General features: G+C 58.7%; 39 protein-coding genes and 1 tRNA gene. 20 read left to right on the top strand and 20 right to left on the bottom strand.

The window, feature by feature from the left end; translation table 11 throughout:
* The coding region (locus G5253_RS17270; RefSeq protein ID WP_421203850.1) for a hypothetical protein at positions 1 to 190 on the top strand (190 nt) is incomplete at its 5' end.
* Positions 191 to 326: 136 nt separating this feature from the next.
* On the opposite strand, the gene G5253_RS17265 is transcribed toward G5253_RS17270, so the two are convergent.
* The 4 genes from G5253_RS17265 to G5253_RS17250 form a co-directional block, all read right to left on the bottom strand.
* Positions 327 to 2,258: a putative bifunctional diguanylate cyclase/phosphodiesterase gene (locus G5253_RS17265; protein WP_421203849.1), complete on the bottom strand. Its 1,932-nt coding sequence runs from the start codon at positions 2,256 to 2,258 to the stop codon at positions 327 to 329.
* A 23-nt stretch (positions 2,259 to 2,281) separates the two neighbouring features.
* Positions 2,282 to 2,782: a molybdopterin-binding oxidoreductase gene (locus G5253_RS17260; RefSeq protein ID WP_421203847.1), complete on the bottom strand. Its 501-nt coding sequence runs from the start codon at positions 2,780 to 2,782 to the stop codon at positions 2,282 to 2,284.
* A 104-nt stretch (positions 2,783 to 2,886) separates the two neighbouring features.
* Positions 2,887 to 4,521, bottom strand: a complete 1,635-nt coding sequence (gene groL, locus G5253_RS17255; RefSeq protein WP_005341224.1) for a chaperonin GroEL — start codon at positions 4,519 to 4,521, stop codon at positions 2,887 to 2,889.
* 44 nt (positions 4,522 to 4,565) lie between these two features.
* Positions 4,566 to 4,859: a co-chaperone GroES gene (locus tag G5253_RS17250; RefSeq protein WP_005340573.1), complete on the bottom strand. Its 294-nt coding sequence runs from the start codon at positions 4,857 to 4,859 to the stop codon at positions 4,566 to 4,568.
* Between the two features lie 260 nt (positions 4,860 to 5,119).
* On the opposite strand from G5253_RS17250, the gene G5253_RS17245 reads away from it, so the two are divergent.
* The gene (locus tag G5253_RS17245; RefSeq protein ID WP_235630050.1) at positions 5,120 to 6,454 is read left to right on the top strand and encodes an MATE family efflux transporter; all 1,335 of its coding nucleotides are present in this window, start codon (positions 5,120 to 5,122) and stop codon (positions 6,452 to 6,454) included.
* A 47-nt stretch (positions 6,455 to 6,501) separates the two neighbouring features.
* On the opposite strand, the gene G5253_RS17240 is transcribed toward G5253_RS17245, so the two are convergent.
* Positions 6,502 to 6,978, bottom strand: coding sequence for an FxsA family protein (locus G5253_RS17240; protein WP_005340570.1), 477 nt, complete (start codon positions 6,976 to 6,978; stop codon positions 6,502 to 6,504).
* Positions 6,979 to 7,420: 442 nt separating this feature from the next.
* Here G5253_RS17240 and aspA point away from each other — a divergent pair, with 442 nt between their 5' ends.
* Both aspA and G5253_RS17230 read left to right on the top strand, forming a co-directional pair.
* On the top strand, positions 7,421 to 8,863 hold the full coding sequence (aspA, locus tag G5253_RS17235) for an aspartate ammonia-lyase (protein WP_005341227.1): 1,443 nt from the start codon (positions 7,421 to 7,423) through the stop codon (positions 8,861 to 8,863).
* Between the two features lie 126 nt (positions 8,864 to 8,989).
* Positions 8,990 to 10,309: an anaerobic C4-dicarboxylate transporter gene (locus G5253_RS17230; protein WP_021229055.1), complete on the top strand. Its 1,320-nt coding sequence runs from the start codon at positions 8,990 to 8,992 to the stop codon at positions 10,307 to 10,309.
* A 243-nt stretch (positions 10,310 to 10,552) separates the two neighbouring features.
* Here the strand turns inward: G5253_RS17230 and tsaD are convergent, their stop codons facing one another.
* Complete coding sequence (gene tsaD, locus G5253_RS17225; RefSeq protein ID WP_108572294.1) at positions 10,553 to 11,566, bottom strand: tRNA (adenosine(37)-N6)-threonylcarbamoyltransferase complex transferase subunit TsaD; 1,014 nt, start codon at positions 11,564 to 11,566, stop codon at positions 10,553 to 10,555.
* 179 nt (positions 11,567 to 11,745) lie between these two features.
* Between tsaD and rpsU the strand changes: the two genes are divergently transcribed.
* The 5 genes from rpsU (at position 11,746) to G5253_RS17200 (ending at position 16,630) form a co-directional block, all read left to right on the top strand.
* Positions 11,746 to 11,961 (top strand): 30S ribosomal protein S21, encoded by a 216-nt coding sequence (gene rpsU, locus G5253_RS17220; protein WP_005309452.1) that lies wholly within the window; start codon positions 11,746 to 11,748, stop codon positions 11,959 to 11,961.
* A gap of 15 nt (positions 11,962 to 11,976) precedes the next feature.
* Complete coding sequence (locus tag G5253_RS17215; RefSeq protein WP_421203845.1) at positions 11,977 to 12,420, top strand: GatB/YqeY domain-containing protein; 444 nt, start codon at positions 11,977 to 11,979, stop codon at positions 12,418 to 12,420.
* An 88-nt stretch (positions 12,421 to 12,508) separates the two neighbouring features.
* Positions 12,509 to 14,287 (top strand): DNA primase, encoded by a 1,779-nt coding sequence (gene dnaG / locus G5253_RS17210; protein ID WP_421203843.1) that lies wholly within the window; start codon positions 12,509 to 12,511, stop codon positions 14,285 to 14,287.
* A gap of 183 nt (positions 14,288 to 14,470) precedes the next feature.
* A complete protein-coding gene (gene rpoD / locus G5253_RS17205; RefSeq protein WP_263718854.1) occupies positions 14,471 to 16,366 on the top strand; it encodes an RNA polymerase sigma factor RpoD in 1,896 nt (631 codons plus the stop codon).
* 187 nt (positions 16,367 to 16,553) lie between these two features.
* Positions 16,554 to 16,630 (top strand) — tRNA-Ile (locus G5253_RS17200).
* A 164-nt stretch (positions 16,631 to 16,794) separates the two neighbouring features.
* On the opposite strand, the gene G5253_RS17195 is transcribed toward G5253_RS17200, so the two are convergent.
* From G5253_RS17195 to purH, 4 genes are all read right to left on the bottom strand, one after another.
* Positions 16,795 to 17,352, bottom strand: a complete 558-nt coding sequence (locus G5253_RS17195; protein ID WP_101531414.1) for a cytochrome b/b6 domain-containing protein — start codon at positions 17,350 to 17,352, stop codon at positions 16,795 to 16,797.
* Positions 17,333 to 17,707 (bottom strand): cytochrome b562, encoded by a 375-nt coding sequence (locus G5253_RS17190; protein WP_005349056.1) that lies wholly within the window; start codon positions 17,705 to 17,707, stop codon positions 17,333 to 17,335. Before G5253_RS17190 ends, G5253_RS17195 begins: the two co-directional genes overlap by 20 nt.
* A 277-nt stretch (positions 17,708 to 17,984) precedes the next feature.
* Entirely contained in the window at positions 17,985 to 19,271 is a 1,287-nt protein-coding gene (gene purD, locus G5253_RS17185) for a phosphoribosylamine--glycine ligase (RefSeq protein WP_005341242.1), read from the bottom strand.
* Between the two features lie 114 nt (positions 19,272 to 19,385).
* The gene (gene purH / locus G5253_RS17180) at positions 19,386 to 20,978 is read right to left on the bottom strand and encodes a bifunctional phosphoribosylaminoimidazolecarboxamide formyltransferase/IMP cyclohydrolase (protein ID WP_421203841.1); all 1,593 of its coding nucleotides are present in this window, start codon (positions 20,976 to 20,978) and stop codon (positions 19,386 to 19,388) included.
* A gap of 415 nt (positions 20,979 to 21,393) precedes the next feature.
* Between purH and zntR the strand changes: the two genes are divergently transcribed.
* Together zntR and G5253_RS17170 are read left to right on the top strand one after the other, a co-directional pair.
* Positions 21,394 to 21,849 (top strand): Zn(2+)-responsive transcriptional regulator, encoded by a 456-nt coding sequence (zntR, locus tag G5253_RS17175; protein WP_005341244.1) that lies wholly within the window; start codon positions 21,394 to 21,396, stop codon positions 21,847 to 21,849.
* A gap of 214 nt (positions 21,850 to 22,063) precedes the next feature.
* Positions 22,064 to 22,303, top strand: coding sequence for an alternative ribosome-rescue factor A (locus G5253_RS17170; RefSeq protein WP_421203838.1), 240 nt, complete (start codon positions 22,064 to 22,066; stop codon positions 22,301 to 22,303).
* Positions 22,304 to 22,474: 171 nt separating this feature from the next.
* Here G5253_RS17170 and hemW read toward each other — a convergent pair whose 3' ends face one another.
* Both hemW and rdgB read right to left on the bottom strand, forming a co-directional pair.
* Positions 22,475 to 23,620: a radical SAM family heme chaperone HemW gene (hemW, locus tag G5253_RS17165; RefSeq protein ID WP_421203836.1), complete on the bottom strand. Its 1,146-nt coding sequence runs from the start codon at positions 23,618 to 23,620 to the stop codon at positions 22,475 to 22,477.
* A gap of 90 nt (positions 23,621 to 23,710) precedes the next feature.
* Entirely contained in the window at positions 23,711 to 24,307 is a 597-nt protein-coding gene (gene rdgB / locus G5253_RS17160; RefSeq protein WP_005340539.1) for an RdgB/HAM1 family non-canonical purine NTP pyrophosphatase, read from the bottom strand.
* 238 nt (positions 24,308 to 24,545) lie between these two features.
* Between rdgB and G5253_RS17155 the strand changes: the two genes are divergently transcribed.
* The 3 genes from G5253_RS17155 (at position 24,546) to G5253_RS17145 (ending at position 27,452) form a co-directional block, all read left to right on the top strand.
* On the top strand, positions 24,546 to 25,709 hold the full coding sequence (locus tag G5253_RS17155) for a multidrug effflux MFS transporter (RefSeq protein ID WP_005340537.1): 1,164 nt from the start codon (positions 24,546 to 24,548) through the stop codon (positions 25,707 to 25,709).
* A gap of 135 nt (positions 25,710 to 25,844) precedes the next feature.
* Entirely contained in the window at positions 25,845 to 26,894 is a 1,050-nt protein-coding gene (locus G5253_RS17150) for an oxidoreductase (protein ID WP_421203834.1), read from the top strand.
* A 309-nt stretch (positions 26,895 to 27,203) separates the two neighbouring features.
* Positions 27,204 to 27,452, top strand: a complete 249-nt coding sequence (locus tag G5253_RS17145) for a hypothetical protein (RefSeq protein WP_005340533.1) — start codon at positions 27,204 to 27,206, stop codon at positions 27,450 to 27,452.
* Positions 27,453 to 27,514: 62 nt separating this feature from the next.
* On the opposite strand, the gene rimJ is transcribed toward G5253_RS17145, so the two are convergent.
* Positions 27,515 to 28,066, bottom strand: a complete 552-nt coding sequence (gene rimJ, locus G5253_RS17140) for a ribosomal protein S5-alanine N-acetyltransferase (RefSeq protein ID WP_421203832.1) — start codon at positions 28,064 to 28,066, stop codon at positions 27,515 to 27,517.
* Positions 28,066 to 28,620: a GNAT family N-acetyltransferase gene (locus G5253_RS17135; protein WP_421203830.1), complete on the bottom strand. Its 555-nt coding sequence runs from the start codon at positions 28,618 to 28,620 to the stop codon at positions 28,066 to 28,068. Before G5253_RS17135 ends, rimJ begins: the two co-directional genes overlap by 1 nt.
* Before the next feature lie 347 nt (positions 28,621 to 28,967).
* Here G5253_RS17135 and G5253_RS17130 point away from each other — a divergent pair, with 347 nt between their 5' ends.
* Positions 28,968 to 30,743: a M4 family metallopeptidase gene (locus G5253_RS17130; RefSeq protein ID WP_421203828.1), complete on the top strand. Its 1,776-nt coding sequence runs from the start codon at positions 28,968 to 28,970 to the stop codon at positions 30,741 to 30,743.
* Positions 30,744 to 30,775: 32 nt separating this feature from the next.
* On the opposite strand, the gene G5253_RS17125 is transcribed toward G5253_RS17130, so the two are convergent.
* Positions 30,776 to 31,669: a LysR family transcriptional regulator gene (locus G5253_RS17125; protein ID WP_005349020.1), complete on the bottom strand. Its 894-nt coding sequence runs from the start codon at positions 31,667 to 31,669 to the stop codon at positions 30,776 to 30,778.
* 92 nt (positions 31,670 to 31,761) lie between these two features.
* Here G5253_RS17125 and mdtH point away from each other — a divergent pair, with 92 nt between their 5' ends.
* Both mdtH and G5253_RS17115 read left to right on the top strand, forming a co-directional pair.
* Positions 31,762 to 32,958: a multidrug efflux MFS transporter MdtH gene (gene mdtH, locus G5253_RS17120; protein WP_319919482.1), complete on the top strand. Its 1,197-nt coding sequence runs from the start codon at positions 31,762 to 31,764 to the stop codon at positions 32,956 to 32,958.
* 139 nt (positions 32,959 to 33,097) lie between these two features.
* Entirely contained in the window at positions 33,098 to 34,009 is a 912-nt protein-coding gene (locus G5253_RS17115; RefSeq protein WP_421203825.1) for a bifunctional helix-turn-helix transcriptional regulator/GNAT family N-acetyltransferase, read from the top strand.
* Between the two features lie 251 nt (positions 34,010 to 34,260).
* Here G5253_RS17115 and prfC read toward each other — a convergent pair whose 3' ends face one another.
* The 4 genes from prfC to G5253_RS17095 form a co-directional block, all read right to left on the bottom strand.
* Positions 34,261 to 35,847 carry a peptide chain release factor 3 gene (gene prfC, locus G5253_RS17110; RefSeq protein WP_236325568.1) on the bottom strand — a complete coding sequence of 529 codons (1,587 nt, stop codon included), beginning with the start codon at positions 35,845 to 35,847 and terminating at the stop codon, positions 34,261 to 34,263.
* A gap of 219 nt (positions 35,848 to 36,066) precedes the next feature.
* The gene (locus G5253_RS17105; protein WP_421203823.1) at positions 36,067 to 37,914 is read right to left on the bottom strand and encodes a diguanylate cyclase; all 1,848 of its coding nucleotides are present in this window, start codon (positions 37,912 to 37,914) and stop codon (positions 36,067 to 36,069) included.
* Positions 37,915 to 38,109: 195 nt separating this feature from the next.
* Positions 38,110 to 39,564, bottom strand: coding sequence for an ATPase RavA stimulator ViaA (viaA, locus tag G5253_RS17100; protein WP_216952886.1), 1,455 nt, complete (start codon positions 39,562 to 39,564; stop codon positions 38,110 to 38,112).
* A 9-nt stretch (positions 39,565 to 39,573) separates the two neighbouring features.
* Complete coding sequence (locus G5253_RS17095) at positions 39,574 to 41,187, bottom strand: ATPase RavA domain-containing protein (RefSeq protein ID WP_266134770.1); 1,614 nt, start codon at positions 41,185 to 41,187, stop codon at positions 39,574 to 39,576.
* 313 nt (positions 41,188 to 41,500) lie between these two features.
* On the opposite strand from G5253_RS17095, the gene G5253_RS17090 reads away from it, so the two are divergent.
* Together G5253_RS17090 and rimI are read left to right on the top strand one after the other, a co-directional pair.
* Positions 41,501 to 41,935, top strand: a complete 435-nt coding sequence (locus G5253_RS17090; protein WP_227341928.1) for a DNA polymerase III subunit psi — start codon at positions 41,501 to 41,503, stop codon at positions 41,933 to 41,935.
* A 109-nt stretch (positions 41,936 to 42,044) separates the two neighbouring features.
* Positions 42,045 to 42,494, top strand: coding sequence for a ribosomal protein S18-alanine N-acetyltransferase (gene rimI, locus G5253_RS17085; protein ID WP_216952883.1), 450 nt, complete (start codon positions 42,045 to 42,047; stop codon positions 42,492 to 42,494).
* 7 nt (positions 42,495 to 42,501) lie between these two features.
* On the opposite strand, the gene G5253_RS17080 is transcribed toward rimI, so the two are convergent.
* On the bottom strand, positions 42,502 to 43,002 hold the full coding sequence (locus G5253_RS17080; RefSeq protein WP_421203851.1) for a hypothetical protein: 501 nt from the start codon (positions 43,000 to 43,002) through the stop codon (positions 42,502 to 42,504).
* Positions 43,003 to 43,229: 227 nt separating this feature from the next.
* On the opposite strand from G5253_RS17080, the gene G5253_RS17075 reads away from it, so the two are divergent.
* Positions 43,230 to 45,020 carry an AMP-dependent synthetase/ligase gene (locus G5253_RS17075; protein ID WP_421203820.1) on the top strand — a complete coding sequence of 597 codons (1,791 nt, stop codon included), beginning with the start codon at positions 43,230 to 43,232 and terminating at the stop codon, positions 45,018 to 45,020.
* Positions 45,021 to 45,113 lie beyond the last annotated feature (93 nt).

The following is a 45,113-nucleotide window of genomic DNA, read 5'->3' as shown; positions in this document are numbered from 1 at the left end:
CGATGCTGTGAGTGCCCACACAGATTGCTTGATTCAAATTGTTAAAGAGCGACGCAACAATGTGTTGCTGCGGGAGTTGAATTCTACTCAACCGCCTTCTCGAGTCAAGCCTTATTTTCAAAGGCTTTTCGAGGTTACCGACGAGGTTGTTTGCGTTGCCGCTTGCCCTGTCAATGGAGGCGCATTATAGGGAACAGATTCTTTCTGGCAAGGTTAATTTGCATATTTTTTTGAAAAAACCGCACAACCGTTCAAACAACAAACAAAAAGAAGAAACTTCGAGCTAAATCACACATTCTGGAGGCAGCTGACAGGCAAGCCCCCTCTCAACTCATATAAGCCATTTCGGATTGTTGACGCGCCAGCCAAAGCTCCTCCATCTCCAGCAAGGTTTGATAGATTTTCTCCGCCTGCTCTGGTCGGCTGAACAGATATCCCTGTCCATACAAGTGGATATCGGTCAGGGATCGCAGCACATCCAACTGGGCCTGTGTCTCAATCCCTTCACACACCAGACTCTTGCCCAGCATGGACCCCATCCGGCAAATATTGGCGACCAGTTCGGATGCCTCTATTGAAGTGTCAATGCCCTGTATAAAGGAGCGGTCGATCTTCACCTTGCTGACCGGTAACTTTTGCAGATAACTCAAAGAGGAATAACCAGTCCCAAAATCGTCTAATGCCAGCAGTACCCCCTGCTGATTGAGATCCTGCATCAGTTGCAGCGAGTTCTTCACTTCGCGCATGGTAGTATCTTCCGTGACCTCCAAGACCAGGCTACGGGCAGGCAAGTGGTGCTCCATCAATGCCTTGGCCACCAGTTTGAGCAAATTACGCTGGTACATGCCTGGCGAGATATTCACACACATTTGCAGATCAACCATACCAAGCTGGTGCCACTGATAGAGCTGCTCGCAAGCGGTGTTCAGCACCCAGCTGCCAACCCGTTCGGCAAGCTGGAACTCCTCAGCCACCATAATCACTTCGTTTGGCGGAATGAAACCGAGCTCAGGATGCCGCCAGCGCAGCAGAGCCTCGACAGCTTCGCAGCGGCCACTTTCGAGATTGACGATAGGTTGGTAATAGAGTTCCAGCGCATTGTGTTCCAGCGCCATGATCATGTCCGACGCCAGATGTTTGCGCCGCGCCGTCTCGTTGAGCAGGGAGTTATCGTAAATTACATAGGGGACATGGGTCTTGCGGCTATGGAACAGAGCCTGTTCCGCACGACTCAATAACTCCTGTGTTTTATCGCTGTCCATCGGATAGAAGGCAATCCCGATCCCCACCTCGAGCCGGAAGGGATAGTTATCATAGACGATATCTTGCTTCAGAACGTGCAGCAGTCGCGCTACCAGCTCCCTGACCTGACGCAGATCGCTGCTACCACGCTGGATAATGGCAAATTGATCGCCACCCAACCGACCACTCCACTCCCCTTCTTCACAGAGCAATCTGATCCGTCTGGCCAATTCACTGAGCAAAAAATCGCCCGCATCATAACCAAACTTGCTGTTGATATCTCTGAAGTCGTTGATATCGACCAATACCAATCCGAAAGGTACCTCCTGAGTGGCACAGAGCTCCATCCGTTCCAGCAATGCCACCCGATTGGAGAGACCCGTCAACGGGTCACGCCTTGCTGCCCTAAAGTGACGTCGAGCTTCATATACAAGAAGCGAGCTAAGGAGTAAAACCGAGATAACCAACCCCGACACCATCAACAGCAGAGCATTACGCAATTGACCAAAATGGCGATCATTCTCTGAGTAGATGTTGATGTTCTTCTGCATAACGGAAGCTAGTGCATAGGATAAAGGCTCCTGCAAGGGGACCAGGCGCATCATTATTTGCTGGTAGACAGAGTCTCCGCTCTGCAGCTTGGTAATGACAGGCTCTATATCGCGAATGTTGTTTTCAATCAGTTGCACCAAGCGCAAGGTTTTCTGCTTATCCTGCATGCTTTTACGCAACTGACCGCTCAACAGGATGGGGGTTCTGCTCCAAAGAATGTCATAGCGCAACATCAGGTCATTGTACTCTATTCCACCATAATGGTAGACCTCTACAGCACTGAGGAAACGCCCCAACTCGAGCTGCAGCTGCATCAGCGCCCAGGAGACATCATAGGTATATTTCTCCATCGCTCTGGTCGCATTCTGGAGCTGAACCAGACAATAAAGGGTGCTCCCGGTAAACGACAGGATGGATACATACAGAATGACGAGCAGTGGCCACGCCCTAGTCTTTCCTTTCACCCCGTGCTCCCGTGACTCTTTTATCAGTGTTGAATATCTATCAGATCCAGCTGCCAAATCATCATGTCGGTATATTCAGAGCGCTTCAGCTCCGGATATTGATCAAGAGGCAACATAAACCAGAGCGGCCCCTTGTCACGGACCCTCATGGCTACCCCGTCATCTTCCCAAGCAAGAATAGGGTTATACTTGGCAACTTTGTCCCAATTGATGCGGATCTGGAAACTGTTCAATGCTGTCAGGGTTATGCTCTTGCCATTAGCCCCCACTGCGGCCAGCACATCCGCCACCTTGGGCCCTCTGTACTTGTGAGGTTTATCAACCCAAGGGTTGCTGGAGACTATCTCATATTGCGGCAACGCCTGCAGCGTGGCCAAGTCAAAAAGCACTTTGCCGTCCACCTCATCTGGGGAGCTGATATTGCCGCTTACTTTCAAGATCACAGGCCCCTTGAGGGCCTCGGCAGCCACAAGCGGCATGGCAATCAATGCAAACAGCAGAGTTATCCATCCAAGCACCTTCATCTTTCCCCCTTACACTTTTCTGCTATCAACAGACTCAGTTTAGTCAGATATAAAAAAACGGCCCGCCAAGGCGAGCCGTTTCTCAAACAGAGCCGGGATGATGATTACATCATGCCCATGCCACCCATGCCACCCATATCAGGCATGGCTGGAGCATCTTTCTTCGGCAGCTCGGTCACCATGCACTCGGTGGTGATCATCAGGCCGGCGATAGAAGAGGCGAACTGCAGGGCAGAGCGGGTGACCTTGGTCGGATCCAGGATACCCATGGTCAGCATGTCGCCATACTGCTCGGTGTAAGCGTTGTAACCGAAGTTGCCTTCACCATTCTTCACCGCGTTGGCGATGACGGAGGCTTCTTCACCGGCGTTGATGACGATTTGACGCAGTGGGGCTTCCATGGCGCGCAGGGCAACCTTGATACCGACGTTCTGGTCTTCGTTGTCACCGCGCAGACCAGCCAGTTTGGCAGCAACGCGAACCAGAGCAACACCACCACCGGCAACCACGCCTTCTTCAACGGCGGCGCGGGTAGCGTGCAGGGCATCTTCCACACGGGCTTTTTTCTCTTTCATCTCGACTTCGGTGGCAGCGCCAACCTTGATCACGGCAACACCGCCAGCCAGCTTGGCTACGCGCTCTTGCAGCTTCTCACGGTCGTAGTCGGAAGAGGTCTCTTCGATCTGCTGACGGATCTGGGCAACACGACCTTCGATCACACCGGCATCGCCCACGCCATCGATGATGGTGGTGTTCTCTTTGGTGATGACGATGCGCTTGGCACGACCCAGATCTTCCAGCGTCGCTTTTTCCAGCTCCATGCCAACTTCTTCAGAGATGACGGTACCGCCAGTCAGTACGGCGATATCCTGCAGCATGGCCTTGCGACGGTCACCGAAGCCAGGCGCCTTGACGGCTGCCACTTTCACGATACCACGCATGGTGTTGACCACCAGAGTCGCCAGGGCTTCGCCTTCTACGTCTTCGGCAACGATCAACAGCGGTTTGCCCGCTTTGGCAACACCTTCCAGCACCGGCAGCATTTCGCGGATGTTGGAGACTTTCTTGTCAACCAGCAGGATGAACGGGTCGTCCAGTTCAACGGAACCGGTCTCTTGCTTGTTGATGAAGTAGGGGGACAGGTAGCCGCGGTCGAACTGCATACCTTCAACAACTGCCAGCTCATCTTCCAGACCCTGACCATCTTCAACGGTGATGACGCCATCGCGACCCACTTTGTCCATGGCTTCGGCAATCAGCTTGCCCACTTTCTCGTCGGAGTTGGCGGAGATGGTGCCCACCTGAGCGATGGCATTGCTGTCAGCACACGGCTGGGACAGCGCCTGCAGCTCGGCAACGGCAGCCACCACTGCCTTGTCGATACCGCGCTTCAGATCCATCGGGTTCATACCGGCGGCAACGGCTTTCAGACCTTCGTTGACGATGGCCTGAGCCAGAACGGTTGCAGTAGTGGTACCGTCACCCGCAGCATCGTTCGCCTTGGAAGCCACTTCCTTGACCATCTGGGCGCCCATGTTCTGGAACTTGTCTTCCAGCTCGATTTCGCGCGCAACAGATACACCATCTTTAGTGATGGTCGGGGCGCCGAAGGACTTGTCCAGCACCACGTTGCGGCCTTTCGGACCCAAGGTCACCTTGACGGCATCGGCCAGAATGTTGACGCCTTCCAGCATCTTGATGCGAGCTTCGTTACCAAACTTAACGTCTTTAGCAGCCATTTTTCTTCAATCCTTAAATCAATTCGGGGAAAAAGGAGGATGGATTACTCTTCGACAATCGCCAGAATGTCGGTTTCGGAGAGGATCAGGACATCCTGACCATCCAGCTTCTCGGTCTTCACACCGTAGCCTTCGTTGAAGATCACCTTGTCACCAACCTTCACGGCCAGCGCTTTGACTTCGCCATTATCCAGGATGCGACCAGTCCCCACGGCAAGCACTTCACCACGGGTGGACTTCTGGGCCGCGGTACCCGTCAATACGATACCGCCGGCAGATTTGGCTTCAGCTTCGATGCGCTTGATGATGACGCGGTCGTGCAGTGGACGAATTTTCATCGATAACTCTCCCAAAATGAGTCTCATTGTTGCTTTGAGGAATGGCCGTTCCAGGCCAAATTAGATATGTCCCTGATGTGGGGCAGAGTTGCTAACCCTTCAAGGGCAAATACAAAAAAAATTTTTTCACGTACTATAAACATCTTCGATGGTTCAGCCATGTCTGCACCCTGGTGCAAGGTCGGTTCAAGCCGCCCGTTTTCGATGCCAGAACCTTCAAAGCCAGCTGTAGAGACGAGCCCTTGACCCGCACCAACCCCATGTTGACTGCCCCTATTCCGGTCGTACTGCGCCAGATGACGGGCCCCATGATCTTCGGCATCATCGCCATTCTGGCCTTCAATCTGGTCGATACCTTTTTTATCGGTATGCTGGGAACCGAAGCTCTGGCCGCCATCAGTTTTACCTTTCCCGTCACTTTTGTGGTTACCTCGCTGGCGATGGGATTGGGCGCCGGATTGTCAGCGGTGATCGGTCATACCCTGGGGCAGGGCAAACACGATGAGGCGGCCCATCTCGCCACCGACAGCCTGTTTCTGGCGGTGATCATGGTGGCCCTGCTCTCCGCGGGGGGCGCTCTCACCATCAAACCCCTGTTTACTCTGCTGGGGGCCAGTGCCGAGCTTATCTCCCTCATCCATGACTACATGCTGATCTGGTATCTCACAGTCCCCATGCTGGTGCTGCCCATGGTGGGCAATGCCGCCATCCGGGCGACCGGCGATACCAAAACCCCCAGTCTGGTGATGGCCGTAGCCGGGTTGGTCAACGGAGTACTGGATCCTCTGTTGATCTTCGGCATCGGCCCCTTTCCCGAGTGGGGGATCCGCGGGGCCGCCATCGCCACCTCTATCTCTTGGTTGATGGCGATGCTGGTCAGCCTCTATATCCTGCGTCATCGGGAAGGCTTGCTGCTGTGGCGCCTCTCGCCGCGGGCCCGGTTGCTGTCCCACTGGCGGGCGTTACTCCATGTCGCCGTCCCCGCCTCTTTTACCAATATGCTCAACCCCTTGGCCAATGCGGTGCTGATGACGATCTTTGCTGGCCTGGGTACCGAGGTGGTAGCCGCTTACGGCGCCGCATCGCGGGTCGAGGCGCTGTTGCTAATTGTGATGATGGCCCTCGCCTCCGTACTGGCCCCTTTCATCTCGCAAAACTGCGGCGCTGGCAATCCGGCCCGCGCCAAGGCTGCGCTGCAAAGCTGCATGAGGTTTGCGTTGCTGTTCCAGCTCGCCATCTATGGCCTGACCTGGCTACTGGCGCCACTCATCGCCAATCTGTTCAGCGATCATCCGCAGGTCATTCGCCTCATCATTCTCTATCTGCATCTGGTGCCGATCGGTTACGGCTTTCAGGGCATGGTGATGCTGCTGGCCTCGGCACTCAATGGCGTGCGAGCATCCAGTATCTCGTTTTTGTTCAACGGATTGCGGCTGTTTGGTTTTCTGTTGCCAGGAGCCTGGCTGGGGGCAAAGCTGGGAGGAGAACAGGGGATATATCTGGGGATCTTGCTGGCCAATCTGGCGGCGGGCACCCTCGCATGGTGGTATGCCCGACACCGCTTCGAGGCGTTGTGCCATCAGGGTAAACCCTGATTCAGTCACTCACCTCGGGTTTTCGTTTCGTCGATTACTCTTTACGCTCACTCTTTGCGCTCAAATTCGCCTTCGATGGTGGTGCCGCCCTGCTTGGCGTTCCCCAGATGATCATCGGACGGTGCGTTGCCAAACGGCGATTGAGTACGCTGGAAACCGCCCATCTGCATCCGGAACTGGCTGCTGCCGATCAGCTTGTCAGCCAGTTTGTTGCGCAGCCAGGGTTGCAGCAACAGCACACCGAAAATGTCGGTCACGAAACCCGGGATAATCAGCAGCAGGCCCGCCAACGCCAGCATCATGCCCCCCATCACCTCGCGGCCCGGCATCTCGCCCATCTGCATCTTTTGCTGGGCGCTGAACAGGGTCTTGATCCCTTCACTGCGCACCAGCGAGGAGCCCAATACCGCAGTCAGTATGAGCAAGCCGACAGTCGGCAGCGCCCCGATTACCGAGCCGACCTCGATCATCACGGTGAGCTCCAGCACAACCAGACCCACCAACAACAAAAACAACTTGCCCATATCCACTCCAGCACCGGTAAATTGAGAAAAAGTGGCGCCCATCCAACGATGGCCGGAGGCGATTTTGCCGCCCCGTCATCACCACTTTCTGCCCTGAATAAATGGGGGCCGTCCCCCCTTTTTCAAGTTGGTCAACTGACTCCTACGTCATCAGCAATCTAAAAAACCAGCAAAAAGTCACAAAAATATATAAAAATCATCACGATAAAAACTTCATAACATATGTGTACTTTCCTCAAAGTAATTTGAAAATGTCGCAAATTTAGTGATCCACCTCTAATAACCGATACCTCAATTGGAGTAGTATATTGATTAGTTTTTCGGGAGGTCACTCTCCCTACCGCCCCACTCGATGTGTGGTGCTTCAGGATGAGCTGTGCGCAAGGAACTCGCGACCACTCGGTGAGGATTTTTCCATTTATCTGATTTCTGAGGCATTACAATGAGCGACATCAAGAACGTCCGCATTGAAGAAGACCTGCTGGGCACCAAAGAAGTTTCCAATGATCTCTACTACGGTGTGCACACCCTGCGCGCTGTCGAGAACTTCAAGATCAGCTCTCAGAAGATTTCTGACGTTCCGGAATTTGTCCGCGGTATGGTGCTGACCAAGAAAGCTGCTGCACTGGCAAACGGCGAGCTCGGTACCATCCGTCCTGAAATTGCTGACAAGATCGTAGAAGCCTGCGACCTGATGCTGAACACAGGCAAATGCTTCGACCAGTTCCCGGTCGACGTTTACCAGGGAGGCGCCGGCACCTCCGTCAACATGAACACTAACGAAGTACTGGCCAACATCGCCTTGGAAATCATGGGTCTGGAGAAAGGCCGTTACGACGTCATCAACCCGAACGACCACGTCAACAAGTGCCAGTCCACCAACGATGCTTACCCGACCGGTTTCCGCGTTGCTGTGGTCAACAGCACTGACGTGACTCTGCATGCTCTGGAAGCACTGATTGCCGCTTTTGATGCCAAAGCAGAAGAATTCAAGAAGATCCTGAAGATGGGCCGTACCCAGCTGCAAGATGCGGTTCCGATGACCCTGGGTCAAGAGTTCCACGCCTTCGCCGTCACCCTGCGCGAAGAGATCAAATCCATCAAGCGTTGCCAGGAGCTGCTGCTGGAAGTGAACCTGGGGGCGACCGCCATCGGTACCGGTCTGAACACTCCGCCCGAGTACTCTGCACTGGCTATCAAGCGTCTGGCCGAGATCACCGGTCGTGCCTATGTGCCGGCAGAAGACCTGATCGAAGCGACCTCCGACTGTGGCGCCTACGTCATGCTGCACGGCGCCATCAAGCGTCTGGCCATGAAGCTGTCCAAGATCTGTAACGACCTGCGTCTGCTTTCCTCCGGCCCGCGCACTGCACTGAAAGAGATCAACCTGCCGGAAATGCAGGCCGGTTCCTCCATCATGCCGGCCAAGGTCAACCCGGTTATCCCGGAAGTGGTCAACCAATCCTGCTTCAAGGTATTCGGTAACGACATCACCATCACCTTCGCCGCCGAAGCCGGTCAGCTGCAGCTGAACGTCATGGAGCCGGTGATTGGTCAGGCGATGTTCGAATCCCTGAGCCTGATGGAAAAAGCCTGTATTTCCCTGCGCGAGAAGTGCGTGGAAGGTATCACCGCCAACCCGGAAATCTGCATGAATCACGTGCTGAACTCCATCGGTATCGTGACCTACCTGAACCCCTTCATCGGCCACCACGAAGGGGATATCGTCGGCAAGATCTGTGCCCAGACCGGCAAGAACGTCCGTGAAGTCGTTCTTGAGCGCGGTCTGCTGAGCGCCGAGCAGCTGGACGAAATTCTCTCCATCGAGAACCTGATGAACCCGCAATACAAAGCCAAGCGTTTCACCCGCGAAGCTGCCGTATAAGCGAGTGTGGGCCGGGATCTTCCCGGCCCATAAAGTCAGTTCCCGATTGGTCTTTATCCCCAGCCCGATCGGGAATTGGCTTTTTGCCAAATAAAAACCAAAAAACTAAAAAATGGAGTTATCGCTATGATTGGAATCGAGTTACTTGTCGTGCTCGCCGCTATCTATCTGGGGGCCCGGATAGGCAGCATCGGCATCGGCTTTGCCGGTGGTCTGGGGGTACTGGTATTGACGTGGGGTCTGGGCATGCCCATCCCGAGCGATCAACTGGTCAGCTACATCCCTTGGGATGTGATCATGATCATCGCGTCCGTCATCTGCGCCATCGCCTGTATGCAACTGGCTGGCGGGATGGACTATCTGGTCTTCCTAGCAGAAAAAGCGCTGCGCAAGAACCCCAAATACATCACCTTCGCCGCCCCGGTGGTCACCTACCTGATGACCATGCTGGCCGGTACCGGTCATACCGCCTTCTCCACCCTGCCGGTGATCGCTGAAGTGGCCAAAGAGCAAGGGATCCGCCCATCCCGTCCGCTCTCCATCGCGGTTGTCGCCTCCCAAATCGCCATCACAGCTTCCCCGATCTCTGCCGCTGTGGTTGCCTTCTCCGGCATGCTCGAGCCGTTTGGTGTTGATTATCTGACCCTGCTGGCCATCTGCATCCCCTCTACCTTCCTGGCCTGTATCCTGGGCGCCTTCATTGCCAACATGATGGGCAAGCCGCTGGAGCAGGACGAAGTCTATCTGGAGCGTAAAGCCAAGGGGCTGATCAAACTGCGTGGTACTACCAAGCTCGAGATCAAACCGTACGCCAAGCTGTCGGTCTGGATCTTCATCGCCGCCATCGTTGCTGTCATGGCTTATGCCACTGCCATCTCCGGTAAAGTGGGCCTGATCACCAACCCGCCGATCCCCCGTGACGGCGCCATCATGGGCATCATGCTGGCCGCGGCCACCATCATGACCCTGGTGTGCAAACTAGACGCCACCCAGGTCACCAACATGCCGACCTTCAAGTCCGGTATGTCCGCCTGTATCTGCGTACTGGGTGTCGCCTGGCTGGGTAACGTCTTCGTGAAAGGCAACATGGACACCATCCAGCTGATCGCTGGCGACCTGCTGAACCAGTACTCCTGGCTGCTGGCCGTGGTGCTGTTCTTCGCTGCCATGCTGCTCTATTCACAAGGCGCCACCACCAAGGCCCTGATGCCTGCCGCACTGGCACTGGGTGTCAGCCCGCTGACTGCGATTGCCTCTTTCGCAGCCGTGAGCGCCCTGTTCGTACTGCCGACCTACCCGACCCTGCTGGCCGCGGTAGAGATGGACGACACCGGCTCCACCCGTATCGGTAAGGCGGTCTTCAATCACCCCTTCTTCGTACCGGGCACCGCCACCATCGCCATCGCCGTGGCGCTGGGCTTCTTCTTCGGCGGCATCCTGCTGTAATCCTATCGCCTGCCGATTACCAAACAAAAATCCCCGCCAGTTGGCGGGGATTTTTTTATCTCTTTACTCTGTGCTTGGCTGTCTGCCAGCAAGAGACCTGACCTCTTATCCGGGTGGCTCAACCACGGCGACAGCAGACACCACAACAGCGTGCCAACGGCGCTATAACCACCGCTGCCGGATTGCAGGAGCAGTAGGCCACCATGGTACTCACCACCACGCCAGAAGGCGGGATCCTTTGGATCAGACCGGATCCAGGGTATCCAGCGGCCAACGCGGCACGGCTTTGACCGCCAGCGGTTCGAACACGCCCGCTTTCAGGCGTTGCATACCGGCATAGGCGATCATGGCGCCATTATCGGTGCAATATTCGGTGCGCGGATAGAACACCTCACCCTTGAGGCTCTCCATCAATTCTGCCAGCTGGGCACGCAGATGACGGTTGGCACTGACACCACCGGCGACCACCAGACGCTTAAGACCGGTCTCTTTCAAGGCACGACGGCACTTGATGGCCAAGGTATCGACCACCGCATCTTCAAACGCCCGAGCGATATCGGCGCGAGTCTGCTCATCATCACCATTGGCGGCGATGGTGTTGGCAGCAAAGGTCTTGAGACCGGAGAAGCTCATGTCGAGCCCAGGTCGGTCAGTCATCGGACGGGGGAAGTGGAAGCGTCCGGTGGTGCCCTTCTCGGCCAGACGGGAGAGCAGCGGGCCACCCGGATAATCCAGCCCCATCAGCTTGGCGGTCTTGTCGAACGCTTCGCCAGCGGCATCGTCGATGGATTCCCCCAACAGCTGATAGCTGCCGATGCCGTCAACCCGCACCAGCATGGAGTGACCACCTGAGACCAGCAGCGCCACGAAGGGGAACTCGGGGGCTTTCTCTTCCAGCATGGGAGCCAGCAGGTGCCCTTCCATATGGTGGACGGCGATAGCCGGCTTGTTCCACGCCATCGCCAGCGAGCGGCCAATGGTCGCCCCCACCAGAATGGCGCCAACCAGACCCGGACCCGCGGTATACGCGATGCCGTCGATGTCATCTTTGCCCAGTCCCGCCTCTTGCAATGCGGCCTGGATCAACGGGATCGTCTTGCGAACATGATCCCGACTGGCGAGCTCGGGGACAACGCCACCGTAGTCCGCATGCAGCTTGACCTGGCTGTATAACTGATGGGAAAGGATCCCTTTTTGATCGTCGAAGATCGCGATCCCGGTTTCGTCACAGGATGTCTCTATGCCCAATACACGCATTGCTAAAAAATTTCACTGCTAAAATGAGACGGCTATGGTAACCTTCGCGGGTTTTTTAAACCAGAGCGATCTCTGCGGGTTTACTTTCATTCCCTGTCCAGAGTATAATTTCGCACCATTTTAAGACATGCTGATCGATTGAAGGTCAGCTAACAATTTATCACTGAGGTGAAAGGCACATGCCAGTAATCAAAGTCCGTGAAAATGAGCCGTTTGACGTTGCTCTGCGTCGTTTCAAGCGTTCTTGCGAAAAAGCCGGTATCCTGTCCGAAGTTCGTAGCCGTGAGTTCTACGAGAAGCCGACTACCATTCGTAAGCGCGCCAAAGCGTCTGCTGTCAAGCGTCACGCCAAGAAGCTGTCTCGCGAAAACGCACGTCGTATCCGCCTGTACTAATCGGGAGATATTGCCGTGTCTCTGAAGGATCAACTCAAGGATCAGCAAAAGCTCGCCATGCTTGCCAAAGATAAGGCACGTCTGGGAGCGATCCGCTTGTTGATGGCAGAAATCAAGCAACGTGAAGTCGATACCCGTATCGAGCTGAATGATGAGGATATCCTCGCTGTCGTGACCAAAATGGTCAAACAGCGCCGCGATTCCATCAGCCAATTTGAAGCTGCCGGTCGCCAGGATCTCGCCGACAAAGAGTCCGCCGAGATCGTTGTGTTGCAGGAATTCCTGCCGCAACAGCTGACCGCAGATGAAGTTGCCGCCCTGATCGAGCAAGCCATCACTGAAAGTGGTGCTGCCGTCATGGCTGATATGGGCAAGGTCATGGCTGTCTTGAAGCCGAAAATTCAGGGGCGTGCCGATGTCGGCGCCGTCAGTGCTCAGGTGAAAACCCGCTTGGCGTAACAGGCAACTCTCTTGTTTGGTCGAAGAAGCCGTGCTTCCCTTGGAATGCGCGGCTTTTTTATTTTCTCCGCAATGAAACAGGACGGTTATGGCAGGCAGGATCCCCCAATCCTTTATCGACGATCTGCTCGTACGCACAGACATAGTCGAGCTGATCGACTCGCGAGTGCGGCTGAAAAAAGCCGGTAAGAACTACCAGGCTTGCTGCCCTTTTCATAACGAAAAAAGCCCCTCTTTTACCGTCAGCCAGGAGAAGCAGTTCTACCACTGTTTCGGTTGTGGCGCCCACGGCAACGCCATCGGCTTTGTCATGGAGTACGACGGTCTCGAATTTCCCGATGCCATCGAAGAGCTCGCCAGCATGCAGGGCATGCAGGTGCCTCGCGAGCAGAGTATCGGCAACTCGGCCAATAGCCAGCCCGCTGTCAGCAAGGATCTGTTCGAACTGATGAACCAGATCGCCCGCTTCTACGAGAGCAATCTCAAGAGTGCTCCCCATGCGGTGGAGTATCTCAAAGGCCGCGGTCTGACCGGTGAAGTGGTCAAACGCTTCAATATCGGCTACGCCCCCAGCGACTGGGATCAGGTGCGCCGCCGCTTCGGTGCCAGCCGGGATCACGAGCAGTTGCTTATCTCGGGCGGCATGCTGATCACTCGTGAAAATGGTGGGAGCAGCTACGATCGCTTTCGTGATCGCATCATGTTTCCGATCCGCGACAAGCGTGGCCGGGTCATCGGCTTCGGTGGCCGAGTACTGGGTGATGGCACCCCCAAGTACCTGAACTCGCCGGAGACCCCCATCTTCCATAAAGGGCGGGAGCTGTTCGGTCTCTACGAGGTGAAGCAGGCACACAAGGATCCACGCCGGATCCTGGTGGTGGAAGGCTACATGGATGTGGTGGCACTCGGTCAGTACGACATCGACTATGCGGTGGCGGCGCTGGGTACTGCAACAACCAGCGACCATATCCACACCCTGTTTCGCACCACCGCCGAGGTGGTCTGCTGCTACGACGGCGACAACGCCGGTCGTGAAGCCGCCTGGCGCGCGCTGGATAATGCCCTCCCTCATCTGCAGGATGGCCGCGAGCTGAAGTTCGTGTTTCTGCCCGATGGCGAGGATCCCGACTCGCTGGTACGCAAGATTGGCAAGGAGGGCTTCGAAGCTCTGCTCGATGAAGCCCAGCCGTTCGCCGACTTCATGTTCCAGCGCCTAAGGCGGGACGCAATACTACTAGGTGAAGCAGGCAAGCATGAGATAGCTCATGAGGCTGCTGAACTCATCCGCCGCGTACCGGAAGGCTTTACCCGCGAAGGGTTGATCACCCGCCTCTCCAGCATGATGCGCTGGGGCGAGAACAAGCAGCGCATCGCCGAGCTCTTTGCCCGCAACAGTCAGCCCAAGGCCGAGGTCAACAAACCAAAAGCGATCAAGTTGACTCCACTGCGGCGGGCGCTGGCGCTGATGGTGCAATATCCGGCGGTAGCAGCCAAACTGCCCTCCATGCCGGAATTGGCCGGACTGCGCGTACAGGGCATCAAGTTCCTGCTGCAACTGCACCAGCAGATCCTGGCACAGCCCGGTATTACCACAGGTATCCTGCTGGAACATTGGCGCGGTACCAAGGAGGGAGAGATCCTCGCACAACTGGCAATGTATTACCCATTTGAAGAGATCAATCCGGATCAAGCTCCGGACATTCAGAGGGAACTGGAAGACACTTTCTTTGGCTTTACCAGTCAGGTTTTGAATCAGCGTATAGAAGAGTTACAAAACAAGGAAAGACCAAGCCAAGCGGAGATGCAGGAGTTAATGATGCTACTCAGGGAGATGAAGACTGAGAAAAGAAATGAGTGTGGGGCTTGATATTTGAGTGAATAGTCCCAATATGAATAACGTTGCCCGAATCGACGGGATGAAAAGCAAAATTTTTATAACCGCCTGGCCCCGACAATACTGCGGGCAGGGGTTTCTCATGACCGACGCCGCAACCAGGCATAGCATGTCTGGCGGTTTTCTATTAGAATTGGCTATTTGCGCAGCAGCGCACTGTACGCGCAACCTAGCAACACCAACCGGATGAGTTCTATGGAGCAAACCCCGCAGTCTCAGCTTAAACTCCTCGTTGCCAAAGGTAAAGAACAGGGCTACCTGACCTATGCCGAGGTGAACGATCACCTCCCGCAAGACATTGTCGATTCAGACCAGATCGAAGACATCATTCAGATGATCAACGATATGGGCATTCAAGTGGTTGAAAACGCTCCGGATGCCGATGACCTTATCATGGCTGAAGGTGGTACCGCCGATGAGGACGCTGCCGAAGCAGCGGCCCAGGCTCTGGCATCTGTTGAATCTGAGATTGGTCGCACGACCGATCCCGTCCGCATGTACATGCGGGAAATGGGTACCGTCGAACTGCTGACCCGTGAAGGCGAAATCGACATCGCCAAGCGGATCGAAGACGGTATCAACCAGGTACAAAGCTCCGTAGCCGAGTACCCTGAAGCAATTACTTACCTGCTCGAACAGTACGACAAGTACGAAGCCGAGCAGCTGCGTCTCTCTGACATTATCTCTGGCTTTATTGACCCGAACGAAACTGAAGATATGGCGCCTACCGCCACGCATATCGGTTCCGAGCTCGGCGAAGACGATCTGGCCGACGAAGATGAAGAAGACGAAGAAGACGAAGACGAAGATGGCGACAGCTCTGACGACGACGGTGACGGTGGTCCGGATCCGGAAGTCGCTCGCGAGAAGTTTGGTGAACTGCGTGCCCAGTATGAAGTGACCCGCCTATCCATTCAGAAGAATGGTCGCGCGCACGAAGATACCCAGGCCGCCATCGCCCAGCTGGCCGATGTATTCCGTCAATTCCGCCTGATGCCCAAGCAGTTCGATCGCCTGGTCAACAACATGCGTGAAATGATGGAGCGCGTCCGCGTGCAGGAACGCATCATCATGAAGCTCTGCGTTGAGCAGGCCAAGATGCCGAAGAAAACCTTCGTCGCGGCCTTCACCAACAACGAGTGTGAAACTGCCTGGTTCGAATACCAGAAGCAGGCTGGCAAAGCCTGGTCTCCCCGTCTGGTTGAAATGGACGAGGATATTCAGCGCGCCATCGGCAAGCTGCAGCAGATTGAAGAAGAAACCGGTCTGTCGATTGCCCAGATCAAGGATATCAACCGTCGCATGAGCATCGGTGAGGCCAAGGCCCGCCGTGCGAAGAAAGAGATGGTTGAGGCCAACTTGCGTCTGGTTATCTCTATCGCCAAGAAGTACACCAACCGCGGTCTGCAGTTCCTGGATCTGATCCAGGAGGGCAACATCGGTCTGATGAAGGCGGTAGACAAGTTTGAATACCGTCGTGGCTACAAGTTCTCGACCTATGCAACCTGGTGGATCCGTCAGGCCATTACCCGCTCCATCGCGGATCAGGCCCGCACCATCCGAATCCCGGTACACATGATCGAGACCATCAACAAGCTCAACCGTATCTCCCGTCAGATGCTGCAGGAGATGGGTCGTGAACCGAACCCGGAAGAGCTGGCCATGCGCATGGGCATGCCGGAAGACAAGATCCGCAAGGTACTGAAAATCGCCAAAGAGCCTATCTCCATGGAGACGCCCATCGGTGATGATGAAGACTCCCACTTGGGCGACTTCATCGAAGATACCACTCTGGCTCTGCCAGCGGATGCGGCGACCAGCGAAAGCCTGCGCAACGCTACCCGCGAAGTGCTGGCTGGCCTGACCGCCCGCGAAGCCAAGGTGCTGCGGATGCGTTTCGGTATCGACATGAACACTGACCACACCCTCGAGGAAGTGGGCAAGCAGTTCGACGTTACCCGTGAGCGTATTCGTCAGATTGAAGCCAAGGCCCTGCGCAAACTGCGCCACCCGAGCCGCTCGGAAGTGCTGCGCAGCTTCCTGGACGAATAGTCCTGACCCTGTGTCAAACTGCTCTGCCAAAGCCCCGCCATGCGGGGCTTTGTTTTGTCTGGCATTTACCCTTGCAACCCTCTTTTCGCCCTCAATCAAGCTGGACAATTAGTCGCCAAGTGGTTGATATGCCTATAGACTGCCCTTTCCTCTTCCCCTATAATCCACGCCGCTAAACGCACAATTTGGCCCCTTAGCTCAGTTGGTCAGAGCAGTCGACTCATAATCGATTGGTCGTGGGTTCAAGTCCCCCAGGGGCCACCAAATTAGAAAAGGCCGCTCATCATGAGCGGCCTTTTTGCATCTACGTATCGGGCAATGTCCAGTGATAAGCTCGATGAGGTCATAGAAAAGACCCGCCATGGGCGGGTCTGGGCAGGGTCCGGATCAGGCGCCTCACTCAGAGACAAGGAGCCTAATGCTGAGCCTCAGGTTTGCTCGTTGCTGCCGCTCTGGATGGACGAGCGACGCCCGATGGCAGGCAGCATCCGGGTAACCAGATTGCTGCGCTGACGCCAGGAGGTGAAGACGATGGCCAGCAGGTGCAGACCTATCAGCCCCTGCAGCGCCACCACGCACCACTCATGCCACTCGTCAGCCCCCAGTTCAAATCCCGTCTCGGTATTTTGAAACCAGCCGCTGCCAGCGGTGGCCAGCACAACCAGCCAGAGCGCCCACACGGCCAGCTTGCCGCTACCGTGATGACCCGGTGCCGGAGGCTGCCGCTCACGCATCTCGCGCGCTTGCTGGCGAAAATCCTCACCGCTGGGGATGAGGGCACCAAGGCGGGCGTAGCCACGGGCAAAAGTAAGCCCCCAAAGCAGACGCAAGGAGACCAGCCCAATGGCGCCGTAACCCAGCCACTCGTGCCACTCCTCGCCCGCTTCGTTAACCCAGAGGTTGCCGATGCAGACCGCCACCAAGCCCCAGTGGGTCAGGCGAACAAGCGGATCCCAGCGAAAGGGCTCACCCTTTTTGCTTGGCATATTTATGGTACTCCTTCTTCAGGTCGTTGACCTTGGCCAGATGTTCGCGCGCCTTGGCCTCATCACCCGCCTTGAGTGCGGCCAGGCTGGCGTCCAGCTCGGTCTGTACCTCATTCATCCCTTCAAGGAATTTCTCTTTCTTGGCGGCCGGCATGTTCTTCTGCTTGGCTACATCCAGCTGGGCCTTCATCTCGTTGATGTGCTTCTCCATGGTGGCCGCATCATCAGCCTTGACGGCCTGCTTGTAGTTGAAGCCAATCTTCTTCATCGGCTGTTCCAGATCACCCGCCACGGCAGGCAGGGTCATCAGGCCAAACATCAGGGGCAGCAGCAGGGGGCGGACGGTTTTCAACATGGGATTTCCTTATATAACGACATGCTCGAATTGTTAGGGATACTTATGAATCCAAACAAGAATTCATCACCAGCATGATGCCATGACTCATGGTGAAACGTTTGTGAAAAATGCTGTTTTTTGTGGCAAATAGTGACAGATATACCGCGCTTGTTTGCGCTTGGTAACTGATTGAACGCAGGTGACGTGCACCATGAGGATGGTTGAAAGCGGTAAACAGGGACAAAAAACCCCGCCGTAGCGGGGTCTGGATCAGCTGGCCAATGGCTTGCGTCAGTTACTCCTGTTCGCGAGCAATGGCGCGCCAGCCGATATCCTTGCGGTAGAAGACGCCATCCCACTTGATACGGCCAGCGAGCTGATAGGCACGCTGCTGAGCTTCTGCCACAGTGTGGCCGAGGGCGGTTGCGCACAACACGCGGCCGCCAGCGGTCAGGCTGGTATCGCCCTCCAGACGGGTACCGGCATGAAACACCTTCTCACCTGCCACTTCATCCACCGGCAAGCCGCTGATGGGGTGGTTGGTGCTGTAATCGCCGGGATAGCCTCCCGCCGCCAACACCACGCCGATAGCGGCGCGGGGATCATAGATGGCCTCTTTCTGATCCAGCTTGCCTGCGCAAGCGGCCAGACAGAGCTCCACCAGATCGGATTGCATCCGCAGCATGATGGGCTGGGTCTCGGGATCGCCGAAACGGCAGTTGAACTCGATCACCTTGGGATTGCCTGCGCCGTCGATCATCAGACCGGCGTAGAGGAAACCGGTGTAGACATTGCCTTCGGCCGCCATGCCGCGCACGGTCGGCATGATCACCTGCTCCATCACGCGTCGATGTACCTCGGCGGTCACCACAGGCGCCGGGGAGTAAGCCCCCATACCGCCGGTGTTGAGGCCGGTATCACCGTCGCCAACCCGCTTGTGATCCTGACTGGTGGCCATCGGCAGCACGTGCTCGCCATCGACCATGACGATGAAGCTCGCCTCTTCACCCTCCAGAAACTCCTCGATCACCACCCGGGAGCCCGCTTCGCCAAAGGCATTGCCGGAGAGCATGTCGCGCACCGCGTCTTCCGCTTCCTGCAAGGTCATGGCGACAATCACCCCCTTGCCCGCCGCCAGACCATCGGCCTTGATGACGATGGGGGCGCCCTTCTCGCGCAGGTAGGCGAGCGCAGGCTCCACTTCGGTGAAGTTCTGGTACTCGGCGGTCGGGATGGCGTGACGGGCCAGGAAATCCTTGGTGAAAGCCTTGGAGCCTTCCAGCTGGGCAGCGGCAGCGGTCGGGCCAAAGATCGGCTGACCGGCGGCGCGGAAGGCATCCACCACCCCTTTCACCAGCGGCGCTTCCGGCCCGACGATGGTAAGGCCGACCTGCTTCTCTTTGGCAAAGGCCAGCAGCCCTTCGATATCGGTCGCCTCAATGGCGACGTTCTCGACACCCGGCTCAAGCTGGGTGCCCGCATTGCCCGGCGCCACAAAAACGTGACGCACCAGTGGAGAGTGTTTGGCCTTCCAGGCCAGGGCGTGTTCGCGGCCACCGTTGCCAATGATCAGTACTTTCATCGTATCGCTCGCTTCTATTTGTGGTCACTGGACGGCCACCCGGGCCGTCAGTCAGTGGAAATAGTCAGTTGAAAAGAGACAACAAAAGGGCCGCCATCGGCAGCCCCTGACCCATCAATGACGGAAATGGCGCATGTTGGTGAACACCATGCACATACCGTGTTCGTCGGCGGCATCGATCACCTCCTGATCGCGCATCGAGCCACCCGGCTGGATCACGCAGGAGATACCGGCCTGCGCGGCAGCATCGATACCGTCGCGGAACGGGAAGAAGGCATCGGAGGCCATCACGGAGCCCGCCACGGTCAGCCCTTCGTCCGCCGCCTTGATACCGGCGATTTTGGCCGAATAAACACGGCTCATCTGGCCTGCGCCGACGCCGATGGTCTGGCCATCTTTGGCGTAGACGATGGCGTTGGATTTGACGAACTTGGCCACTTTCCAGCAGAACAGCAGATCTTGCAGCTCGGCCTCGGTCGGCTGGCGCTTGCTGACCACGGTCAGATCACCCAGAGTCACCATGCCGAGATCCCGCTCCTGTACCAACAGGCCGCCATTGACGCGCTTGAGGTCAAAGCCTTGCGCCGGTGCCGTCCACTGCCCGCATTCGAGCAGACGCACGTTCTGCTTGGCAGCGACCGCATCGCGGGCCTCCTGGCTGACTGTCGGGGCGATGATCACTTCGACAAACTGGCGGGCAACGATGGCAGCGGCAGTGGCGCCATCCAGCTCGCGGTTGAAGGCGATGATGCCGCCAAAGGCGGAGGTGGGGTCGGTCTGGTAAGCGCGATCGTAGGCACTCAGCAGGTCGCTACCGATGGCCACACCGCAGGGGTTGGCATGCTTGACGATGACGCAGGCCGGCTCGTCGAACTCCTTCACACACTCCAGCGCCGCATCGGTATCGGCGATGTTGTTGTAGGAGAGCGCCTTGCCCTGCAGCTGGATAGCGCTGGAGACAGAACCCGGAGCGGCATGCTCTTCGGCGTAGAAGGCGGCTGCCTGATGGCTGTTCTCGCCGTAACGCATGTCCTGCTTTTTGATGAACTGGCTGTTGAAGGTGCGCGGGAAGCGGGACTCCTCGTCACCCTCCTTGTTGTCGCCATAAGAGGGCACCATGATGCCGAAGTAGTTGGCGATCATGCCGTCGTAGGCGGCGGTGTGCTCGAAGGCTGCGATGGCCAGATCGAAACGGGTCGCCAGTTTCAGACTGTTGCCATTGGCATCCATTTCGCGAATAACCCGATCATAGTCGGCAGCTTTGACGACGATAGTGACATCTTTATGGTTTTTAGCCGCAGAACGCACCATGGTCGGGCCGCCGATGTCGATGTTCTCGACCGCATCCGCCAGGGTGCAGCCCGCTTTGGCCACGGTAGCAGCAAAGGGGTAGAGGTTGACGACAACCATGTCGATGGGGGAGATAGCGTGCTGGGCCATGATGGCGTCATCCTGATCCCGACGGCCGAGGATGCCGCCATGAACCTTGGGATGCAGGGTCTTGACCCGGCCATCCATCATTTCAGGGAAACCCGTGTAGTCAGAGACCTCGGTCACCGGCAGACCCGCCTCGCCAAGCAGCTTGGCGGTACCGCCCGTGGAGAGCAGGGCAACACCACGCTCGTTGAGTGCCTTGGCAAATTCCAGAATGCCAGTTTTGTCAGACACACTCAGCAGTGCACGGCGAATGGGTCGAGCTTGTTCCATCACACTATCGTCCTCAACATAACGGGGACCATTCCATGGGAGGCGAGGCTCAACACAGAGAGTCCCCAAATAAATGGAAGTGGGGGATTTCGCAAACCACTCTCGCCCCGACATCCGGCAAAAGCGTTTTAGGAAATGCCCGCTTGGTGCGGCGCTCTGTTATGGGCGCGTATTCTACACAAAAAATGTGACCTGTGGTGGATTTTTTGAAACAGCAAATCCTTATTTGGCGCGGCGTTAAACGTTTTCCACTTGATTTTCTCGAAACGTTTGCACTTTCAGTGTTTTATGGGAAAAAGGGTCGCCAGGAGATGTTTATCTGCCCCTTTTATGCCCTTGGCTGGCAATCCATGGGCAAAGGGGTGATAGTGGATTCCGGTTTTTGTGGCGGCATACATTCAAGGGGAGAGAGAGCATGTATCGGATCGGTGAACTGGCCAAGGCGTGCGGGGTCAAGGCAGATACCCTGCGTTTTTACGAGAAGAACGGGCTTATCTCACCGGGGATCCGAAACGAATCCGGCTACCGCCTCTACAGCGAACAGGACAAGCGGCGGCTGGAGTTCATCATTCGCGCTAAGTCGGTGGGATTCTCGCTGGCCGATATCGGCGAACTACTCGACCTCGATACCAACAAGGCCAAAGTCACCTGTCAGGAGGTGAAAGCGGTGGCCGACACCAAGCTGGCCCAGGTGGAGCAGAAGATCATCGAACTGACCCGCTTTCGCGACAATCTGCGCGAGCTCTCCAATATCTGCTGCGGCGGCCCTCGCTCGGCGGAGCACTGCGCCATCCTCGAGACGCTGGAATCTGGCGCCCCGGCCCATCACGAGCATCACAGCCACGACCAGCATGACCCGGTTCATGGCTGACATGTCATGCCTGACTGAGCGTGCCTAGCTCAGTGTGACTGACTCGGCGCCGCCGACGCATTGCTCCGGCGGCGATTTGGTGACAAAATCGCCGCGTTTTTAACCGGTGCCAGTCCATCCGGTTGCTGGGCGCTAGCCTAGACAGGTGCCCGCAGCGAAAACCGCCATCCAGACACAAGTATCAACACACCAATAGAAAAGAAGAGGAGCCATCATGGCCAAAATTCGGGTCGACCAACCCGCCCTCCCCCGTGAGGAAGATGCGCAAGGGGGCAACTATGCCCATCAGCACGGCGAGATAAAGGATAACCATCTGCACGCCCTGCTCTCCGATCCGCTGTTTCGCAGCCGGGTCGAGCGCAACAAGAAGGGCAAGGGGAGTTACCAGCGCAAGGCCAAATTTGGCAAGCGGTGGGAGCCCGGCCAACAGCAGATGATCCGCGTCTGCTGCTGAGCGGGTTTCTACCGACCATAAACAATCAGGGCGCCATGGGCGCCCTGATTGTTATCTCGAAACACGGTTCGCCAAAACTGCCTCACGACCTGTTGCGAGAAGCTGTCAGCGAGGTGAAGAGCAGCGCATGAACCTTGATCACGGCTTCGCAGCCAGATCGTGAGCCAGTTTTCACTCATCCATAAACAGTTCGAGCAACACGTTCAGATAGCGATGGCCGAGAGAAGTGAGCTGCCAGCTATCCCCCAGATCCTCGATCAGCTCCTTGCTTTGGGCGATGGCGAGCACTGTCTCGACCCGCTCCAGCGGCAAGCCGGTATAGGCCTCGAACTCCGCCTTGGGGGCCGGTTCAAACAGGCGGAAGCGGTTCATAAAGTATTCGAGCGGCAGATCGTCTGCCGTCACCTGCCACTGCTCGTCCAGATAGGGGCGACTCTTGTCCAGATACCCTTTCGGATGCTTCACCTTGGCAGTGCGCAGGATCTGCTTATCCGCGAGATCGGTCACCTTGCCGTGGGCACCACAGCCGATCCCCAGATAGTCGCCAAAGCGCCAGTAGTTGAGGTTGTGATGGCACTGGTAGCCCTCTTTGGCATAAGCCGAGATCTCGTACTGGCGATAACCGCTGGCGGTGAGCATGGCGTGACCCTGCTCGTAGATGTCCCAAAGGGTGTCATCTTCCGGCAGCTTGGGTGGTTTGGAGGCAAATGCCGTATTCGGCTCTATGGTGAGCTGATACCAGGAGAGGTGCGGTGGTGCACAGTCGATAGCCTGTTGCAGGTCATAAAGGGCGTCATCCAGACTCTGATCCGGCAGACCGTGCATCAGATCCAGATTGAAGGTAGGCAACTTGATGGCATGGGCCAGTGCGGCGGCCTTGCGCGCCTCTTCCGGGCCGTGAATGCGGCCGAGGCGGGTCAGCTTCTCCTGCTGGAAGCTCTGCACCCCGATGGAGATACGGTTGATGCCGGCGCGCTGGAAACCGGCAAACTTGTCCGCCTCCACCGTGCCCGGGTTGGCCTCCATGGTGATCTCGCAATCCGCGGTGAGCACAATGCGGGCCCGTACTCCGTCCAGCAAGGTTTGCATCGCCTCCACCGTCAGCAGGCTGGGGGTGCCGCCGCCGATAAAGATCGAGGAGAGCGGCCGCCCTTGTGCCCACTTCAGATCCTGAGCCAGATCCTCCAGCAGGGCAGCGACATATTCGAGGTGAGGCAACTCCCCCTTCTGGGCATGGGAGTTGAAGTCACAGTAAGGGCACTTCTGGACGCACCAGGGCACATGAATATAGAGAGAGAGCGGCGGCAGTTGCAGCATGGGGCTTCCAATAAAACGGGGGCTCAAGGCCCCCATTGTAGATGACTATGTGTGATTGACCGTGTGTAACCGACAAGGTGGCGAAGTAACTCAGTGCGCCGCAGCCAGCGCCGCTTTGAGCTTGGCCAGCGCCTGACCGCGATGACTGAGCTGGTTTTTCAGCTCGGCGGGCATCTGGGCGGCGGTGCAGTCGTGATCCGGCACGAAGAAGACGGGGTCATAGCCGAACCCGTGCTGACCGCGCGGCTCGTCGATGATCATCCCTTCCCAGCTCGCCTGACAGATGATGGGGGTGGGATCGTCGGCGTGGCGCATATAGACCAGCACGCACCAGAAGCGGGCGCTCTTCAGGTACTCGGGGGCACCTTGCAGCTCGCCGAGCAGCTTCTCGATGTTGGCCTTGTCACCGGCACCCACACCGGCAAAGCGGGCGGAGTAGACGCCGGGGCGCCCTTGCAGCAGATCGACTTCTAGACCGGAGTCATCGGCCACGGCGGGCAGACCAGTAATGCGGGCGGCGTGGCGGGCCTTGATGATGGCATTCTCGACGAAGGTGGTGCCGGTCTCATCGGCATCGGAGACCGCAAACTCGCTCTGTGGGATCACCTGGATCTTCATATCGGCCAGCATGGCGGCCAATTCCTTCACCTTTTTCTGGTTACCTGTTGCCAGGACAAGCTTGTTCATCGAGCACCTCCGCAAAAATAATCTGCGCATTCTATGCGGCGCAAGCGTTTAGTAAAAGCGCCAATTACACCCGCTGTGATGGGGTTGCGGGTGATTGGAAGCCATCGAATAACCAGCTTTTTAATACATGTTTCCATAATGGAATAACCAAAGTGATTAAATACCATTTCTATTCATTACTGTGAGTCAGTAGACTCGCGCCCCAATTCAATAACCTGGCTGACTAAAGAGGTGACAGATGCCATTGATACTTTTGCTCGTACTACTGGTGCTGTTCAGTCCGCTGGCTATCGACATCTACCTGCCCGCCATTCCGCAGATGGCCGAGCAGCTGGGCGCCGAAGTAACACTGATGCAGGGCACCATCACCTGGTTCCTGTTCAGCATGGGGCTGGGGCAACTGCTTGTTGGCCCGCTGGCCGATCGCTACGGTCGCAAGCCCATCGCGCTGGGCGGCGTGCTGCTCTATGGCCTGAGCGCGCTGGGGGCCGGTTTTGCCGCCAGCCTCGGCGAATTGATGCTGGCCCGGGTGCTGCAGGGCTTCGGCGCCTGCGCTACTTCGGTCGCCGCCTTCTCGGTAGTGCGTGACAGCTATGGCCCGAAAAAGAGCGGCCAGATGATCTCCTATCTCAATGGCGCCATCTGCTTTATTCCTGCGCTGGCGCCCCTGCTCGGTGGCTGGCTCACCGCCAAGGCGGGCTGGTCTGCCAACTTCTGGTTTATGGCCGGTTATGCGCTTATCGTCGGCAGCTGGCTGATGTGGCGGATGCCGGAGACCCGCCCGGAGGAGACCCGCAGCGAAGGGGCCCTCATCAGCTGGTCCCGCTACAGCCCGGTGCTGCGCTCCCCCAGCTTCCTGTTCAACGCGGCGCTGTGCATGCTGGCGATGGCGGTGATCCTCGCCTATGTCACCGCCGCGCCGGTACAACTGATGGTGAAACTGGGGCTCGATATGAGCGGCTTTAGCTACTGGTTTACCGCCAACGCCGCGCTCAACATTCTGGCCTGCTTCATGGCACCACGCTTTATCGCCAAGGTGGGGCCAAGACGCACTCTGCGCATCGGCCTGCTGGTGTTGATGCTCTCGGCCATCACCCTGACTCTGGCCATGCACATCGAACATCCGCTGGCGATGATGGGGCCGGTATTCCTCTCCAGCATCGGCTTTGCCATGATTCTGGGCTCGGCCGCCGGGATGGCGCTGGCACCGTTCGGCCACTGCGCCGGTACCGCCGCTGCCCTGCTCGGCCTGTTCCAGATGAGCGGATCCGGCGCGTTGGTTGGCCTGACCGGCGCCCTGATGCACGACCCGCTGAGCCAGCTGGCGCTGCATATGTGGCTGCTGCTGCCGCCCTTGGTGATGCTGATGACCCGACGCGGTCGCCGCTTGTGTTTGCAATAAATCCTGTGCTCTGATGGGCACACTCAGGGGGCCATCGGCCCCCTTCTCGTTTGTATCGCCTTTACAACGAATGGCCATCCGGCAGAGAGCCTGCGATGGCAACCCCACTCACTCGATGTCAGCGGAGAACTCCCGATGAGCCACACTCTCAACGCAGCCCTAGTGGGCTATGGCTTTGCAGGCAAGACCTTCCACGCCCCCTTCCTCTCCACCACCCCGGGCTTGTCCCTGAGCTGGGTGGTAAGCCGCGATGCCGCCAAGGTGCAGGCCGATCTGCCCGACTGCCGGGTCGGCTCACTGGAGGAGGTGCTGAGGGATGAGACCGTCGATCTGGTGGTGATCACCACCCCCAACGACACCCATGCTCCTCTGGCCCGCCAGGCGCTGCTGGCAGGCAAACATGTGGTGATCGACAAGCCCTTTGCGCTGGATCTGACCGAGGCGCAAGCACTGGTCGAACTGGCCGAAAAGCAGCAGCGACTGCTCAGCATCTTCCACAACCGCCGTTGGGACGGGGATTTTCTCACCGTGCGCCGTTTGATTGCCGAGGGGACGCTGGGGCAGATCGCCCAGTTCGAATCCCACTTCGATCGCTATCGCCCCGAAGTGCGCCAGCGCTGGCGCGAAGCGGGTGGCCCGGGTTCCGGCCTCTGGTTCGATCTCGGCCCCCACGTGCTGGATCAGGCATTGCAGCTGTTCGGCCAGCCGGACTGGCTGCAGGCCGATCTGGCCGAGCAGCGCCCCGGCGCACTGGCGGACGACTACTTCCATGTGGTGCTGGGTTACGGTGCTCTGCGGGTTATTCTGCATGGCAGCTGTCTGGTCTCGGCCTCCATGCCGCGCTTTGTCATTCACGGCAGCCAGAGTTCGTTCGTGAAATTCGGTATGGATGTGCAGGAAGAGCAGCTCAAGCAGGGCTTGCGGCCGCCGGCGGCGGATTGGGGCATGGATAGCGAACCAGGTCAGCTCAGCCGCATTGTCGATGGTCAGTTACAGCAGCAGAGCCTGGTGGGTGAGGCGGGGGATTATGGCGCCTACTATCGCGGTGTCTGCGCCGCCATCAAGGGCGAGGAAAGCAACCCGGTGCCAGCAAGTGAAGCGCTGGCGGTGATGGCGCTGCTGGATCTGGCCCGTCAGAGCCACCTTGAGGGAAAACGGCTGCCCTGTCAGAAGCTGTCTGACTAAGGTACGGGTCATCGGCCGCACTTGATCAACCTTGACCTTGTTAAACCGCCACAAGATGGCAGCAAAGTGGTGCTTTATTGTACAATTGGCGCTATTTAACGGCATTTTGTATTGATATCAGTCGTTGCAGTGGAGCTTTTTATCCACGGCACGAAAAAATGTTATTGTGATATCCGTTTTCATCGGTAGCTAATGGGGCTATATTGCGCCCGCCCGCTGCCTCCCGGCTTCTTGTTTCGATACCGGGCAACGGTGGGCGCTGTGATGGTTGCACAGACCATCTCTCCATATTTATTTGAGGGAATGCACATGAACAAAGTACTGGTAGCCGGTATCCTGGGTCTGATGTTGACTGCTTGCGGTCAGAAAGAAGAAAAAGCTGCCGCTCCTGCTGCTGCTCCGGCCGCCGAAGTTGCTGCCACTGTAGAAAAAGCCGCTAGCGAAGCCACCTCTACCGTAGAGAAGGCCACCTCCGAAGCGACTGCAACCGTAGAAAAAGCTGCTACTGAAGCCGCTACCAAGGTTGAAGCTGCAGTGAGCGATGCCAAGGCCAACTAAGCCTGCACCTCATTCGAAGACGGGTCCGAAGGCAACTTCGGGCCCGTTTTTTTATCTGCCGTTCAGGGCGCCGGATTAATCAGCGAGGTGAGGATGTGATCCTCCCAGCGGCCATTGATCATCAGATACGCCCGTGCAAACCCCTCCCGCTCGAAGCCGAGCCGCTCCAGCAAGGCGCCACTGCGCTGATTGGCTGGCATATAGCAAGCCATGATGCGATGCAGATCGTGCTCCCGAAACAGGTAGTCGATGGCGGCTGACAGCACCTCTCTCATCACCCCCTGCCCCTGATGCTGCTGGTCGATGGCATAGCCCAGATGACACGCCTTGAAGACCCCCATCAGGATATTGCTGAAGTTACAGGTGGCGATCACCCGCTCGCCAGCCGGATCGAGGGCCACCAGATTGACGCCGGTGCCGTTGAAAAACTGGCTGTAGCTGTCCTGCAGCCGGGCATGCCAGTACGAGAGGGTGTAAAACTGCTCGTCCCGAAGCGGCTCCCAGGGGGCGAGATGGTCGCGGTTGCGCCGATAGAAGTCGAGCATCATGGGGGCCTGATCCGGCGACAGTATGGTCAGGTGGGTGCGGGCCGTCTTGATATGTGGCAGCGCCATCAGGACTCCCTCTGTCTTAGCCACTCATCGCGCAGCAAGCTGTAGTGGGCATGGTCCACAATCCGGTTGCCCAGCCGCTCTGCGCGCCGGGTCACCCCCTCAAGCTGCATCCCGAGCCGTTCACAAACAGCCCTGCTGGGCTCGTTATCGGTGGCGGCGCTGATCTCCACCTTCTCCATCCCCATCTCCTCGAAGGCGTGGTGGATCAGGGCCTGACAGGCCCGGGTGATGATACCGTTGCCCTGCCAGCGCTCCGCCAGCCAGTAACCGATGACCACCTTGCCAAGGTCGTGATCGATGCTGTTGTAACCTATGACCCCCACCACCTCCCCCTGATACTCGATGGCGGTGGTTAGCCCCTCGCCCCGGGCGAACTTCTCGATGGTACTGCGAATGAAGAGGGCGCTGTCGACGGGGCGCTGGATCAGTGGCGGCCAGGGTAGCCACTGGGAGAGGTACTCCCGGTTGTCATTGCAGAGGGCAAACAGTTCGCTCGCCATATCGGGCTGCAAGAAGAGCAGCGCAAGCTCGTCGTCCAACTGCCATGAAAACATGGGATTCTCCTTTCAAATCAGTGATCAAATCGCGAACCAGCCACCCAATGTAGCCAATCGCCACTGGCCGCGCCAGCCACTTTTACGGCCCTCCTCCGGCAGGCTTCGCAGAGGGTGACTGCGCACGTACTCTCCTCCCTCAAAAGAGGAGGGTGGGTGTCTGAAACCGGATAATGCTCTCCACATGGCGCCGACGAATGCCCACAAACGGCACTTTGGCAGATCCTGCTACCCCTTTGTGCTGCGCTGTCACTTTTGACAGGGTGCACTTTCCCCCACCGGCACTAGCTTCAAAACGCCCGACCTTCGGTCGGTTTATCAACCTCATCGATTTAAGGAAAGAAGAGATGAATAAAATTTATCTGGCCGTTGCGCTGGCCTGCTGGGGAAGCGCCGCACTGGCGGCGCAAGAGGTAGAGATCAACGTAACGGCAAACGGCATCCGGGCCATGACCGGCCTCAGTGCCGCGAGTGGTACATTGCAGCTGGAAGATGGCGAGTTTCGTCAGGTGCGGGTGGTCAAGCTGCCCAACGGCCAGCAGCGGATCCGCTACGAGCAGGTCTGGAACGGCATCCCGGTAATGGGTCAGGTCGTCGTGGCTGACAAGAGCCTGAACGGCCAGCTGCAACAGGCCAGCGGGCGCATGCTGCGCCAGATCGATCAGGATGTGGCAAGCCCGGCCGCCACCCTCTCACCACAGGATGCCGCCAGCAAAGCCAAAGCGGGCAGCAAGGGGAGCAACGATCAGGTCAAACTCTACGTAATGCAGGATGAGAACGGGCTGGCCCGGCTGGTTTATCAGGTCTCCTTCATCGCCGAAGGTGACAAGCCAAGCCGCCCCTTCGTCATTCTTGATGCCCAGAGCGGTGAGGAGCTCAAACGCTGGGAGGGAATCAACCACAAGGACGCCAGCGGCCCGGGGGGCAACATCAAGACCGGCAAATACGTCTACGGCACCGACTTTGGCCCGCTCATCGTGGATGACAACTGCCGGATGACCAGCCCCAACGTCGATACCATCAACCTCAACCACGCCACCTCAGGCGGTGCCATCCACCAGTTCACCTGCCCGGAGAACCGGGTCAAGGAGATCAACGGCGCCTATTCGCCCCTCAACGACGCCCACTACTTCGGCAACGTGGTGTTCGACATGTACCGCAACTGGTACAACACGGCGCCCCTCACCTTCAAACTGAAGATGCGGGTTCACTACAGCAAGAATTACGAGAACGCCTTCTGGGATGGCAGCCAGATGACCTTCGGTGACGGCGCTACCACCTTCCACCCGCTGGTGAGCCTTGATGTGGCGGCTCACGAGGTGAGCCACGGCTTTACCGAACAGAACTCCGGGCTGATCTATTCAGGACAATCCGGCGGCATCAACGAGGCCTTCTCCGATATGGCGGGTGAAGCGGCCGAGTTCTACATGAAGGGGAGCAACGACTGGCTGGTCGGCGCCCAGATCTTCAAGGGCAACGGCTCCCTGCGCTACTTCGAGGATCCGACCCGGGATGGCAGGTCCATCGGCCATGCGGCGGATTATCAGGAGGGGATGGATGTACACCACAGCTCCGGGGTCTATAACCGCGCCTTCTACCTGCTCGCCACCAGCAGTGGCTGGAACACCCGCAAGGCATTTGAAGTCTTCTTGCTGGCCAACCGCCTCTACTGGGGCGCCAACACCAACTATCAGCAAGGGGCCTGCGGCGTCAGCCGGGCGACCGCCGATCTGGGTTACAGTCAGGCGGATGTGGCACGGGCCTTCCAGACCGTCGGGGTCGATGCCAGCTGCGGCAGCACGCCGCCACCGAGCGACAACGTGCTGCAAAACGGCGTGCCGGTGAGCAACCTCGCCGCCAGCAAGGGTGGCAAACTCAACTACACCCTGAACGTACCGGCGGGCACCAGGTCGCTGCAGATCAGCAGCAGCGGCGGTACCGGTGATGCCGACCTCTACGTCCGCTTTGGCAGCGCCCCCACCAGCAGCAGTTACGACTGCCGCCCCTACAAGGGGGGCAATAACGAAAGCTGCTCGTTCACCAATCCCAAGGCGGGCACCTGGCATGTGCAGCTGTCAGGGTTTGCAGCGTTCAGTGGCGTGACCCTCAAGGCCAGCTACTGATCCACCCGGTGCGGGCCTTGTCCCGCATCGCTCTACTCATTGCGCCACCGTTTCGCCAGCGTGCGGGCGGTGGCCAACACGGTTTCCCGGGCCGGGTTGGGCCGCTTGCCACCTCGCCAAGCCATCATCACATCCCAATGCTCTTGCGGCAGATTGCGCACATCGAGCCTGACCAGCCGCCCCACCTCCAGATCCCGCTTGATGGCCAGCTCCGGCATCAGGGTGATAAACCCGTGTTCCAGCGCCAGATCCCGCGCCGCACTGGCGGGCTGCACCGCATGCAGGGGGCTGGCGGCCCGCCGCAGCCGCCGCAACTGCTGGATAAAGACGTCACACCCCGGCCCCCATACCTGAGGCGCCAGCCGCTGGTCGGCAATATCCTCCAGGGTGAGGCCGTGACAACCGGCCAGCGGATGCAATGGCGAGGCGATAGCGATAATGGGGGAGCAGCAGAGCAGCTCCATCTGCAGGCCAGCAACCGGCGGGCGCTTGAGTACAAAGCCGATATCGGCCTCCCCGGTCAGCAGCGACTGCATGATCTCGCCGGAGTGATCCGTGGTGCAGCGGATTTCGAACGGCTCGTCCACCAGCTCCATCAATAGCGAGCCAAACACCACCGAAGTGAGGGATGGCAGGCTGGAGAGACGGATACAAGGTAGCGCAGGCGCCCCCTGCAGTGCCAGCCGCCCTTCGCTCAGGATCGCCAGCGCAGAGCGGGCCGATGGCAGAAACTCCTCGCAGGCACGGGTCGGCGTCACCCCGCGCCGATGACGCTGAAACAGCGGCGCCCCGAGGCTCTCCTCCAGCTGGGCAATCCGCTGGCTCACGAGCGGCTGTGACCAGCCACGAATGGCCGCCGCCTGACTGAAGCTGCCCAGCTCGGCCACATCCAGCAGCAGTTGCAGATCGTCCAGATCCATAGACATAAATAATCCTGATATGAAATATAGGTAGTTGTCGTCTACCACTATATCTAAACCCTCTCCAGAATGAAGGTATCTGTGAATGAGAGGGCGTTATGGTCGATAGGGCGAGGTTTTGGGGGCGTTGGTTTCTGGCGCTGGATACCACACTGGTGATCCTGGGTTTCTTTGTGGTGATGCCGATGATCAGCCTGCGCTTCGTCGATCAACTCGGCTGGGCGGCCGGTCTGGTGGGGCTGGCCCTCGGCCTGCGCCAGCTGACCCAGCAGGGGCTGGGGATCTTTGGCGGCTCCCTCGCTGACCGCTTTGGCGCCCGCCCGCTCATCGTCACCGGCATGCTGTTGCGCGCCGTCGGCTTTGCCACCCTGGCCTGGGCCGACAGCGGTGCCATGCTGATCTTCTCCTGCTTCCTCTCCGGACTGGGCGGTTGCCTGTTTGACCCGCCACGGGCCGCACTGGTGATCAAATTTACCCGTCCCCATGAACGGGGCCGCTTTATCTCCCTGCTGATGATGCTGGAGAGCGCGGGAGCCGTCACCGGTGCCCTGCTAGGCAGCTGGCTGCTGCGCTTTGACTTCACCTATGTCTGCCTGCTGGGTGCCGGGCTCTTCACCCTGGCGGCCCTGTGCAACTGGACCCTGTTGCCCGCCTACCGCCTCTCGGTCAAACCGACTCCGATGCGGGAAGGGTTGGGGCAGGTGCTGGCGGATCGCGCCTTCTGCCGACTGGTGCTGATCCTGAGCGGCTACTACATGCTGTGGGTACAGGTGATGCTGATTTTCCCCATTCTGGTCAAGCAGCTCTCTGGCACCACCACGGCAGTGGGCTGGATGTACAGCCTGGAAACGGCGCTGTCACTGGCGCTGCTCTACCCTATCGCCCGTTTCAGCGAGCGGCGCTATCGGCTGGAGAGCAGGCTGATGGCGGGTATCCTGCTGATGACGGTGGGGATCGGGCTGGTCGCTTTCGTCAACACCCTCTCCGGCATCTTCGTGCTGCTGGCCTGCTTCTATCTGGGGATCATCATCTGCGAACCGGCCCGGGAGACCCTGATGACCCGGCTTGCCAACCCCACAGCCCGCGGCAGCTACATGGGCTTCAGCCGCCTCGGACTGGCGCTGGGGGGCATGACCGGCTACGTGGGCGGTGGCTCCCTCTATGACTTCTCGCTGCAACAGGGACAACCGGCCCTCCCCTGGCTGGTGCTCGGTACCATAGGCGTCGCCACCATGTTGCTGCTGGCCCGCTGCTTCTCCCGCCGCCCGGAGCTAGCTATCAGAGCCGCCGCCTGACGACCCCCCTGCCTACGGCAGCCCCGCCAACGGTGCTGCCGCTCACCCCATATTCTGCAAGTCATCACAGCAAAAGGTTGCGAATTACAACTTTTACGCTATTTTAGTTGTCATGCACAACTAAACAGGAAACCACGATATGGATCCCCGTCCCCTGCGCGCCCTGTCGCGCGATCTGGTTCGCGAACTCGGCATGCTCTCCCAGCAGTGCGGCAATCTGGCCCTCACCCCCATCGAGGCTCACCTGCTGATCGAGCTGGAAAACGCCCCGGCCACCAACCAGCAGCTGGCAGAAAAGCTGCACATCGACAAATCCAACGCCAGTCGTCCACTGGCCCGCCTCGCCGAGCGGGAGCTCATCAGCTGGCACCCGCACCCCTCCGATGGCCGCAGCAAGGAGGCCCGCCTCACCGTCAACGGTCAAGGGATGCTGCTGGAGTTGCACCGGGAGATGGACGGGGCGATGGAAGAGATGCTGGCGCAGTTGAGCTTGCCCGAGCGGGAGCAGCTGTGGCAAGGGCTGCGGCTCTATCGCAGCGCCCTCTCCCGCGCCCGTCGCCAGCGGGGTTACCGGATCCGCCCCATCACGGCGGCGGACAATGCCCAGATCGCCTTGGTGATCCGCGCCGTATCAGCCGAATATGGCCTCACCGCCGACAAGGGGTATGGGGTCTCGGATCCCAATCTCGACACCCTCTCCCAGAGCTATCAGGGGAAGAAGAGTCGCTACTGGGTCATCGAAGGACCGGACGGTTCCATCCTCGGCGGTGGTGGTATCGCGCCATTGGCAGGAGAAGAGGGAGTCTGCGAGCTGCAGAAGATGTACTTTATGCCAGCACTGCGCGGACTGGGCCTTGGCAAGCGGCTGGTATTGCAGGCACTGGACGAGGCGCGCGCGCTTGGTTATCAGCGCTGCTATCTGGAAACGACCGAGGTCTTGCGCGAAGCCACCAACCTCTATGAATCACTGGGCTTTGAACACCTGCCCAGCCCCCTTGGCTGCACCGGCCACGGGGATTGCGAGATCTGTATGGTACTGACACTGGGGTAGCCCCCCTCATCCCCAACCCTTCTCCCGCAAGGGGAGAAGGGGGCAAAAACAGTTCCGCGATCTTTCAGGCAGACCTCTGATGGTTCCCTCTCCCTCCGGGAGAAGGCTAGGGTGAGGGCTGCTTGCGACTGGTATCTGCTGAACCATTACCCCCCTGCATCCCTCCTTAAACAGGCAAAACGGCACAAAACAAGAGACCCCGCCGAAGCGGGGTCTCTTTGATTATCTGCCAATAAGCAAACCAGCGGTGATCAGTGCTCGCGAGTCTGGCGGAACTCCACGTCCGGGTGGCGCTCCTGAGCTAGGCGCAGGTTGACCATGGTCGGTGCGATATAGGTGAGGTTGTCACCGCCATCGAGGGCCAGGTTGACCTCGTTCTTGCGCTTGAACTCTTCGAACTTCTTGACATCGGTACCTTCCACCCAGCGGGCGGTGGAGACGTTGACCGCCTCGTAGATGGCCTCAACGTTGTACTCGCTCTTGAGGCGCGAAACCACCACGTCAAACTGCAGCACACCGACCGCACCGACGATGAGATCGTTGCTGATCAGCGGACGGAACACCTGCACCGCCCCCTCTTCGGAGAGCTGCACCAGCCCCTTGAGCAGCTGCTTCTGCTTGAGCGGATCGCGCAGGCGGATGCGGCGGAACAGTTCCGGTGCAAAGTTCGGGATACCGGTGAACTTGAGATCTTCACCCTGGGTGAAGGTGTCACCGATCTGGATGGTGCCGTGGTTGTGCAGACCGATAATGTCACCAGCGAAGGCGTCTTCCGCCTGCTCACGGTCACCGGCCATAAAGGTCACGGCGTCGGAGATGTTCACATCCTTGCCGATACGCACGTGGCGCATCTTCATGCCCTTGCTGTAAGTACCTGACACGATACGCATAAAAGCGATACGGTCGCGGTGCTTCGGATCCATGTTTGCCTGGATCTTGAACACGAAACCGGAGAACTTCTCCTCGGTCGCCACCACTTCGCGGCTCTCGGCCTTGCGCGGCATGGGTGCCGGCGCCCAGTCGGTCAGGCCATCCAGCATGTGGTCAACACCGAAGTTACCCAGTGCGGTACCGAAGAAGACCGGGGTCATCTCGCCAGCGATAAAGGCATCGTGATCGAACTCGGGAGAGGCGCCCTGCACCAGTTCCAGCTCGTCACGCAGTTGCTGGGCCAGATCTTCGCCGACGGCAGCATCCAGATCCGGGTTGTTCAGCCCCTTGACCACCCGCTTCTCCTGGATGGTGTGGCCCTGACCGCTCTGATAGAGATAGGTCTCATCCTTGTAGAGGTGGTAGACACCCTTGAAGGATTTGCCACAGCCGATAGGCCAGGTGATGGGGGCACACATGATCTTCAACTCGCGCTCCACCTCGTCCATCACTTCCATCGGATCGCGCACTTCGCGGTCCAGCTTGTTCATAAAGGTGAGGATGGGGGTATCACGCAGACGGGTGACTTCCATCAGCTTGCGGGTCCGGTCTTCAACACCCTTGGCGGCATCGATAACCATCAGGCAGCAGTCGACCGCGGTCAGGGTACGGTAGGTATCTTCGGAGAAGTCCTCGTGACCCGGGGTGTCGAGCAGGTTGACCAGACAATCGGCATAGGGGAACTGCATCACCGAGGTGGTGATGGAGATACCACGCTGCTTCTCCATCTCCATCCAGTCGGATTTGGCGTGCTGGCCCGAGCCACGGCCCTTGACGGTACCGGCGCGCTGAATGGCCTGTCCGAACAGCAGGACTTTCTCGGTGATGGTGGTTTTACCCGCATCCGGGTGCGAAATGATCGCAAAAGTGCGTCTCTTGGAGACTTCACTCAGAAATTCAGCTGACATAATTCAACGTTCTTCTATTGAGCGGTGGCATCGGCCACCGTGGGAATAAATCCGGAATGCCGCTCACGGCACATGTATACGCAACGAAAGCCACGCCAGCTGGCGTTTTGCCAACCTGGTGGAGAGAGGGAGGAGGGTTGCGTTACATGGGTCTTCTCGCCTGAGTCAAAGCAAAATTGCGCGACATTATACCCGCGCGAGTGAAAAATACCCAGTCCGTCAGTCGTCTGTTTCCACCCGGTTGCGCCCGGCCCCTTTTGCCCGGTAGAGAGCCTCATCCGCACGCCGGATCAACGCGGCCAGATCCTGATCATCATCGCGCTGGCAGGCACACCCGATGCTGATGGTCACCGGATGGGACAAACCGGGCAACGCCCGTTGGCCGACCCTGGCGCGGATCCGCTCAGCCAAACGGGACGCCTCCTCCAGCCCCGTCTCCGGCAGCAGTGCCAAAAACTCCTCTCCACCGGTACGGCCCAGCAGATCCTGCTGCCGCAACTCTCTTGCCACCATTCTGGATACCCACTGCAGTACCCGATCTCCCTGATGATGACCCAGCGAATCGTTGATCCGCTTGAAGTGATCGATATCAAAAAGCAGCAGAGAAAAGGGCATTCGCTGCCTGCGGGCCAGCTCAAAGTGCTCGCGCCCATCCACCAGCACCCGACGCCGGTTATCGATGCCGGTCAGCTCATCGGTAAAGGCCAACCGATGCATCCGACGATTGCGCTCCAGCAACCACCTCATCGTCAGCAGAGCCACTCCACCGCAGAGCACCATCACCACCAGCAACCAGAAGCGACGCTCCTTGATCTGCGCCAGCTCCTGCCGCTGCAACTGCTGCTCGACCCGCAACCGCTTGTTCTCTTCCGCCTGGCGGGTCAGTTCAAACTGGCCGCGCACCCAGGCTGTACTCTGCTCTCGCTGCATCTGGTCGAGGCGCTGCTCTTGCACCAAATGATCCCGCAAGGCCGCCAGCGCAGCCGGATAGTCCCCTTGCAGCTCGAATGCTTCGCTGCGCACTGCGTAGAGATCCATCAGGTAACGAGTGTGCCCCTCAGCCTTCAGGATCGGTTCAATCTTCGCCAGTGCGCTCAAGGCCGGGACCGGATCCCGCATTTTCACCTGCAGTTTGGCCATTACCAGCTCGAGATGGGCGTGGAGGATAGGATCAACTTCAGGGGTGAGCACGCCTGCTGCCTGCGCCAGCAAGCGTCCGGCCTGCTCCAGGCGCGCCAGACCGAGCAGAGCCTCCGCCAGCATCACTTGACGATCCGCATGTTCAATCCGGTACTCGGGTTGTTGCAAAAAGGCGAGACTACGTTCGAGCTCCTGCTGCGCTTCCTGATAGCGCCCCGTCTCCAGATAGACCAGAGCCAGCTGCTCTCTCATCCTGGCCAAACCGAACCCGTCATGGTTGTGGGCAAAGTGTTCATGCAACCGGTTCAGGGTAGTGAGCGCCTCGGCATAGAGACCCATGCGGCGAAACGCGGCGGCAATCTCGAGCTGCGCCCGGTTATACCAGGTGGTCAATCCCAACCGTTCGTAGATGTCGTGCGCCCTGGTGAGATCCACCAGCCCCTGCCCTGACGCCCCCTGAAACGACAACATGGCTCCCCGGTGGGACAGCGCAAGCGCCTCCAGCTTGAGCACAGCGGCCTCCCCTGCCAACCGCAGCCCCTCATCATAATCCCGACGGGCCTGTGCCACCTCGCCGAGCAGCTGATTGAACCAGCCACGACAGATGAGTAACTCGGCAATGGCTGCGTCATCTCCCCGTTGTTGAGCCAGCACCAGTTGGCTGTCGGCATACGCAATCGCACGGCGAGACGCCTGGATGTCATCGGCAGATTGGGCCCAGCAAGCCAGACGACTGATCCGCATCAGCTGGGACGGTGGATAGTCGCTGCCATCCCGCAGCAAGCGAGCAACGCGCTCCCGCAGCAACTCGATAGGCTGATGGACCTGCTCCATCTCCTCCAGTTCATTTTCCAACTGCTCGGGGGACAAGGGTCTGGCTGCCAGCCCGAATACCGCCAGCAACAGCAGCAAGGCAAGTCGGCTCATAAACACTCCGGATGAATGGGGAAAGAGCAGCAGGCGACCCGATACCGGAAAATCACCCTGTAACAACGGCTGTAAAGGCTACCGCAAGGAGAGAGGACTTGAATGGGTTTCATCTCACATTTTACAGCAATATCATAACGTTGGAATGAGGAGGGGGATACAGAGCGAAAGAGGGGGCTGGCTCCCTCCCGGTAACTAATGATGCTGCCAGCGCCGCAGTAGCCGGCCGCGCAGACCGCAATCGAGCAGCCAGCTGTTGTCAAAGACCCGCAACAGTGCCGGTTTGGCGTGCCGGGACATGGCCACTGCGTGAAAGCGGGTCTGGCGCTGGCGATAGCGGTTCATCTGCTCGAGCAGGGCATGGGGCAGACTCTGAGCGATAAAGTCCGAAATAACCAGCACATCTGCCTTGGCAAAAGCGGGCTCATCGAGTTTGACCAGCGCCTTCTCCAGACAAGGCACCAGATCGGTACCACCGTGAAAGCTCATGGAGAGGAAGCGCTCCGCCTTGTCCAGTCCGGTATCGGCGGTGATCTCAAGGGTCGCCACCTCGGTAGAGAAGAGCATCAGGTAGCAACCGCGCTTCTCATCCATCGCCACCTTGAGCAGCGCAAGAAAGAGTGCCTTGGCACACTCCTCGGGATAGCCCCCCATGGAGCCGGAGGTATCGACACAGACGATAAAGGGGCCCCGCTGCTGCAACTGCTGCCCCCCCTGCTCCGGGGTGCGCAGCATGATGCGCTGGCGCGGCAAGGTGCCGCGTGACTGGTAACTGAGCAGGCGCCGCTCCAGATAGCGGCGGTAGAACTCCAGCTCCAGCTCCGGCAGCCCCAGCATCACCGCCTCGCTTGGCAGTAGCCGCATCAGGTCGCTCGCCTGGTGGATGCCCACCAGGTCGTCCGGCACATCGTCGCTGGGGGCGGGCTCCAGCTCCAGCACCTGAACCGGTGGCACCGGCTGCTCCTGCGCCCGGCGATCCCGCTCGCTGCGCCCGAGAAGAGCGGCAATCTCCGCCAGCAAGGGCTCGCGCTGCAACATACGGGCGTATTGCTTGACCAGCACCAGACTGCGTTTGTGCCAGTGCCCCTGCGCCAGATCCCAAAGACCACCGGCTGAGATCTGGTTCGGATCGAGGGCATCGGCCAGGGTGCGGCTCGCCAGCAGCTGATCTTCAATCTCCTGACGCTGCTTCTCCCGCTCCGCCTCGGCGATCTGCTGCTGCAGTTGCAGCAGGCTCCCCACCAGACTGGCACGCCACTTGTCGATAAAGAGCTGGCGCAGCCCCTCGGTGGGGTGAGCCATCAGCTGGCGAACCAGCGAACGGGCCTCACCGGCAAAGGGGCTGTAGTGATCCAGCGACTCCAGCAGGGCGGGCAGGCGACCAATCAGCTCGGTCATCGGCAACTGCCGGTGCGCCTGATAGAGCAGGTACTCCTGCTCCAGCGCCACCGGCACCGGCTTGTGACGGATCTCCTCGCCAAGCTGCTCACCCCAGCTCTGCAGGCGCTTTTTCAGCAGCTTGCCCTGCAGCGGGGAGCGCTTGATGAACTCGGAGATCTTGGGCGACGCAGCAAGCAAAAGTGCCACCTCCCCTGCCAGCTCCCCTTCGCCAATCAGCAGTCCCAGATCCAGCATGCCAATCTCAAGCATGAGCGCTCCTTACTCGTCCAGCCTTGGCAACCGCTCGCGCCACTGTGTCAGCTCGCCGCGCAGCAGTTCAAGATCCCGGCTCAGCACGAAGAAGCTGTCCTCCACCTGTTGCAGCCAGCGCTGGGCAATAAAGAGGTGCTGCCGATGACGATCGAACAGAGTACGCTGCTGTTTAAGCTCCAGTACCACCTTGCCAACCTGGGCAAGCAGCTCATCAAGCGCTTGCAGCCAGGGCTCCAGCACCACCTCGGGGATGGCGTTGCGCTCCATCAATACCAGTGGGATCTGCTGGCGCTGGATATCGAGCACCTGCAGGCGCAGCTCATCGTCAAGTACCAGCTCGTAGTGTCCCTCTTTCGGGTTGCCATATTGATAACCCACCAGCGCCTCGCCGGTCGGATGCCAATGGGAAAGCAGGGTACGATCGAACACCAGGGTGCTGGTGAGACGCTCGGGATCGCTGCCATCCAGCGGTGCCGGGGTGAGCAGATGGAAGTGCACCTGCTTGCCAAAGGGTCTGGCGTTGGCGAGGGGGATCTCGATCCCCCTCGCCCGTCGGCCAAACCACTGCTTGCGCTTGCGCGCCTTGCAGCAGAGACGTTGTGCCACGCCCTGTTTGAGCTGTTTGAATTGATCCCGCAGGGCAAGCAGCTGGCGGGTCAAGGCCAGTTGCTGATAACCGTAGAGACGGGAGAACTCGGTCATCATCTCCAGCAGGGCGGTGCGGGACTCCTCGTCATGCCAGAGACAATCCTTGAACAGCAGCAGATCCACCGGTGCGACCTCATCGCGGCCATTGAAGAAGGCGCTCGCCTTGATGAGCCGTACCGCCTTCTTCCAGCGGCGATCCGACACATAACAGCGATGGGCCAGCTGGCTGTCTAGCTGCTGGCGCAGCTGATAGATAAGTTCGAAACAGGCATCCGGCAGGCGCACCTGCTCAATCTGGCTCTGCCACTGCTCGTACTCATCCCCCCGGATCTGCAGGGATTCCGGCAGATTCTGGTGGGCGTGACCGTCGCTGGCCAGCATGGATTGAAAGTTGGCTTTCTCCTGCACCCGGTCCATCCAGATCCGCACCAGCATCCGGTCGTAGAGCGCTTCCAGCCCGCTGTCCGGCGCCGGCAGCTCGTTGGAGGCGGTCACCAGCAGCCGCATGGGGATTGGATGCTGGCTATCACCATTGCGGAACTGCCGTTCGTTGATGGCGGTGAGCAGGGTGTTGAGAATGGCGGGACCCGCCTTCCAGATCTCGTCGAGGAACACCACCTCAGCCTCCGGCAGATAGCCGGCAGTGAGGCGCAGGTATTTGCCATCCTCTTTCAGCGCCTGAATGGAGAGGGGGCCAAATACCTCCTCCGGTGTGCTGAAACGGGTCATCAGATATTCAAAGTGGCGGGCGTCGTGAAAGGCCAGCTTGAGGCGACGGGCAATCAGACTCTTGGCGATACCGGGTGGCCCCAGCAAGAAGACACTCTCACCGCTGAGGGCTGCCAGCAGACCGAGGCGCAGGGCATCCTGCCGTTCATAAAGCCCCTCACCAAGGGCTGCCAGCAGCCGGGGCAGGCGCTCCTGGATGGGAATAAGACGCGCAGGGTTCTGGGCTTGAGCTAAAGACGACATAGAGAGTGTTCCGAAGCTGGGATGATGTTAGCCCCAAGGCGTGATATCCATTTGCTCGACCTTGGGTTTTGTCTTGTTATGATGTTTATTCTGGTATCTCTTGCCGCACAATACCCGCCTCTGGCAGGAAAAAACGCAAAGGCAGTGCGATACCGTATCGGCAGCGTGCTGCGCCCATGCATAGCCAGTGTCGTGATGGCACCATGCCCGCATGCGCCAGATGATGCGTTGCAAAGGGTGCAGCAAAAGCGGTTCGAGTGTACCCTGCGCAACACAATTTTCCCCAACGCAGATCAAGAGTGAGTCGCCCCAGATGCAAGATCCCGTTCGTCAGAGCATGTTGGCCCGCATGGGCATTCAAAGCTGGCAACTGCGTCGTCCGGCATTGCTGGGTGCAGATCTCGTACCCGAGCTTGCGCAAGATGCCGTGCAGCCCGACCAGACAGCACCGGCCACCCGCGCTCCGCTGCCCAGCGGCAAACTCTGGTTGCTGGCGCCTCAGCTGCCTGCCACCACGCTGCTGGCGGATATCTGCCAGCTGCTCGGCATGACCCCCGACGAGGTCTCACTGCTCAGCGAGCTGCCGCCTGCCAACCTGCAAACGGCGGATGCCTCACCGCTGCTCTGGCTGACGGAGGCCAACCCGGAACGACCCGATGCGTTGATCTGTCCGCTGGCCCCCAGTGCCGCACAAAAGCGCGCCCTGTGGCAACAACTACGCCGACACCTGGCGAACAGTACGGCATGATCCTGCATCATGCCTTCAACGCCCTCTTGGAAGCCGCTCTTTTTACCTGATTTTACAAAAGTCGTCTTTGCCAACCCCGACATCCTCCACCCAGTCACCCGGAGTCAACATGCCTGAGTTTCGTCCCCTGCTCGAAGCCGATTTCGACCTTGTCTATCCCATAGAGCAGGCCGCCCACAAGGAGCCCTGGAGCCAGGCCAACCTGCTATCCTGCTTCGGTCCTCGCTATCTCAACGGCTTGATGCTGGTCGATGGTCGCCCGGCCGGCTTCTATATCTCGGATCTGGTGGCCGGAGACAGCTCGCTGATGAATATCTGTGTCCACCCCGAATTTCAGGGCAAGGGGTTGGGACGGACACTGCTGCAAGCCTACCTGACTCGCAGCAAACAAGCCGGGGCAGAGGCCTGGTTTCTCGAGGTGCGGGCAGGCAACCAGACCGCCATCAACCTCTACGAGAGCGCCGGCTTTGCCGAGTATTGCCGCCGCGCCGACTACTACGGCACCGGCAATGATCGGGAAGATGCGGTACTGATGTCCCGCCTGTTCGACTTCAGCTGATCCCGCCTCAATCGAGGGGGGCATTGTCCATCGCCGGATCCTGCAAGGAGAGAGTGGTGTGAACCACCGCCTCGAATCCGGCGGCGGAAAGCGGCATATAGAAGCCCCGCAGCCAGGTTTTCCCCGGCATCCAGATCTGCTGTATATCCACCACTATCTTGATCGGTTTGAGGGGTTGACCCGGCTGCTGGATATAGATGCCGGGCGGTGTGGCCACCTTGGGAAAACGGCGCAGGATCTGTTCACTACCATCCCCCTTGCCCGGATTGAGCCGCACCTTGACCAATCGGCTCAACGGCACTCTCATCTCTTCACTGCGCCAGAAGCGTTCTTTCAATGCCTTGCAGCGACGGCACTTGGGGGTCTCCAGCACATAGAGCAGCGGATAGCCCAGCGCCAATGCCTGCTGTTGGGCCTGCTGGTATCCCTCCGCCCCTTCATACCAGGGATTCGCAGGCTGCTGTGTCTTGCCCAGAAAGTACCAGGCCGCCCCGCCCCCCACCATCATGAGCCCGATCACGGCCAATGCCCCTTTCATCCATAGATTCATATCGTTAACTCTCCCTTTGCTCCTTTGCAGTATCGGCCACTCTGCACAAAGGAAGAGCTATTTGCACTCTTTGTGATCCAAGACAAACAGCGAACACTTGTAAGCTGTAATCTTGGAGTTTAAACTCTAGCCCGATTTTTAGTGCCCTTGCGGGCGTACAACTGTAATTAAAGGATGTTTAACTGATGCCGAAGCTTCATCTGGTTCGACTGATGCGTGAACGTATTGCCCAGCTTGGCAACAAGGCTGCCCTGCGGGTTCAGCAGGATGGCCAGTGGCGCGCCATCGGCTGGCGTACTCTGGGCCAGGCCATGGACTACTGCGCACAGGCGCTGATCCGTGCCGGCCACCAGCCCACCGAGATGGTCGGCATCTATGCCCGCAACATGCCGGAATGGACTCAGGCCGATCTCGGCATCTTGGCCGCCCGCGGCGTCAGCGTCCCTATCTATCCCACCAGCACCCTCGATCAGCTGCGCTACATCGTCAAAGATGCCGGCATCAAGGTGCTGTTCGTTGGCGAGCAACCCCAGTTCGATCAGGCGCTGCAACTGATTGAAAACGGCGAGATCCGCCAGATCGTCGCCCTCGATGGCAGCGTCAACCTGCGCGACTGCGGGCAGGCGAGTCACTTCCAGACATTTCTGGTCTCCGGCAACCATCAGCCCAGTGAGCAGGAGCTGCGCGAGCGGGAAACCCAGTACCGGATGGATGATCTGCTGACCCTGATCTACACCTCCGGCACCACAGGCGAACCCAAGGGGGTCATGCTCGACTTCAACAACATCGCCGCCTGCTTCGAGATGCACAACAGTCGCCTCGATCTGAATGAGCAGGATGTGTCGCTCTGCATGCTGCCACTCAGCCACGTGTTCGAGCGGGCATGGAGCTACTACGTGCTCTACTGCGGCGCCGAGAACGTCTATATCCGCGATCCGCAGAAGGTGATGGATGTGATTGGCGAGGTGCAGCCGACCGTGATGTGCGCCGTGCCGCGCCTCTACGAGAAGGCCTATGCCATGATCCAGGCCAAAGTCGCTCAGGCTCCGGCTCTGCGGCGCGCCCTGTTTGGCTGGGCAACCCGTGTCGGCAAGCAGATGGTTGCCACCCGTCAGACGGGCAAGTCCGCTTCCCCGCTGCTCTACGGCCAGCTCTGGCTCGCCGAGCGACTGGTGTTTCGCAAGCTGCGCGCCCGCTTTGGCGGCCGCACCCGCTTCCTGCCGGTGGCGGGCGCCCGTCTGGCCGACGATGTGAACCTCTTCTTCCAGGCGATGGGGCTCAACCTCAAGTACGGCTACGGCATGACCGAGACCACTGCCACCGTCTGCTGCTACGAAGACAGCCAGTTCAAGCTCGGCTCCATCGGCACGGCACTGAACGGCATCGAAGTGAAGCTGGGTGAGAACAACGAGCTGCTGGTGCGCTCCCCCACAGTGATGCGCGGCTACTACAACAAGCCGGACGCCACCGCCGAAGTGATGACCGAGGATGGCTTCCTGCGTACCGGCGATGCCGGTGAGCTCGACAGCCAGGGCAATATCTACTTCACCGAGCGCCTCAAGGAGCTGATGAAGACCTCCAACGGCAAGTACGTGGCCCCGCAACTGGTGGAAGGGACCATCGGCAAGGATCGCTTTATCGAGCAGATCGCCATCGTCGCCGATGCCCGCCACTTCGTCTCGGCGTTGATCGTCCCCTGCTTCGAGTCGCTGGAGGAGTACGCCCGCTCCATCAACCTGCAGTACCAGTGCAAGACCGAGCTGCTGCGCCACTCCCGGGTAATGGAGTTCTTCGAAGCCCGCATCGCCGATCTGCAAAAAGAGCTGGCCAAGTTCGAGCAGGTGAAGAAGTTTACCCTGCTGCCGAGCGCCTTCTCCATGGAGCTGGGTGAGCTGACCCCCACCATGAAGCTGCGCCGCAAGATCATCGAGGCCAAGTACCAGAGCGAAATCGAGGCCATGTATAACCACGTCTGATATCGCTCAGGTTCAGATGTCTAGTCCTGAAATAGGTTTACACATTTTCAACTAGCATTTCTCTACTCAGAACCCCCTATGTACCGCATCGGG

This window comes from Aeromonas sp. 602658, assembly GCF_049173005.1.
GTDB lineage: Bacteria > Pseudomonadota > Gammaproteobacteria > Enterobacterales > Aeromonadaceae > Aeromonas > Aeromonas veronii_A.
Note: the sequence above shows the minus strand (reverse complement) of the source record. Positions and strands in the feature narration are given on the sequence as shown.

Bases quoted from the DNA above. Each gene is read 5' to 3' on its own strand.
- G5253_RS17260 (WP_421203847.1), bottom strand. From the start codon at position 2,782: ATGAAGGTGCTTGGATGGATAACTCTGCTGTTTGCATTGATTGCCATG.
- groL (WP_005341224.1), bottom strand. From the start codon at position 4,521: ATGGCTGCTAAAGACGTTAAGTTTGGTAACGAAGCTCGCATCAAGATG.
- G5253_RS17250 (WP_005340573.1), bottom strand. From the start codon at position 4,859: ATGAAAATTCGTCCACTGCACGACCGCGTCATCATCAAGCGCATCGAA.
- G5253_RS17245 (WP_235630050.1), top strand. From the start codon at position 5,120: ATGTTGACTGCCCCTATTCCGGTCGTACTGCGCCAGATGACGGGCCCC.
- G5253_RS17240 (WP_005340570.1), bottom strand. From the start codon at position 6,978: ATGGGCAAGTTGTTTTTGTTGTTGGTGGGTCTGGTTGTGCTGGAGCTC.
- aspA (WP_005341227.1), top strand. From the start codon at position 7,421: ATGAGCGACATCAAGAACGTCCGCATTGAAGAAGACCTGCTGGGCACC.
- G5253_RS17230 (WP_021229055.1), top strand. From the start codon at position 8,990: ATGATTGGAATCGAGTTACTTGTCGTGCTCGCCGCTATCTATCTGGGG.
- tsaD (WP_108572294.1), bottom strand. From the start codon at position 11,566: ATGCGTGTATTGGGCATAGAGACATCCTGTGACGAAACCGGGATCGCG.
- rpsU (WP_005309452.1), top strand. From the start codon at position 11,746: ATGCCAGTAATCAAAGTCCGTGAAAATGAGCCGTTTGACGTTGCTCTG.
- dnaG (WP_421203843.1), top strand. From the start codon at position 12,509: ATGGCAGGCAGGATCCCCCAATCCTTTATCGACGATCTGCTCGTACGC.
- G5253_RS17195 (WP_101531414.1), bottom strand. From the start codon at position 17,352: ATGCCAAGCAAAAAGGGTGAGCCCTTTCGCTGGGATCCGCTTGTTCGC.
- G5253_RS17190 (WP_005349056.1), bottom strand. From the start codon at position 17,707: ATGTTGAAAACCGTCCGCCCCCTGCTGCTGCCCCTGATGTTTGGCCTG.
- purD (WP_005341242.1), bottom strand. From the start codon at position 19,271: ATGAAAGTACTGATCATTGGCAACGGTGGCCGCGAACACGCCCTGGCC.
- purH (WP_421203841.1), bottom strand. From the start codon at position 20,978: ATGGAACAAGCTCGACCCATTCGCCGTGCACTGCTGAGTGTGTCTGAC.
- zntR (WP_005341244.1), top strand. From the start codon at position 21,394: ATGTATCGGATCGGTGAACTGGCCAAGGCGTGCGGGGTCAAGGCAGAT.
- G5253_RS17170 (WP_421203838.1), top strand. From the start codon at position 22,064: ATGGCCAAAATTCGGGTCGACCAACCCGCCCTCCCCCGTGAGGAAGAT.
- hemW (WP_421203836.1), bottom strand. From the start codon at position 23,620: ATGCTGCAACTGCCGCCGCTCTCTCTCTATATTCATGTGCCCTGGTGC.
- rdgB (WP_005340539.1), bottom strand. From the start codon at position 24,307: ATGAACAAGCTTGTCCTGGCAACAGGTAACCAGAAAAAGGTGAAGGAA.
- G5253_RS17155 (WP_005340537.1), top strand. From the start codon at position 24,546: ATGCCATTGATACTTTTGCTCGTACTACTGGTGCTGTTCAGTCCGCTG.
- G5253_RS17150 (WP_421203834.1), top strand. From the start codon at position 25,845: ATGAGCCACACTCTCAACGCAGCCCTAGTGGGCTATGGCTTTGCAGGC.
- G5253_RS17145 (WP_005340533.1), top strand. From the start codon at position 27,204: ATGAACAAAGTACTGGTAGCCGGTATCCTGGGTCTGATGTTGACTGCT.
- rimJ (WP_421203832.1), bottom strand. From the start codon at position 28,066: ATGGCGCTGCCACATATCAAGACGGCCCGCACCCACCTGACCATACTG.
- G5253_RS17135 (WP_421203830.1), bottom strand. From the start codon at position 28,620: ATGTTTTCATGGCAGTTGGACGACGAGCTTGCGCTGCTCTTCTTGCAG.
- G5253_RS17130 (WP_421203828.1), top strand. From the start codon at position 28,968: ATGAATAAAATTTATCTGGCCGTTGCGCTGGCCTGCTGGGGAAGCGCC.
- G5253_RS17125 (WP_005349020.1), bottom strand. From the start codon at position 31,669: ATGTCTATGGATCTGGACGATCTGCAACTGCTGCTGGATGTGGCCGAG.
- mdtH (WP_319919482.1), top strand. From the start codon at position 31,762: ATGGTCGATAGGGCGAGGTTTTGGGGGCGTTGGTTTCTGGCGCTGGAT.
- G5253_RS17115 (WP_421203825.1), top strand. From the start codon at position 33,098: ATGGATCCCCGTCCCCTGCGCGCCCTGTCGCGCGATCTGGTTCGCGAA.
- prfC (WP_236325568.1), bottom strand. From the start codon at position 35,847: ATGTCAGCTGAATTTCTGAGTGAAGTCTCCAAGAGACGCACTTTTGCG.
- G5253_RS17105 (WP_421203823.1), bottom strand. From the start codon at position 37,914: ATGAGCCGACTTGCCTTGCTGCTGTTGCTGGCGGTATTCGGGCTGGCA.
- viaA (WP_216952886.1), bottom strand. From the start codon at position 39,564: ATGCTTGAGATTGGCATGCTGGATCTGGGACTGCTGATTGGCGAAGGG.
- G5253_RS17095 (WP_266134770.1), bottom strand. From the start codon at position 41,187: ATGTCGTCTTTAGCTCAAGCCCAGAACCCTGCGCGTCTTATTCCCATC.
- G5253_RS17090 (WP_227341928.1), top strand. From the start codon at position 41,501: ATGCAAGATCCCGTTCGTCAGAGCATGTTGGCCCGCATGGGCATTCAA.
- rimI (WP_216952883.1), top strand. From the start codon at position 42,045: ATGCCTGAGTTTCGTCCCCTGCTCGAAGCCGATTTCGACCTTGTCTAT.
- G5253_RS17080 (WP_421203851.1), bottom strand. From the start codon at position 43,002: ATGATGGTGGGGGGCGGGGCGGCCTGGTACTTTCTGGGCAAGACACAG.
- G5253_RS17075 (WP_421203820.1), top strand. From the start codon at position 43,230: ATGCCGAAGCTTCATCTGGTTCGACTGATGCGTGAACGTATTGCCCAG.